This window comes from Cytobacillus sp. (assembly GCF_964223445.1).
Lineage (GTDB): Bacteria > Bacillota > Bacilli > Bacillales > Cytobacillaceae > Cytobacillus.
In genome coordinates this window covers 1-47,196 of the sequence record NZ_CAXQGS010000028.1, presented here as the reverse complement: position 1 = coordinate 47,196, position 47,196 = coordinate 1, and the positions used below count along the sequence as shown (strand labels likewise).

53 protein-coding genes are annotated in these 47,196 nt (G+C 39.6%); 35 read left to right on the top strand and 18 right to left on the bottom strand.

Annotated features, from left to right (window positions below; translation table 11 throughout):
• Nucleotides 1–278: 278 nt before the first annotated feature.
• Entirely contained in the window at nt 279–776 is a 498-nt protein-coding gene (locus ACEQ1T_RS04010) for a L,D-transpeptidase family protein (RefSeq protein ID WP_370221815.1), read from the bottom strand.
• Nucleotides 777–902: 126 nt separating this feature from the next.
• Nucleotides 903–1,778: a metallophosphoesterase gene (locus tag ACEQ1T_RS04005; RefSeq protein WP_370221813.1), complete on the bottom strand. Its 876-nt coding sequence runs from the start codon at nt 1,776–1,778 to the stop codon at nt 903–905.
• Between the two features lie 249 nt (nt 1,779–2,027).
• Between ACEQ1T_RS04005 and fadH the strand changes: the two genes are divergently transcribed.
• Nucleotides 2,028–2,792, top strand: a complete 765-nt coding sequence (gene fadH / locus ACEQ1T_RS04000) for a 2,4-dienoyl-CoA reductase (RefSeq protein ID WP_206835929.1) — start codon at nt 2,028–2,030, stop codon at nt 2,790–2,792.
• Nucleotides 2,793–2,837: 45 nt separating this feature from the next.
• Here fadH and ACEQ1T_RS03995 read toward each other — a convergent pair whose 3' ends face one another.
• On the bottom strand, nt 2,838–3,620 hold the full coding sequence (locus ACEQ1T_RS03995) for a C39 family peptidase (RefSeq protein WP_370221811.1): 783 nt from the start codon (nt 3,618–3,620) through the stop codon (nt 2,838–2,840).
• 180 nt (nt 3,621–3,800) lie between these two features.
• On the opposite strand from ACEQ1T_RS03995, the gene ACEQ1T_RS03990 reads away from it, so the two are divergent.
• From ACEQ1T_RS03990 to ACEQ1T_RS03980, 3 genes are all read left to right on the top strand, one after another.
• The gene (locus tag ACEQ1T_RS03990) at nt 3,801–5,018 is read left to right on the top strand and encodes an EAL-associated domain-containing protein (protein WP_370221809.1); all 1,218 of its coding nucleotides are present in this window, start codon (nt 3,801–3,803) and stop codon (nt 5,016–5,018) included.
• A 78-nt stretch (nt 5,019–5,096) separates the two neighbouring features.
• Nucleotides 5,097–5,336 (top strand): hypothetical protein, encoded by a 240-nt coding sequence (locus ACEQ1T_RS03985; protein WP_206835938.1) that lies wholly within the window; start codon nt 5,097–5,099, stop codon nt 5,334–5,336.
• 258 nt (nt 5,337–5,594) lie between these two features.
• Nucleotides 5,595–6,296, top strand: coding sequence for a DUF3993 domain-containing protein (locus tag ACEQ1T_RS03980; RefSeq protein ID WP_370221808.1), 702 nt, complete (start codon nt 5,595–5,597; stop codon nt 6,294–6,296).
• Between the two features lie 84 nt (nt 6,297–6,380).
• Here ACEQ1T_RS03980 and ACEQ1T_RS03975 read toward each other — a convergent pair whose 3' ends face one another.
• Entirely contained in the window at nt 6,381–6,617 is a 237-nt protein-coding gene (locus tag ACEQ1T_RS03975) for a glutaredoxin domain-containing protein (RefSeq protein ID WP_370221807.1), read from the bottom strand.
• Nucleotides 6,618–6,677: 60 nt separating this feature from the next.
• Nucleotides 6,678–7,628: an MBL fold metallo-hydrolase gene (locus tag ACEQ1T_RS03970; RefSeq protein WP_370221806.1), complete on the bottom strand. Its 951-nt coding sequence runs from the start codon at nt 7,626–7,628 to the stop codon at nt 6,678–6,680.
• 184 nt (nt 7,629–7,812) lie between these two features.
• Here ACEQ1T_RS03970 and ACEQ1T_RS03965 point away from each other — a divergent pair, with 184 nt between their 5' ends.
• From ACEQ1T_RS03965 to ACEQ1T_RS03930, 8 genes are all read left to right on the top strand, one after another.
• Nucleotides 7,813–8,049, top strand: a complete 237-nt coding sequence (locus tag ACEQ1T_RS03965; RefSeq protein WP_019381663.1) for a YkuJ family protein — start codon at nt 7,813–7,815, stop codon at nt 8,047–8,049.
• Between the two features lie 105 nt (nt 8,050–8,154).
• Complete coding sequence (locus ACEQ1T_RS03960) at nt 8,155–8,304, top strand: hypothetical protein (protein ID WP_372530236.1); 150 nt, start codon at nt 8,155–8,157, stop codon at nt 8,302–8,304.
• A gap of 52 nt (nt 8,305–8,356) precedes the next feature.
• Complete coding sequence (locus ACEQ1T_RS03955) at nt 8,357–8,500, top strand: hypothetical protein (RefSeq protein WP_206835953.1); 144 nt, start codon at nt 8,357–8,359, stop codon at nt 8,498–8,500.
• Between the two features lie 70 nt (nt 8,501–8,570).
• Nucleotides 8,571–9,017 carry a cyclic-di-AMP-binding protein CbpB gene (gene cbpB, locus ACEQ1T_RS03950; RefSeq protein WP_206835955.1) on the top strand — a complete coding sequence of 149 codons (447 nt, stop codon included), beginning with the start codon at nt 8,571–8,573 and terminating at the stop codon, nt 9,015–9,017.
• A gap of 145 nt (nt 9,018–9,162) precedes the next feature.
• Nucleotides 9,163–10,662, top strand: a complete 1,500-nt coding sequence (locus ACEQ1T_RS03945) for an MDR family MFS transporter (protein ID WP_206837631.1) — start codon at nt 9,163–9,165, stop codon at nt 10,660–10,662.
• Between the two features lie 151 nt (nt 10,663–10,813).
• Nucleotides 10,814–11,698, top strand: a complete 885-nt coding sequence (locus ACEQ1T_RS03940; RefSeq protein ID WP_113881776.1) for a LysR family transcriptional regulator — start codon at nt 10,814–10,816, stop codon at nt 11,696–11,698.
• Between the two features lie 104 nt (nt 11,699–11,802).
• A complete protein-coding gene (gene dapD / locus ACEQ1T_RS03935) occupies nt 11,803–12,513 on the top strand; it encodes a 2,3,4,5-tetrahydropyridine-2,6-dicarboxylate N-acetyltransferase (RefSeq protein WP_206835958.1) in 711 nt (236 codons plus the stop codon).
• 119 nt (nt 12,514–12,632) lie between these two features.
• The gene (locus tag ACEQ1T_RS03930; protein ID WP_206835961.1) at nt 12,633–13,757 is read left to right on the top strand and encodes an N-acetyldiaminopimelate deacetylase; all 1,125 of its coding nucleotides are present in this window, start codon (nt 12,633–12,635) and stop codon (nt 13,755–13,757) included.
• Between the two features lie 102 nt (nt 13,758–13,859).
• On the opposite strand, the gene ACEQ1T_RS03925 is transcribed toward ACEQ1T_RS03930, so the two are convergent.
• The gene (locus ACEQ1T_RS03925) at nt 13,860–14,720 is read right to left on the bottom strand and encodes a mechanosensitive ion channel family protein (protein ID WP_370221803.1); all 861 of its coding nucleotides are present in this window, start codon (nt 14,718–14,720) and stop codon (nt 13,860–13,862) included.
• A 336-nt stretch (nt 14,721–15,056) separates the two neighbouring features.
• On the opposite strand from ACEQ1T_RS03925, the gene ACEQ1T_RS03920 reads away from it, so the two are divergent.
• The 3 genes from ACEQ1T_RS03920 (at nt 15,057) to ACEQ1T_RS03910 (ending at nt 19,433) form a co-directional block, all read left to right on the top strand.
• Nucleotides 15,057–16,811: an ABC transporter ATP-binding protein gene (locus ACEQ1T_RS03920; protein ID WP_370221802.1), complete on the top strand. Its 1,755-nt coding sequence runs from the start codon at nt 15,057–15,059 to the stop codon at nt 16,809–16,811.
• An 11-nt stretch (nt 16,812–16,822) separates the two neighbouring features.
• Nucleotides 16,823–18,646, top strand: coding sequence for an ABC transporter ATP-binding protein (locus tag ACEQ1T_RS03915; RefSeq protein ID WP_370221801.1), 1,824 nt, complete (start codon nt 16,823–16,825; stop codon nt 18,644–18,646).
• 127 nt (nt 18,647–18,773) lie between these two features.
• Entirely contained in the window at nt 18,774–19,433 is a 660-nt protein-coding gene (locus ACEQ1T_RS03910; RefSeq protein WP_206835972.1) for a TrkA family potassium uptake protein, read from the top strand.
• An 87-nt stretch (nt 19,434–19,520) separates the two neighbouring features.
• Here ACEQ1T_RS03910 and rnjA read toward each other — a convergent pair whose 3' ends face one another.
• Nucleotides 19,521–21,188 carry a ribonuclease J1 gene (rnjA, locus tag ACEQ1T_RS03905; protein ID WP_009330987.1) on the bottom strand — a complete coding sequence of 556 codons (1,668 nt, stop codon included), beginning with the start codon at nt 21,186–21,188 and terminating at the stop codon, nt 19,521–19,523.
• 3 nt (nt 21,189–21,191) lie between these two features.
• Nucleotides 21,192–21,404, bottom strand: a complete 213-nt coding sequence (locus ACEQ1T_RS03900; RefSeq protein WP_113881784.1) for a DNA-dependent RNA polymerase subunit epsilon — start codon at nt 21,402–21,404, stop codon at nt 21,192–21,194.
• A gap of 622 nt (nt 21,405–22,026) precedes the next feature.
• Between ACEQ1T_RS03900 and ACEQ1T_RS03895 the strand changes: the two genes are divergently transcribed.
• Nucleotides 22,027–22,803, top strand: coding sequence for a Cof-type HAD-IIB family hydrolase (locus ACEQ1T_RS03895; protein WP_206835975.1), 777 nt, complete (start codon nt 22,027–22,029; stop codon nt 22,801–22,803).
• A gap of 67 nt (nt 22,804–22,870) precedes the next feature.
• Here the strand turns inward: ACEQ1T_RS03895 and def are convergent, their stop codons facing one another.
• Together def and ACEQ1T_RS03885 are read right to left on the bottom strand one after the other, a co-directional pair.
• On the bottom strand, nt 22,871–23,422 hold the full coding sequence (gene def, locus ACEQ1T_RS03890; protein WP_370221800.1) for a peptide deformylase: 552 nt from the start codon (nt 23,420–23,422) through the stop codon (nt 22,871–22,873).
• Nucleotides 23,423–23,592: 170 nt separating this feature from the next.
• Complete coding sequence (locus ACEQ1T_RS03885; protein WP_081757237.1) at nt 23,593–23,727, bottom strand: YjcZ family sporulation protein; 135 nt, start codon at nt 23,725–23,727, stop codon at nt 23,593–23,595.
• A gap of 265 nt (nt 23,728–23,992) precedes the next feature.
• Between ACEQ1T_RS03885 and ACEQ1T_RS03880 the strand changes: the two genes are divergently transcribed.
• The 5 genes from ACEQ1T_RS03880 to lpdA all read left to right on the top strand — a co-directional run bounded on the left by ACEQ1T_RS03880 (nt 23,993) and on the right by lpdA (nt 30,216).
• Nucleotides 23,993–24,661, top strand: coding sequence for a YkyA family protein (locus ACEQ1T_RS03880; protein ID WP_370221798.1), 669 nt, complete (start codon nt 23,993–23,995; stop codon nt 24,659–24,661).
• A gap of 602 nt (nt 24,662–25,263) precedes the next feature.
• The gene (pdhA, locus tag ACEQ1T_RS03875) at nt 25,264–26,379 is read left to right on the top strand and encodes a pyruvate dehydrogenase (acetyl-transferring) E1 component subunit alpha (protein WP_009330982.1); all 1,116 of its coding nucleotides are present in this window, start codon (nt 25,264–25,266) and stop codon (nt 26,377–26,379) included.
• Between the two features lie 3 nt (nt 26,380–26,382).
• Nucleotides 26,383–27,360 carry an alpha-ketoacid dehydrogenase subunit beta gene (locus tag ACEQ1T_RS03870; protein ID WP_206835984.1) on the top strand — a complete coding sequence of 326 codons (978 nt, stop codon included), beginning with the start codon at nt 26,383–26,385 and terminating at the stop codon, nt 27,358–27,360.
• Between the two features lie 87 nt (nt 27,361–27,447).
• Complete coding sequence (locus tag ACEQ1T_RS03865; RefSeq protein WP_370221797.1) at nt 27,448–28,800, top strand: dihydrolipoamide acetyltransferase family protein; 1,353 nt, start codon at nt 27,448–27,450, stop codon at nt 28,798–28,800.
• Nucleotides 28,801–28,806: 6 nt separating this feature from the next.
• On the top strand, nt 28,807–30,216 hold the full coding sequence (gene lpdA, locus ACEQ1T_RS03860; RefSeq protein ID WP_206835989.1) for a dihydrolipoyl dehydrogenase: 1,410 nt from the start codon (nt 28,807–28,809) through the stop codon (nt 30,214–30,216).
• A gap of 50 nt (nt 30,217–30,266) precedes the next feature.
• Here lpdA and ACEQ1T_RS03855 read toward each other — a convergent pair whose 3' ends face one another.
• On the bottom strand, nt 30,267–30,644 hold the full coding sequence (locus ACEQ1T_RS03855; RefSeq protein WP_370221796.1) for a small peptidoglycan-associated lipoprotein: 378 nt from the start codon (nt 30,642–30,644) through the stop codon (nt 30,267–30,269).
• A gap of 288 nt (nt 30,645–30,932) precedes the next feature.
• Here ACEQ1T_RS03855 and ACEQ1T_RS03850 point away from each other — a divergent pair, with 288 nt between their 5' ends.
• Nucleotides 30,933–31,178 (top strand): hypothetical protein, encoded by a 246-nt coding sequence (locus ACEQ1T_RS03850; RefSeq protein WP_009330977.1) that lies wholly within the window; start codon nt 30,933–30,935, stop codon nt 31,176–31,178.
• Between the two features lie 60 nt (nt 31,179–31,238).
• Here the strand turns inward: ACEQ1T_RS03850 and ACEQ1T_RS03845 are convergent, their stop codons facing one another.
• Complete coding sequence (locus ACEQ1T_RS03845; protein ID WP_370221795.1) at nt 31,239–32,753, bottom strand: BCCT family transporter; 1,515 nt, start codon at nt 32,751–32,753, stop codon at nt 31,239–31,241.
• 370 nt (nt 32,754–33,123) lie between these two features.
• Here ACEQ1T_RS03845 and ACEQ1T_RS03840 point away from each other — a divergent pair, with 370 nt between their 5' ends.
• The gene (locus ACEQ1T_RS03840; RefSeq protein ID WP_370221794.1) at nt 33,124–33,984 is read left to right on the top strand and encodes a polysaccharide deacetylase family protein; all 861 of its coding nucleotides are present in this window, start codon (nt 33,124–33,126) and stop codon (nt 33,982–33,984) included.
• A gap of 40 nt (nt 33,985–34,024) precedes the next feature.
• On the opposite strand, the gene ACEQ1T_RS03835 is transcribed toward ACEQ1T_RS03840, so the two are convergent.
• Entirely contained in the window at nt 34,025–34,462 is a 438-nt protein-coding gene (locus tag ACEQ1T_RS03835) for a DUF1885 family protein (protein WP_370221793.1), read from the bottom strand.
• Nucleotides 34,463–34,633: 171 nt separating this feature from the next.
• Here ACEQ1T_RS03835 and ACEQ1T_RS03830 point away from each other — a divergent pair, with 171 nt between their 5' ends.
• Nucleotides 34,634–34,933, top strand: a complete 300-nt coding sequence (locus ACEQ1T_RS03830) for a DUF3055 domain-containing protein (RefSeq protein WP_206835998.1) — start codon at nt 34,634–34,636, stop codon at nt 34,931–34,933.
• 210 nt (nt 34,934–35,143) lie between these two features.
• Nucleotides 35,144–35,278, top strand: a complete 135-nt coding sequence (locus tag ACEQ1T_RS03825) for a GapA-binding peptide SR1P (RefSeq protein ID WP_019381676.1) — start codon at nt 35,144–35,146, stop codon at nt 35,276–35,278.
• 42 nt (nt 35,279–35,320) lie between these two features.
• Here the strand turns inward: ACEQ1T_RS03825 and ACEQ1T_RS03820 are convergent, their stop codons facing one another.
• Nucleotides 35,321–36,790 carry an aminotransferase class I/II-fold pyridoxal phosphate-dependent enzyme gene (locus tag ACEQ1T_RS03820; RefSeq protein WP_370221792.1) on the bottom strand — a complete coding sequence of 490 codons (1,470 nt, stop codon included), beginning with the start codon at nt 36,788–36,790 and terminating at the stop codon, nt 35,321–35,323.
• A gap of 308 nt (nt 36,791–37,098) precedes the next feature.
• On the opposite strand from ACEQ1T_RS03820, the gene ACEQ1T_RS03815 reads away from it, so the two are divergent.
• The gene (locus tag ACEQ1T_RS03815) at nt 37,099–38,055 is read left to right on the top strand and encodes a nitronate monooxygenase family protein (protein ID WP_206836002.1); all 957 of its coding nucleotides are present in this window, start codon (nt 37,099–37,101) and stop codon (nt 38,053–38,055) included.
• Between the two features lie 56 nt (nt 38,056–38,111).
• Nucleotides 38,112–38,387 carry a UPF0223 family protein gene (locus ACEQ1T_RS03810; RefSeq protein WP_206836003.1) on the top strand — a complete coding sequence of 92 codons (276 nt, stop codon included), beginning with the start codon at nt 38,112–38,114 and terminating at the stop codon, nt 38,385–38,387.
• Between the two features lie 77 nt (nt 38,388–38,464).
• On the opposite strand, the gene ACEQ1T_RS03805 is transcribed toward ACEQ1T_RS03810, so the two are convergent.
• The gene (locus tag ACEQ1T_RS03805; protein ID WP_370221791.1) at nt 38,465–39,085 is read right to left on the bottom strand and encodes a YktB family protein; all 621 of its coding nucleotides are present in this window, start codon (nt 39,083–39,085) and stop codon (nt 38,465–38,467) included.
• A 195-nt stretch (nt 39,086–39,280) separates the two neighbouring features.
• Between ACEQ1T_RS03805 and ACEQ1T_RS03800 the strand changes: the two genes are divergently transcribed.
• From ACEQ1T_RS03800 to ACEQ1T_RS03790, 3 genes are all read left to right on the top strand, one after another.
• A complete protein-coding gene (locus tag ACEQ1T_RS03800) occupies nt 39,281–39,475 on the top strand; it encodes a hypothetical protein (protein WP_035328635.1) in 195 nt (64 codons plus the stop codon).
• Between the two features lie 225 nt (nt 39,476–39,700).
• A complete protein-coding gene (locus ACEQ1T_RS03795; protein ID WP_206836007.1) occupies nt 39,701–40,501 on the top strand; it encodes an inositol monophosphatase family protein in 801 nt (266 codons plus the stop codon).
• Entirely contained in the window at nt 40,488–40,958 is a 471-nt protein-coding gene (locus ACEQ1T_RS03790; protein WP_206836009.1) for a GNAT family N-acetyltransferase, read from the top strand. Before ACEQ1T_RS03795 ends, ACEQ1T_RS03790 begins: the two co-directional genes overlap by 14 nt.
• Nucleotides 40,959–40,997: 39 nt before the next feature.
• Here ACEQ1T_RS03790 and ACEQ1T_RS03785 read toward each other — a convergent pair whose 3' ends face one another.
• Nucleotides 40,998–41,183 carry a YlaF family protein gene (locus tag ACEQ1T_RS03785; RefSeq protein ID WP_113881805.1) on the bottom strand — a complete coding sequence of 62 codons (186 nt, stop codon included), beginning with the start codon at nt 41,181–41,183 and terminating at the stop codon, nt 40,998–41,000.
• A 215-nt stretch (nt 41,184–41,398) separates the two neighbouring features.
• Between ACEQ1T_RS03785 and typA the strand changes: the two genes are divergently transcribed.
• The 3 genes from typA to ACEQ1T_RS03770 are packed head-to-tail and all read left to right on the top strand — an operon-like array spanning nt 41,399 to nt 43,884.
• Complete coding sequence (typA, locus tag ACEQ1T_RS03780; protein ID WP_206836011.1) at nt 41,399–43,237, top strand: translational GTPase TypA; 1,839 nt, start codon at nt 41,399–41,401, stop codon at nt 43,235–43,237.
• Nucleotides 43,238–43,263: 26 nt separating this feature from the next.
• Nucleotides 43,264–43,578, top strand: coding sequence for a YlaH-like family protein (locus tag ACEQ1T_RS03775; protein WP_009330961.1), 315 nt, complete (start codon nt 43,264–43,266; stop codon nt 43,576–43,578).
• A 15-nt stretch (nt 43,579–43,593) separates the two neighbouring features.
• Nucleotides 43,594–43,884, top strand: a complete 291-nt coding sequence (locus tag ACEQ1T_RS03770) for a hypothetical protein (protein WP_206836013.1) — start codon at nt 43,594–43,596, stop codon at nt 43,882–43,884.
• Between the two features lie 53 nt (nt 43,885–43,937).
• Here ACEQ1T_RS03770 and ACEQ1T_RS03765 read toward each other — a convergent pair whose 3' ends face one another.
• A complete protein-coding gene (locus ACEQ1T_RS03765) occupies nt 43,938–44,138 on the bottom strand; it encodes a YlaI family protein (protein WP_206836014.1) in 201 nt (66 codons plus the stop codon).
• 237 nt (nt 44,139–44,375) lie between these two features.
• Between ACEQ1T_RS03765 and ACEQ1T_RS03760 the strand changes: the two genes are divergently transcribed.
• Nucleotides 44,376–44,831: a pyridoxamine 5'-phosphate oxidase family protein gene (locus tag ACEQ1T_RS03760; protein WP_206836016.1), complete on the top strand. Its 456-nt coding sequence runs from the start codon at nt 44,376–44,378 to the stop codon at nt 44,829–44,831.
• Nucleotides 44,832–44,919: 88 nt separating this feature from the next.
• Here ACEQ1T_RS03760 and ACEQ1T_RS03755 read toward each other — a convergent pair whose 3' ends face one another.
• Nucleotides 44,920–45,525, bottom strand: coding sequence for a YhcN/YlaJ family sporulation lipoprotein (locus tag ACEQ1T_RS03755; protein ID WP_206836019.1), 606 nt, complete (start codon nt 45,523–45,525; stop codon nt 44,920–44,922).
• Nucleotides 45,526–45,863: 338 nt separating this feature from the next.
• Between ACEQ1T_RS03755 and ACEQ1T_RS03750 the strand changes: the two genes are divergently transcribed.
• The gene (locus tag ACEQ1T_RS03750) at nt 45,864–47,195 is read left to right on the top strand and encodes a PhoH family protein (RefSeq protein WP_370221814.1); all 1,332 of its coding nucleotides are present in this window, start codon (nt 45,864–45,866) and stop codon (nt 47,193–47,195) included.
• The last annotated feature ends 1 nt before the right edge of the window (nt 47,196 follow it).

Below are 47,196 nucleotides of genomic sequence, written 5' to 3'. Positions count from 1 at the left end.
GCTTTTTTAATTTCGGGTAAATGCTCCCATAGCTCATTCCCCAATAAAGGCCAGCAGCTTTGTGTTCAAATTCAGATTTAATATTATATCCTGTGCTGGGCCAAAAGCTTAGGACAGCAAGAATGGTATGTTCTATAGACAATAATAAAACTCCTTTAAATGTATCAATTTGATATATCAATATGATATATTGTGCTTTAAAAAAAATCAATAAAAAAATAAAAACTTTCGCAATTTTTCAGCGAAAGTTTTGTTGAAAGGACGATTGTAAGCAGCATTTATGGCTGTATCCGTACCCTGGTGCCATTTGGCACTATGCGTGACAATTCGAGCACATCCTGGTTATACATGCGTATACAGCCTTTGGAAACAGATTGGCCAATTGAGGAAGGGTTATTGGTTCCGTGAATTCCATAGCCGGCTTTTGACAGGGAAAGCCACATGACCCCATATGGTCCGCCAGGATTGGGTTCTCTGTTCACAATAACAAACTCTCCAACTGGAGTCTGTGTTAGCATTTTTCCGACGGCGATGGGATACACTTTTTGAACGGCACTGTTATTTAGAAGCGTTAAGATTCTTTTGCCTTTTGAAACAATGATGGTATACGGAATGGAATCAGGTTCCGGCAGCCCTGGTATTACTATTTGCTGGCCGGGATAGATCAGGCCTGGATTTACAATGGAAGGGTTTGCCGCGAGAAGCTCACGTAAAGGGCGGCGGTAATTTTTTGCGATTACAGACATTGTCTCACCAGGTTTTACTATATGGTAAATAACAATCACCTCTTTCTGAAAGGTCTATTCAAATATATGTCTGCAAAAGTGAACTTGTAACTAATTGGATAAAATGTGCCCCCCAATGCGGCAAAAAAGGGAAAGCTGCAAAGAATTGCTTTCCCTCTACTTTCCGCTCTTTGATTGTAAGGTAAATACCGTCAGTTCAGGTTTGGATAAAAACCGGAAGGGGAGCCGGGTTGTACCAAGCCCTCTGTTTACATAAAGAGTTAAAGGGCTTTGGCTGCCGATTTCATAAAAGCCTTCATAATATCTTTCAGCATGCGGCGGTTTAACTAATGCTCCAATGAACGGCAGTTTTATTTGTCCTCCATGACTATGGCCGCTCAACTGCAGATTGATGCTGAAAGCTGAAGCTGCATCTGCTAAATCCGGTGCATGGGATAATAAAATATTATAGGTAGAATCGTCCAAACTTCCGCTGGCAAGCTTTATGTCTGGTCTGCCGAGCATGGCATCGTCAATGCCGATGATCTGGATGCTGCTTCCGGAGAACTCGATTTTGCGATTTTCATTCAGCAAAAGAGTAAACCCGGCTTCTTCCATAATAGATTTATAAATATCAGAACCATAGCCCCCGTGATCATGGTTTCCATAAATAGCAAACCTTCCAAGCGGCGCCTGAATTCTTTTCAGGAGGGGCGCAATTTGGTTCGCCTCTATATATTTGTTGGGTTCATCCATCAGGTCACCTGTAAAAAAGACAATATCAGGCTTCAAGCTGTTTATCTTTTCAATCAATTTTTCAAGCTGTTTCAGGTCATAATGAAATCCTAGATGGGTATCGCTGAATTGGATGATCTTTTTATTATTGAACGCTTGTGGAATAGCGTTGTCAGAAATTTCGTAGTTTGTGATTTCCAAGAGCCGCGGCTCAATATCCCGTGCATAATAATAGCCGCCTGCACTAATACCAAAAACAGCAGCAAAAAAGCCGAGAACTCTTTTAAAAAAAGATCTTCTGGAAACTTTTTCCGGCATATAGCATACCAACCTATCTATTGAAATTTTTTTCTGAAGTATTGGGCATGAGAAAAACAACTGTCTTCTCATTGCAGTATCTTTAATACTATCAAACTATCCTATTAAAAAGAAGAACTAACTATGCCTTTTTCTTATCCTTCATTTTCCTTAGAAATATTAATTTATTTGTAAATAAAAATTCGAAAATTCTATATTTAATGGTAAAATGTAAATGAATGATCATTCATTTTTGAGAGGGGAATTAGAATGAAGAATAAAACTGTCATTGTTACTGGCGGTTCCAGCGGCATGGGAAAATATATGGCAAAGAGGTTTGCTGAAGCTGGAGCGAATGTGGTGATAACAGGAAGGAATCTGGAACGCCTCGAGACAGCAAAAGCCGAAATTCAAACATTCCAGGGACAAGTGTTGACAATTCAAATGGATGTCCGTGAAATTGAACATGTTAAACATATGCTCAATGAAACAATTAGTGTATTTGGACAAGTTGATTTCCTTGTTAATAATGCAGCGGGAAATTTTATATGTCCTGCAGAGCAGCTGAGTGCAAATGGATGGAATTCTGTTATTAATATTGTCTTGAATGGAACCTTTTATTGTTCGAGTGAAGTCGGTAAATACTGGATTGAAAAAGGAATTAAGGGAAGTATCATTAACATGGTGGCTACATATGCATGGGATGCTGGAGCGGGTGTTATACACTCGGCAGCAGCTAAAGCAGGTGTATTATCCATGACAAGAACTCTGGCTGTAGAATGGGGAAGAAAATACGGAATTAGAGTGAATGCAATAGCCCCAGGTCCGATAGAAAGGACAGGAGGGGCTGACAGGCTTTGGGAATCAGAAGATGCTGCAAACAGGACACTCCAAAGTGTGCCCCTAGGCAGGCTCGGGAAGCCGGAGGAAATCGCAGAATTGGCATTTTTCCTTTTTTCAGAGCATGCAGGTTATATTAATGGGGAGTGCATCACGATGGATGGAGGACAGTGGCTGAATCAATTTCCATTTTGATGTTAATAAATACCGGCTGAATTATTTTCAGCCGGTTGACATTATCTATTGATAACTTACTGCTCTGGATTGTAATGCTTTCCATGATGAGATGAATTGTTCTTTAGAAACCTTCACCTGTTTTTTCCCTGAGAGGGGATCGTTAAGAATAACAAACTGTTCATCATAGCCTACTAATACGACTGCATGAAGATCTAATGGAGTTTTAATGGTTTTGCCGGAGTGAGTCCAGGATTCCCAGCGGTCAGGAAGCCTATAATCTCCTGTTGTCCAGACCACAGCAGGGTATCCTTTGGATACATGCATTAGAACCGCTTCAAAATTTTGGCCGGATAAATTAACGGCTCTTCCGGGAAGGTATCTATTCACTAATTCTTCAATTGGTTTATCAAAAACAGCGTAGCCTGCACTTGTTCCGGTCATATCTCCTACAAATCCTTCTGCTGGATTACCCCATTTCAATATATCACCTTTTGAACGTATCAGCGGATCAATATCTTTCTTTACTGCATTATACAAATCCATTTTTCCCACTTGCACACCTGCATGCCGCAGTACCATTGCCAGGCTGGTTACTTCGCATCCATACTTCAATTCGGGGTTTTGCCTAAATAGTGGAACATCAATGATTACAGAGTCTTTTTTAACAGCCGCAGGTGTTTTCGAAGACGGGGCTGTTACTTTCTGCTGTACCTTCTTTGCCTGGACTGGTATTTGTGCATCCAGCTCTTTTGATGCTATGCCAGGTCTTTGGAAAGAACCGGATGGTTCAGAATGGCCGCAGCCAAGCAAAGGAATAAGAAAGGATATAAATAGGAAATTCCTCATGAAATACCCTCTTTCTTTGATGTCCTGATATTAGCTTGTGAGAGAAGGCACGGCAATATGATGCAAAGCTTTTGCCAACCAATGATGTTTTATCAAAAAGTGGAATCTATATTTTGAATAGTAAAAGTTTTAAGCGAATATGGTATAATAACTCATTAATATACATAGGGAGGCTAGGACATGGATGCATTGGATATACTTACAGATTTGGAAAATGTATTTCCTTATTTCCAGCCAATATTCAGTGCAGATGAGCATCGTGTCATTGGTTATGAGGTTTTAGGCCGATATAGAGGATCTGATGGAGTTATAAGTAGTCTGGGGCCGTTCTTCCAGGATGAGAATATTCCTGAAGAATACCGGATTGAAGTAGATTATGAAGTATTAAAAAAGGCTTTGGATAAGGCCCGGGACCTGGATAAAGATATCTTGCTTTTTATCAACAGGGATGCTGACTTGCTTATGTACAATGATGGGGAACAATTTTTAGATACCCTTAAAGAATATGCAAAAAAAGGAATAGGCCTTGACAGGATTGTTTTGGAAATTACAGAACGGAATTATAAGGGAGATATTGACCATCTGGACCATCTATTGAATTATTATAGGACATATGGAATCAAATTAGCCATAGATAAACTTGGCAATGAAAGCAGTCATCTCGATAGGATTGGGCAATTGGCTCCCGACATTTTAAAGGTGGATCTGGAGTCCATGAAATCAAATGCTTCTGCTTATAATTTTAATGATATCCTCTATTCTTTATCCATGCTTGCCAGGAAAATAGGAGCAAGCATGCTATTTGAAAATATTGAAATGGTTTACCAGCTTCAGTATGCCTGGAAAAATGGAGGCCGTTACTATCAAGGTTATTATTTGCAAAAACCGGCTGAAGATTTCACTGATAGAGATATTTTAAAGGAAAAATTACGAAGTGAATGCCATCGGTTTATTGTGCATGAAAAGAAAAAATTAGAGTCCTTGTATCAGGTTACCCTTGATTTCAACGAAAAGATGATTGATTTTGCAAATAAAAATAAAAAGGTACTTGTATATGAAGAAACATTGGAGCAGATTGCGGTTCTTCTGGATGGTGCAGCGTTTCGCCTGTATATTTGTGATGAAGATGGATTCCAGAAATCTGCGAATTACTTCAAACGGGATGGGGGATGGATAACCCAGGAAGAATATCTTCACAAAAACTGGAGCTGGCGGCCATATTTTCTTGAAAATATAATGAAAATGCGAATAAATAAAAAAGGAATCCTTTCTGATTTGTATACCGATATTGAGACAGGTGAAACGATCAGGACGTTTTCCTTCCCGCTTAATACCAATGATTACTTATTTGTGGATTTATCGTACGAATTTCTATACAACCATGATGGATTATTATAAGCATGAAATTTTAGAAGTATAAACAATCTTGATTTGAGGAAATGTAAGTGTAGAACTTTCCTTGAGGAGAGATTAGACATGAGCATGTACACAATGATCATATTAGTAATCGGTTTGGGGATTCTCGGTTACGCCCTGGCTTACACCCTTTTTGCTGCAAAAGAACGAAAGGCTGTAAAAGGGGATATTGACGCAGAACTGCCTGATAATGTTCAAAAGCATGCATATATCAGAAATCCAATCTTTCTGACATATGCGATTTGCTTTGGAATTCTTCTTGTTATGATCACTTATTTTGCACTTACATGGAATTGGTAATGACCCTGCTTAAGCAGGGTCATTTTTTTATAGAAATGAATACATGCTGCTGATTAACAATTTTTACATCTGTTTTTATATATGCTTTTCCGCTTTTTGCGTTAATTCTTTGTCAATACGGGTAGATTCATAACAAGAAAAGAATTTTTATGTCAAAATATAAGTGAATTTCGGGTACGAAAACCGGCAACAGTAGAGTTGTTTGCTGGTAAAATGGATGGTACACAAATAGTGAACGATAAAGAAAGGGAGAGTGGAATGTACAAGCACTTAACAGGAATTATTATAACAATTGCAGTCATGGCAGCAGCGATTCCTTCCCATACAAATGCAGAGAGCCTTAACAATAAACAAGAGGTATACAAATTTTTGCAAAATGCATTTCATATACAGGTTTCACTGAGCGAGGAAGAGCGAAGTATGAAGGAAGTCGATGAATTGCTTGAACCATATTTTTCTGAAGAACCAAAAGCTGAATTTCTGAATGAAAACCTTGTTTCAGAGAATGGCAAGTATTTTACCCTTGGATCTGATGCTGCTGCATATTACATTCCGTTCTTTACGTATTCAGATAATACAAAAGCAGTTAAAGAAGGAAACAAAATTTATGTGTTTGAATACTTTAAAGAAAATCATGACGGCCCAGTCGCATATGAAGGTCACTATGAGGGACTTTTGCTTGCGGAACAAGAAGGGGAATTTAAAGTCGCCAAATTCCTGGGTGAAAATATACCTGAGAAAATTTTAAAGAAAGCCGAGAGTAATGAAGAAGCAGCAATACAAAGCTCATTTAAAACTCCTGAAAATTGGATTAACAAATCGTCATATCAATTTGGATTCCTGCTGAATCCATTCAACGCTTTGTTTCGTTCAGGAAGTATGCTTTTAACTGATGATAAACAAGGTATATTAGCTTTATTTGAACAACAGGAATTAAACGGGCAGCTGGCATCCAATTAGATGATAGGAGCTTAAAAGCTTAGCTTTTAAGCTCCTCTTTTTATGGCAGTCTAACTGGCAGTTAGATCTCCGCTAATTGAAGATTCACTTCAATTCTAATGCAGATTGGAGTTTTTCCAGGTCAAATCCCCTAATGACAGTGTCCCCGATGACAATTGTCGGTGTAGAAAAGGAATTATATTGCCTGGTCAGCTCCTTGTGGGCTGTTGCATCTTTTTTTATGTCTTTTATTGTATAAGTATATCCATTTTCATTCAAAAACAACTTTATTATCTCACAGGGCGGACAATCCGGCTGTGTATATAGAACAATTTCTTTCAAAGTGCTTCCCCCTGAGTTTTTTTGTTATTCAATCATAATGCAGGATCTTAAGATAAGCAATCAGTTTGTTTTTTGCAGAAAGTCGATTAATCCCATAGAGCAGACAGCAATATCAACAGAAAGGATCTTATATACAGGGTGGTCAGATGAGATGCCTCTGCTATTTAGATAAGATTTAATTTTTTCTTCAAGCATGGCTTGCGCTGCCTGTGTCTGCTGATCTTTAGTGCCGCCTTCGGAAAGGGCATTTTCACCTGCATGGATGAATATCTTTAGCCATTTTTTAATTTGTCTGTAGACCTCCTTGGGGTTTGAACTCTTTCCGTAATGCCCAAAGAAAATATAATCAAGATCCATTTTTTCGTACATGGCAATCGATTCGAGCATTTTGTCGGGATCGAATTGGTTTGGTGAAGTTGAGGGCAGATACATTTCAATTCCATTTTCTTTTAATTGAGGGTAATATACACCAGCAGTGTCTCCTGTGAACATTCCATTAATAGCAGGGTGAAAGATACTGAAATGGTGATTAGCGTGTCCGGGTGAATGATAGAATTTAAGCGTGCAATTTGGCCCTATTTCAAGCTCTTCTTCATGTTCTTTTTTGATAATCTTATCCTCCGGAACAGGAAAAATAGGATTAAATAATCCATCGAATTTATCTCCATAAACAGCTTTTGCACCAGCAATTAAGCGTGAAGGATCCGCTAAGTGTCTGGCACCTTTCGGGTGGACAATAACCTTTGCATTCGGACAGTGTGTCAGTAAAAGACCTGTGCCGCCTGCATGGTCAAGATGAATATGGGTAACGATGATATATTCAACTTTCTCAGGTCGAATCTGAAGCTGGCTTAGTCCTTCCAGTATGTAGGGAATTGAAGGGCTTGCCGAAGTTTCGATTAATGTCAGCGCTTCTTCTTTTAAGACATATGTACCGGTACGTTTTTCCAATGAAAGATCAAAATCATCAATTAAATAAAGATTTTCCGCCAATTTTTCAGGTTTTGCCAAAAAAAATCACATCCTTTATTAAGCTTTTGCTTGTACAAACACCTGACAATATTTTATTCTGTTAATATTGGTATGTAAAGCATCGAGCTTGAATATTCTGAATTTAATTCTTTAGGATAGAAACATGCCAAAAGAGAAACCTAAATGTAGAATTATGGGTTTTGTTTTGGAAAGGAGAGAGAGCATGTCACAGCTTCAAGGTATATTAACACGCTTAAAGAGCTTACAGGAACAAGCAACAGGCGGAGAGCCAATGCAAAGATTTTTTGAGGTGAATGGTGAAAGAAAATGCCAGGTAACTTTTCATCCAAAAAATGAAACGTTTGAACTGGAAGTATATTACGATAAAGAAAAGCCAAAAAGATATCAATTCGACAACATTGATATGATCACGATCGAAATTTTCGATTTGATTCAATAATCCACCACATACATAAGGGGCCTTCTGGGCCTCTTTTCTTATTAAAAATAGCTTAAAGAGAAAGCGTGCTATAATATGGAGTATCAATCTCACAGAGGTGTGGAAATGTATTATCTGCTCATGATTTTGCTGTTTTTTACAGTTCTTCTTTTGCTTGCAGATTTAATTAATACAAAAAAAGAAGTAATCAGGATCAGGAAAACTCTTGAAGAACTGAAAGAAATTTTAATAGAAATTAAGGACTCGAAAAATTAGGCATTGAGAACAATAAATAATAAAGGACCCTTTGATAATGAGGTGAAGCAGAATGATGCCAGTTGTAACATGTCCAGCCTGCATGGCTGAAAAAGACATCGAAGCCGTTTTAACCGCACAGTCCAATCAAAATGTTATTTTTCGCTGTCCAGACTGCGGCTATGAAGTAAAAGACATTCAAACCAGCAAAGGTTAATGGGGCAAAATGCAGGAGACTATGATAAAATGGTTATGAAGTATAACTAATTTTTGAGGAGTTTTCGGCGATGATCAGTCTCCATAGCGAGGAATTTTTAGAATTTAACATTAGTGATTTCATGATTCCTTCTGAACGGGTAGCACATGTTCAGGTTGGCAATAACCTGGAGCATGCACTCTTAGTGCTAACGAAAAGCGGATATACAGCAATACCTGTACTAGACCCGCAATATAAGCTGCATGGCTTAATCAGCACACCCATCATCATGGATTCCATTCTCGGGCTAGAGCGAATCGAATTTGAGCAGATGGAGCAAAAAAGGGTTGAAGAGGCAATGAACAGAAAGATCCCGCGGCTTGATGCTGAGTCTTCTATACAGCAATCGATCGAACTTTTAGTTGACCATCCCTTTATATGTATAGAAAACAAGGAAGGCTACTTTGAGGGAATACTGACTCGCAGAACTGTTTTGGATCAATTAAATAAGCATATTAGACGATTAAATAAGCGATAAAAACCATTCAGCTCCCCGCAGTGGGAGCTTGCTTTATTTTCAATGATGGGAGTCCTGGTGATTTTATTGCCGTCACTTGCTGGTGTTAATCATGTTTTTATTCATTTTGGAGGGGAAATGTTTGAGTCAAACTTTACATAAAAAAATGCCGCAAGGAAAGAGAAAAGTTACGAAAAAGCCTTTTGTGCTTGCTTCAGTTATGCTTGCCATGTTTATGGGGGCTATAGAGGCAACCATTGTTTCAACTGCAATGCCTGCCATTGTTGGAGATTTAGGCGGATTTGCTTTATATAGCTGGGTGTTTTCAGCTTACCTGTTAATGAATGCTGTGACTGTTTTGATTTACGGCAAGCTCTCAGACTTATTTGGGCGGAAGCCTGTTTTGACATTCGGGATTATCATATTTTTAATAGGTTCAATTTTATGCGGTTTTGCTGAATCGATGACAGCTCTAATTATTTTCCGATTAATTCAGGGGTTCGGTGCTGGAGCAGTCATGCCGATTGCAACCACCATTGTCGGGGATATATACACAAAAGAGGAAAGGGCGCAGGTTCAGGGTTATTTATCAAGTGTATGGGGTATTTCAGCCATCATGGGTCCTGCAATAGGCGGGCTTCTTGTTGAATTCGTCAGCTGGCGATATGTTTTTTGGGTTAACATTCCGCTTGGCATCATGGCTATTGCAGGCTTATGGCTTTTCCTTCATGAGAATGTGGAAAGGAAAAAGCATCAGATCGATTATGCAGGTGCTGTGCTATTAACGGTTTCCATTTCATCTCTAATGTTTGTGCTTGTTGAGGGAGGTACAAATTGGGCCTGGAATTCCATTGAATCAATCAGCCTTTTAGCGGTTAGTGTGATTGCCTTTATTTTATTCATCCTGCAGGAACAAAAAGCAGCAGAGCCAATGATGCCTTTTAATATTTGGAAGGAAAAACCGATATTAATTGCTAATTTAGCTTCACTGACAACTGGTGTGATGCTGATCGGGATTTCCAGTTTTCTGCCTGCATTTGTCCAGGGTGTCATGGAAAGATCGCCGATTGTAGCCGGCTTTACACTTACGACCATGTCGATTGGGTGGCCAATAGCTTCTGCAGCTGCAGGCAAGCTTCTCCTGAAAATTGGTTTTAGAAGCACCTCTGTAATAGGGGGAGTATTTTTAATTGCAGGGAGTATTTTATTCGTCACACTCACTCCTGAAGCAGGACCTGTCTGGGCGGCGGCTGGAAGCTTTTTGGTCGGGGCCGGCATGGGATTAACGAGCACTGCTTTTATTGTATCCATTCAGAGTACAGTGGAATGGAAGCAAAGGGGAATTGCTACTGCTGCCAATATGTTTATGAGAAATCTTGGCAACACTATAGGAGCAGCCTTGCTGGGCGGAATCCTGAACAGCCAGATCAAATCGTATATACAGAAGAATGGTGAAGGCATAGATGACAGCTTATCTTTAGATTCAGCAAATGTACTTTTAAATGAAGAAGCGAGAAACAGCCTAAATACCGGAGTGAAAGAAATCCTGCAAAATGGTCTCACCGTTTCACTTCATTCAGTGTACTATGCAGTGCTATTATTTGCTGTTATAAGCTTCTTATTGGTAATTGCTCTTCCAAAGCATGAAAAGGAAGTTGCCGATTAAGCGGCCAGAGATCTCTGCATTTACCGTGCAGAGATTTTTATATTCTTAAAGAACTGTATGTATTTTTGGTGCTTCTTTCCATTTTAATGATAATGAAACTTTAATGCGATTAAGATACACTATAAGAAAAAGTTATGAAGGGAAGATGTTTATGTCTTCACTTACGGAATTTCACCTTTTATCAGTGCTGGCACAGGAAATGAATATGAGGAAAGCGGCTGAACGTTTATTTGTTTCGCAGCCAGCCCTTTCACAGCGTCTTGTAAATATTGAAAAAGAATGGGGCAGCAAACTATTCCTACGCTCACAAAAGGGTTTGTCACTGACGCCCGCTGGCGAAATCGTACTACAATTCATTAATGAAGTTCTTGCGAAGGAAGAAAAAGTCAGGGAATCAATTACAGCCTTGAATTCAGAGGTCCATGGGACCTTAAAAATAGCTGTTGCTTCCATCGTAGGGCAAAATTGGCTGCCTCAAGTTCTTAAGAAGTTTGTCAGCCGCTATCCGCAGGCAAAAATTTCTCTGATCACCGGCTGGAGCAGTGAAATATTAAAATCGCTATATGATGATCAGGTTCATATTGGAATTATTAGAGGGACTCCGGACTGGAAGGGGATTAAAATCCCTTTATTTAAGGATAGTCTTTATCTAGTGGATACAGAGATTACAAGGCCGGAGCAGGTCCTTGAAACAGACAGGCCCTTTATTCAGTTTAAGAGTGATTCCAACTATTATCAGGAAATTCAGGACTGGTGGCTGAGGCAGTTCAAAACGTCGCCAAAACGGACGATAGTCGTTGATCAAATTGAGACGTGCAAGCAAATGACTTTCAATGGAATAGGATATGCCATTCTTCCGGCCATTACGCTGAATGGTGCAGAGAAGAATATTTTTAAGATCCCGCTGCTGGATGAAAATAATTTGCCGATTAAGCGTGATACGTGGCTGCTGGGATATGAATCCGCCTTCCAGCTCAAGCAAGTTCAGGCATTTGTTGAGTTAATTAAGGAACATATTGAAGAAGAAGGAAAATGATATCAACCAGTACTTCTATTTTCATTTATTTTTCTTGTTTTCAGCGCTTTTGTTTGTTAAAGTAATGCTAGTTGCAATGTTATACATAGAGGAGGATTTTTAATATGAAAATGATGGATGCCAATGAGATTATTTCATTTATCCAAAACAGCACAAAATCAACACCTGTAAAGGTTTATATTAAAGGTGAATTAGAAGGAATCGACTTCGGTGCTTCAGCAAAGGCCTTTATAAATGGCAGCACTGGTGTGGTATTTGGTGAATGGGCTGAACTTAGCCAGGCGATTGAAGCAAACCAGTCTAAAATTGAAGATTATGTTATTGAGAATGACCGCAGAAACTCAGCGATTCCATTGCTTGATATGAAAAATATTAAAGCCCGCATTGAGCCGGGTGCAATCATCCGAGACCAGGTTGAAATCGGTGATAACGCTGTAATCATGATGGGCGCATCCATTAATATTGGTTCAGTAATCGGTGAAGGTACAATGATTGACATGAATGTTGTCCTTGGCGGAAGAGCTACAGTCGGCAAGAATTGCCATATTGGAGCAGGAACTGTGCTGGCAGGGGTTATTGAGCCTCCTTCAGCAAAACCTGTTGTTGTAGAAGATGATGTTGTAATCGGAGCCAATGCAGTGGTTCTGGAAGGTGTGACGGTTGGGAAGGGAGCCGTAGTTGCGGCAGGTGCGATTGTCATTGACGATGTACCTCCTTTCACTGTGGTGGCAGGAACACCAGCTCGTGTAATTAAAGAGATTGATGAAAAGACTAAGTCTAAAACAGAAATTAAGCAAGAGCTTCGCCAATTATAAGAATTTGAAAAGCGTGGATTGCGATCCGCGCTTTTTCTAAAGGTGAAAATCTTTTGGTTAATTATGACGACTATAGCGTGAATGAAATATATGGGGCATTTTTACAAGGGGGAAGAGTTTTGGTCACAAATAATCCATTCGTTGCATTACGGCGGGAGCTGCACAAAATACCGGAGTTAGGGTTCCGTGAATTTAAAACACAGAAGCTTCTATTAGATTACCTGTATTCCCTTCCTCAGGACTACATGGAAATTAAAACTTGGAAAACGGGTATTTTTGTGAAAATCAGCGGCAGGAATCCTTCCAGGATGATTGGGTATCGTGCTGATATAGACGGCCTCCCAATCATTGAGGAAACTGGTCTGCCGTTCAAGTCCGTGCATAGTGAACAAATGCATGCCTGCGGACATGATTTTCATATGTCGATTGCACTTGGCCTAATAACAAAATTCATTGAAGAACGCATTAACGATGATTTACTGTTTATATTTCAGCCAGCTGAAGAAGGGCCTGGCGGAGCAGAACCCATGCTTAAATCTGAGATAATGAAGGATTGGAAGCCGGATATGATAATGGCCCTACATATTGCTCCAGAGTATCCGGTTGGAACAATCGCATTGAGAGAAGGATTGCTGTTTGCAAACACCTCGGAACTTTTCATTGATTTAAAAGGAAAAGGGGGACATGCGGCATATCCGCATAACACCAATGATATGGTCGTGGCAGCATGTACACTGGTCAGCCAGCTTCAGTCCATCATTTCAAGGAACATAGATCCATTGGACAGCGCAGTCGTTACAATCGGAAAAATCACTGGCGGCACCGTGCAAAATATTATTGCTGAAAAAGCAAGGCTTGAAGGTACAATCCGAACGTTATCCCCTGAATCAATGAAAAAAGTAAAAAGCAGAATTCAGGCGCTAGTCAAAGGAATTGAAGTCGGGTATGAATGTGAAGCTTCAATCGATTACGGAAGCATGTATCATCAGGTTTACAATGAGGCAGCCTTAACAAATGAATTCATGGAGTTTGCCCGCTCCAGTACAGACATAAACGTGGTTGAATGCAGGGAAGCGATGACAGGTGAGGACTTTGGATATATGCTTGAAGAAATTCCAGGCTTCATGTTTTGGCTTGGCGTCAATTCAGAATACGGACTTCATCATGCCAGGCTGAATCCAGATGAAGCAGCAATCGAGAAAGCGATTGAATTGATTGCAGCTTATTTAAGGTATAAAGGTTAACCATTTGCAGTAAGCATTTACTAAATAAAATTGAAAATGTTAAAAAAGCTGATTTCAAAGAACCTTTTTAGGTTCTGCGAAATCAGCTTTTTGCTTACGGCTTTATCCGGCAGCACTTTCTGATCCTGCCTGTTTTTGAATGAGCACCTGATGAGGGAATGGGATTTCGATTCCGTTAGCTTCTAGTGCTTCCTTCAGTGCTTTTCTCAGCTGTCGTTCGACAGCCCACTGTTCCATGTTTTCTGTCTTGGCAATAATTCTTAATACAACATCAGATGAGCCTAATGTTTGTACGCCAATGACATTAGGTCCCTCAACAATCGCCTGGTTTTCTTTGGCTATCTTGTCGCAGGCTTCCTGGAGAACTGTTATAGCTTCATCAATATCGTCATCATAGGAGATTCCTATATCAACCAGTGCGCGCATATTGCCGCGGGAATGATTGCTCAGACTGGTAATCTCCCGGTTGGGGATATAATGCAATGTTCCGTCAAAACTGCGGATTTGTGTAGTTTTTAATCCGATTTGCTCCACTATTCCTGAGTAGCTTCCAGTTGTAACATAATCCCCGACATCAATTTGCCTTTCCAGCAATATAAAAAACCCTGTTACTACATCGCTGACAAGGCCTTGAGCTCCAAAGCCAACCGCTAATCCGACTACACCGGCACCGGCAAGAATGGCAGTTGCTTTTATGCCGAAAATCTGCAGTATCGTAACAGCAAAAATAAAAATAAGTACGTAAGAGAAAATGTTTTTAGCTAGACTTTGCAGTGTCTTCGATCTTCCTGGAGATATTCTTTCCTTCCTTCCGATTCCCTCAAAACTTTTATGTATGATTTTATTCCCCGCAGACTTAACGATTAAAAAGGCAAAATAGATAGCTGCGAGCTTTAATAGAATAAGTCCGGCATCAATCAGCAGGGCTTCCCAATTTATTTGCGATAAATTTAGATTCTCCATTCTAACGCTTCCTTTCAGTATGATTAAAGTCATCATTTTATCGCAACAGCGCTTTATATGCAAACGGTTAGCCTTTCTATCATGTGGACAGCACTAGATAATGGCTGGATGGGGAATTCTAAATTTTAATGCAGTTTTCTAGATTGGAAGCCATATTATCGACTTTCAAGGGCATTAATAATGATTAGGAGCTTTCATAGACTCACTAAAAAGATAGACTTCAAAAAAAGTGGAAAAATCAAACAAAAAGGGGTGGAAAAATAATTCGAAACTCGATATATTTAATATTACGTTCTAACTTTTCTAATTTTTCAGCAAGTTAAAGGGGGAATGCAAATGGAAACATTTAAAAAATTAAAGCAATATTATTGGCCATTCAAACATTATTTTATCTGGTCCATATTCTTTCTGTTTATTGTGACAGCGATAACGGTTGTGTATCCAATGATCCTGCAGCTGACAATTGATGAGGTTGTCATAGGGGGGAATTATGGGTGGATACCCTATTTGGCCTTAGGCTTCATTGCCATAATGGCTGTAAAAGGGGCAGCGACTTATATCCATCAGTACACCGGTGATTTGTTTGGGATCAAATCGGTCTATGAACTTAGAAATGTACTTTATGAAAAGCTGCAGTTCTTGCCGTTTAGATATTATGACAATGCAAAAACAGGCGATTTAATGTCGCGGCTTACTGCAGATGTTGAGGGGTTCCGTTTTTTTCTTTCATTCGGATTTTCTGAACTCATTCGTTTTGTTTTACTGATCCTTATCAGTGTTTCTGTCATGTTTTATTATTCTATTCCGCTGGCGATTGTTACTCTTATTACGCTGCCTTTCCTCGCGGTAGTCACCTTTAAATTCGATAAAGCTGTGCATCCGGCATTCCGGAGCATCCGCAAATCCTTTGGGCGGCTGAATACAAAAGTCCAGGAAAACATAAGCGGAATCAATACAGTGAAGTCATTATCACGAGAAGATTTTGAGATTAATAAATTCAATGACTCTAACAGTGACTATAAGGATAAATATCTTTTTACTTCTGATATTTGGGCTAAGTATTTTCCGTTAATGGAGTTTCTGGGCAATTTAAGTGTTGTATTGCTCCTGGCTTACGGAGGTTATCTTGTTATGGCAGACAGTCTGAAGCCAGGGGAACTAGTCGCTTTTTATAGCCTTGTCTGGTATATTATGTGGCCTATTATGAATCTTGGTTTTATCGTTAATCTATTTTCGCAGTCTAAAGCTTCCGGAGAGCGTCTCATTGAGATCCTTGAGGCAGATAATGAGATTGAGGATATAGAATCATGTGTGAAGGCAGAACGTTTGCTGGGTGAGGTGGAATTTCGCAATGTTACGCTGAAATATAGCAAGGATGATAATGACGCTTTATCCAATATCTCTTTTCATGCTGAGCCAGGAAAGGTGATCGGGTTAATAGGCTCGACGGGATCAGGGAAAACGAGCCTAACACAGCTTATGACAAGATTTTATGAGCCAACTGAAGGTCATGTGATTATTGATGGGGTAAATGTGCAGGAGTACTCTCTTCAATCACTGAGAAGAAACATTGGCTTTGTTCTTCAGGAATCTTTTTTGTTTTCTTCTTCGATTAAAGCGAATATTGCATTTGGGAAACCTGATTCCACCATGGAGGACATCATTGAAGCTGCCAAACGTGCACAGGCACATGAATTTATCATGGAACTTCCTGATCAATACGATACCGTACTTGGCGAGAGGGGCATGGGGCTTTCAGGCGGTCAGAAGCAAAGGATTGCGATAGCAAGGGCCATCTGTGCAGATCCCAGCATTTTAGTTTTGGATGATGCAACAAGTGCTGTGGATATGGAAACAGAATTCAGAATACAAAAAGCTCTGAAAGAAGTAATGGCTGATCGAACTACCTTTATCATTGCCCACCGGATTTCTTCACTAAAGCATGCAGATGAAATCCTTGTACTGGAAAACGGGAGAGTGGCTGAACGGGGGACACATGAAAAGCTCCTTAAAAATAATGGCCCATATCAGCGGATTTACGATATTCAATATCAGGACCGCGATGTGGTTCTCCAATCAAATGCAGGCTAGGAGGTGCCCCCTTGAAAAAAACTAAATTAAGAAATGATAATGTGTTAAATAGATTTCAATACTCAGCAGACGAAGTCATTGAGAAGCCGTTTAACTGGAAGCAGATGCTGCGCTTGTTCAGTTATATGGAGCCATACAGAAAAAATTTGCTTCCGCTCTCTATTATAATGGTTTTAATAAATACAGCAGTCAGACTGATTATTCCGATCTTAATCGGTGTGTACACATTAGATAAAGCTTTGATTGAAAAGGACGGTCAACTGCTTGCCTTTCTAGTTTCAGTGATTGCGCTTCTCTACACCATTTCATATGCTGCAAACTATTTCAGGATTAAATGGATGAATAAGCTGGGCCAAAGTGTAATTTATGATCTGCGGAAACATTTATTTACACACGTACAAACGCTTTCGCATCGTTTTTTTGATCAGCGTTCGGCAGGATCCATACTGGTAAGAATCATGAATGACATAAATTCGCTTCAGGAGCTGTTTACCAATGGAGTCATAAATCTTCTGATGGATCTGATCATGCTTGCAGGGATTTTTATTATTTTATTTACACTTAGCCCTGAACTGACTCTGGCTATAATGGTTATTTTGCCTATCATGTTTTTTATTTCCACTAGTTTGCGGAGAAATATCCGCAGATCGTGGCAAACCGTCCGGTTAAAACAATCTAAATTGAATTCTCACTTAAATGAAAGTATTCAGGGGATAAGGATTACCCAGTCTTTTACACAGGAAAAAGAGAATATGGCATTCTTTGATGGTGTGAATACTGAGAATTTTGAAAGCTGGAGAATTGCATCCCAGAAAAATGCGATGTTCAGGCCGCTGGTTGAATTGACCAATGCCCTGGGTACGGCTGTACTGATTTGGTTTGGGGCACATCTGATTCAGGATGGGTCAATCTCGATCGGTGTATTTGTTTCTTTTGCTTTTTATTTAGGGATGTTCTGGGAGCCTATTTCCCGGCTTGGTATGGTGTATAACCAGCTGCTCATGGGAATGGCGTCATCTGAAAGAATCTTTGAGTTTCTCGATGAGAAACCAATCGTTTCGGAAAGGAACGATGCCTTTCTTTTACCGGAGATAAAAGGTAAGATTGAATTTGAGAATGTCACATTTTCTTATGATGAAAAAAGAACAGCCTTAAATGGGGTTTCCCTTGAGATAAAATCAGGGCAAACTGCGGCGTTAGTCGGGCATACAGGATCGGGTAAAACGACGATTGCGAATTTAATCAGCCGTTTTTATGATCCTTCGGGAGGTTTTGTGAAAATTGATGGCTATGACTTAACGGATGTTTCCTTATCAAGTTTGCGCAGGCAAATCAGTGTGGTGCTGCAGGATACTTTTATATTTTCAGGAACAATCTATGATAACATCCGTTTTGGCAGACCTGATGCAACTGATGAAAAAGTGGTGGAAGCAGCCAAAGCTGTTGGTGCACATGGATTTATTGAAAAACTTTCAAAGGGATACGAAACTGAAGTGGAAGAAAGAGGAAATATATTATCAGTGGGAGAGAGGCAGCTCGTCTCCTTTGCCCGTGCTTTGCTTGCAGATCCGCGGATTCTTATACTTGATGAAGCTACTGCCAGTATTGACACTGAGACAGAGGTGAAAATTCAGCATGCTTTAAAAACACTTCTGAAGGGAAGAACAGCCATTATTATTGCCCATAGGCTATCTACGATCCGTGAATCCGATCAAATCTTTGTGCTGGATCATGGAAATATATTAGAACAAGGAACTCATGAAGAATTGATGAATGCAAAAGGTGAATATTATCATTTGGTAAAAGCACAGTTCAATATGCTTGATGCAATGTGAATGAACAAAATGAAACCTCCGAGTGGAGGTTTTATTTTGTCAGGAAGGAACATATTATGGATAGACTCCTGTCTGTGCTATTATGGTATTATTGTCTATATTGCTAACTTTGCTGGGGGAAGATAGGATGAAAAAAGAATTTGCTGTTATCGGACTTGGACGTTTTGGAGGAAGCATCTGCCATGCTCTGGCAGAAGAAGGCATGGAAGTAATGGCGATTGATGTAAATGAAGACCGTGTGAACGAATTTGCGAGAATCGCTTCACACGCAGTGGTTGGCGATACTACGGATGAATCCGTTATCAAGAGTTTGGGAATACGCAATTTTGACCATGTTATAGTGGCGATTGGCGATAATATTCAGGCCTCTATCCTGACCACATTAATTTTAAAAGAGGTAGGAGTTAAAAGGATTACGGTTAAGGCTCAAAATGATTATCATGCAAAGGTATTGAGGAAAATAGGAGCAGATCATGTTGTTCATCCTGAAAGGGATATGGGCAGAAGGATTGCCCATAGTATCGTTTCAAATAATGTTCTGGATTATTTGGAACTATCGGATGAGCATAGCATTGTAGAAATCGTGGCTAATGAAAAACTTGCCGGCCATAGCATTATTGATCTTGATATCCGTGCAAAGTACGGTATCAACATTGTTGCAATCAAAAGAAAAAATGAAATTATCGTATCTCCGCAGGCGAATGAAAAAATACAATTTGACGACATCCTAATTGTTATTGGAGCAGACGTAGATATCAACCGTTTTGAAAAGAAAGTGATGTCTTAATTTGAAAAGGCTGTATCTCTCAAGTGAGTGATACAGCCTTTATTTTATACAAAATACATTATAGATCTACACACGCCAATAAAGGTTTTAAACTTCCATGATAATTGGTAAAATCATTGGACGGCGCTTTGTTTTTTCATAAAGGAATGGTGCAAGTGTGTCAGTGATTTCATTCTTGATTTCTGACCATTGAGTTGTTCTGCGTTCCATAACCTTGCTTAAGTGTTTTGTAATAAGTGCCTGTGCATCATTGATTAAATCTCCGGATTCCCTCATGTAGACGAATCCGCGGGAAATTAAGTCAGGGCCGGCGGCAATTTTGAAATCCTTCATATTGATGCTTACTACGACAACCACTAAACCTTCTTCAGAAAGAATGCGGCGGTCCCGTAAAACGATATTTCCGATATCACCGATTCCGCTTCCATCAATATAAACAGAACCAGACGGTATTTTTCCTGCTACTTGAGCAGAATCTTCGCTGAGGGCCAGTACTTCACCATTATCCATGATGAAGCAGTTCTCTTCATCCACTCCACAATCCACAGCTAATTTGGCATGCATTTTCTGCATTCTGTATTCACCATGAATCGGCATGAAGAATTTTGGCTTAATTAAGCGAAGCATTAGTTTTTGTTCTTCCTGACCGCCATGACCTGATGTATGAATATCGCTTAGCTTGCCATATATGACTTCTGCACCTGCACGGGAAAGTCTGTCAATGGTTCTGCTGACACTAATTGTGTTCCCGGGAATGGGTGAGGAAGAGAATACAACAGTGTCGCCAGGAATGATTTGGATCTGGCGATGCGTTCCGTTAGCAATTCTTGATAGGGCTGCCATTGGCTCTCCCTGGCTTCCTGTACATAGTATAGTCACCTGATTGGCTGGAAGTCTATTAATTTGATGCGCATCAATAAAGGTGTCTTTTGGTGCCTGAATATAACCCAATTCCTGTCCGATATTTATAGCTGCTTCCATGCTTCTTCCAAAAACAGCAATTTTTCTGCCATTCGTGACGGCCGCTTCAGTCACCTGCTGAAGACGGTGGATATTAGAAGCGAAAGTGGCAAAGATAATCCGTCCTTCAACTTTGCGGAAGATATCATGAATACTGTCGCCAACCCGGCGTTCAGACATAGTGAATTCAGGTATTTCGCTGTTTGTGCTGTCAGAAAGCAGGCAAAGGACGCCTTCCTTTCCGATTTCAGCCATTTTTGTCAGGTTGGCCGGTTCTCCCACAGGAGTGAAGTCAAATTTGAAGTCCCCAGTGTGAACAACTTGTCCAGGCGGTGTTTTAACAACGATGCCATATGAATCAGGGATACTGTGAGTCGTCCGGAAAAAAGTTACGGATGTTTTTCTGAACTTAATGATATCGTCTTCCTTGATTTCATGAAGAGTGGTTTGTCTCAAGAGTCCGTGTTCTTCAAGTTTATTTCTAAGCAGGCCAAGGGCCAGCTTTCCGCCGTAGACCGGAATATTAACTTCTCTTAGGAGATATGGAATTCCTCCAATATGGTCTTCATGTCCATGAGTGATAAATAATCCCTTGATCTTATCTTCGTTTTTCACTAAGTAAGTGTAATCAGGAATAACATAATCGATTCCGAGAAGTTCGTCCTCAGGGAATTTAATTCCAGCATCAATTAGGATAATCTCATCCTGGAATTGCACAGCATAAGTATTTTTTCCGATTTCACCCAGTCCGCCCAGAGCAAAAACGGCTGTTTGATCATTTTTAACAAATTTCATAAATTACTCAATCTCCAATACTTTAAAGTCTTCATTTTGTTTTTCATATTCCAGGAATTCTCCTTGGACAGATGTTACAAATTCAATATTATAGTTGCGGTCAGCCAGCTTTTTGCGTACGTCTCTTTCAGAATCGCCTTCCACAAAAATAGTTTTTGTTTTTTCTCTAACCGGTACCTCTGTCTTAGAATCCTGATAATATACCTTGAAAATCATTTCTATCTCTCCTTAATCCGATAAAAAACTTTTATCTAATATATAAAATAATAACATGTATTACATGTTTTTTCCTGCCGGATATGAATAATAAATTCTTCTCAGTCCTAATATGCTCCCGAATCTATGTAAAATAGTATACTGATAACCAATTTACAATAAGGAAGGAGCCCTTCGCAAGTTTGAAGGGCTCAAATTTGTCAGGCAATAGATTTTTTTCGAAGCATTTCATTCCACTGTTTTAAAAGCTTCTTTCTCAGCTTCTTTAACATAGTGGATCAACTCCTTACTTTCTATTTTAAACGATCCTTGTCCAAAGTAAAGGCAGCAAGGACGTTTTAAACAGATTTTTGTAAATAATGAGGTCTTTTTACTAACGGTCTAGCGCAAGCAGCCCTGCCCCTCGAGGGTGTAATTGGGGGAAGGAGCTTCCGCTTTTCTTAATTATATTATATGGTAAGATAGTTAAATCTCTCGTGGATAAAAATGGAAATATCCATTGTTTATAGCACGGAAATTGACTTTTTAACTTTGTGGGTTTAGTGTTTTATTACGGTAAATCATATGGAAATCATATAATAGCAGCCAGTAAAATAACGCTTGAAAGGAAGTTAATTTTTAAATGAAAAAGATTGTTTTCTTTGATATAGATGGGACTTTATTAGATCACGATAAAAACTTGCCGGACAGTACGAAAGAGGCAATCGTCAAGCTGAAAAAGAATGGGACTTTCGTGGCAATTGCTACCGGCAGGGCTCCTTTCATGTTTGAAAGTCTTCGCAGCGATCTTGATATTGATTCATTTGTCAGCTTTAATGGTCAATATGTAGTATTCGAAAACGAACCTATTTACCGGAATCCTCTAAAATCATCTGAGATTGAAAAGCTATACCTGCATGCACAGTCAAACGGGCATCCATTGGTGTTTATGAATGAGAAAACGATGAAATCTACTGTACACCACCATGCATTTATTGAGGAAAGCATGGGGAGCTTAAAGTTCCCGCATCCGGAGGAAGATCGTGAGTTTTACAGCGGCAGGGAATTATATCAATCGCTGCTGTTCTGTGAGGAAAAGGATGAGGAAAAGTATATTTCTTCTTCTATATATCCTGATTTTGGCTTTATCAGGTGGCATCCATACTCTGTTGATGTTTTGCCTGCAGGCGGGTCTAAAGCTGAGGGAATAAAACAAATGATAAAAAGGCTTGGGTTTGATTTGAAGGATGTATATGCGTTTGGAGATGGACTAAATGATATAGAGATGCTTAACGCTGTCGGAACCGGGATAGCAATGGGCAATGCAGAAGATGTGGTTAAGAAGGCAGCAGACCATGTAACTTCCGGCGTGGACGATGAAGGAATTTGGAAGGGACTAAAGGAACTTCAATTAATATAGAAAATGAAGGAAAGCATCCGTTTAATTATCTGGAGGCTTTCCTTTTGTTATGCTATGCAGCAGCAATCTACCGTTCTATAGCAATTGCATTTTCAATCGGCTGAAACGGATTTTGTTTATTAATGTGATCGTAAAACATGATTCCGTTCAGATGATCAATTTCGTGCTGAAATACAATGGCTGGCAGCCCTTTAAGCTTAAGTTTAACTTCTTTGCCCTCCAGGTCGGTACCTTTTACAGTCACTTTTGCATATCTGGGCACAAAACCGGGTATGGATTCATCAACAGATAGACAGCCCTCCCCAGCAGCCAGATAAGAACGCTGCACAGAATGGCTGATGATCTTAGGGTTAAAGAGAGCATAACTGTATAGCTCCTGGTTATAGGTAACATGAACAGCGATCATCCGCCTCGAAATATTAATTTGAGGAGCAGCTAAACCAATGCCGGCCCTTAAGCCATATTTTGCAGAAAGCTCTGGATCCTGGCTGTTTTTTACATATTCCATCATTTCTTTTAAGATTTGTATTTCTTCTGAAGATGGAGGCATGTTCACTTCCGCGGCAATTTTCCTTAAAGTTGGGTGGCCGTCGCGAATAATATCTTTCATGCTCAGCATGATTATCACTCCCGCTAAGTAATAAAGAATAGAAAAATGGCTAAATTATTGGCAAGAAGATCAAATGGCATAGCCCAAAAAAGCCATGTGTCTATTTAATTATATTCAGTCTATCAGAGCGGGGCAAAAAAGTTAATAAGAGAAGGCGCCCTTGGCACCTTCTCAAGTAATTAAAACTTCCAGCAAGCGCAGCCAACTATGATTAAGAGAATGAATAATACTACAATTAACGCAAATCCTCTGCCGCAGCCGGCTCCTGCTACTGGATAACCGCATCCATAACCGTATCCGCCATATCCGTACATGAAGGATAACCTCCCTAAAGTAAGATTATCGTCCATTTTTTTTTGACTTGCCGCATCGGACGATTAATATAGCCTATGTTTCATATGATGTTTGGTGTAGGCCTTTGCCCAAGTCATAAAGGAAAAATGAAGTGAATAGATTTAAATTATACTTGTAAAAAGGACAAGCTCTGCAATGGTGCGAAGTGTGTCAAACCAAAGGGCTATTGTCAAACCGGACAGGTACCTTTATAGTTAAAAATGTTATTAGTAAGGAGGTTTCAATGTGTCGATTTTGAACAAAAGCAGACTGCTGCTTGTTTTTATCATAGGGGCTTTCATCCTCACAGGCTGTATGAACAGTCCTGATCCGGAGGAAAAAATGTATGATGTGCTGGAGGATGTAGTAGCTAAAGAAAAGGAATTTGAGAAGCAGCAGGAACCGCTCGTAAAGCTGGAGAAAAGAGAAAAGGAATTATACGATAAAATTATCAACCTGGGAATGAAGGATTTCGAGGAAATTAAAAAGCTGTCTGATGAAGCTTCCTCCATTGTGGATCAGCGGATAACTCATATGGAGAAAGAGCAGGAAAGCATCCTGGCGTCAAAAAATGAATTTGAATCATTATCTCCGATCATAGAGGAGATAGAGGATCAAAAATTAAAAGATAAAGCCAAAGAGCTGTATGAAATTATGATGGACAGGTATAAAATCCATGACACTCTTTACGAGGATTATTCGAAAGCGACGCAATTAGATAAAGAGTTATATGCCATGTTTAAAAAGGAAGATCTTACTCTAGAACAGCTGGAAGACCAGGTAAGCAAAATAAATGACATGTATGAAAAAATACTGGCTTCAAATAAGCAGTTCAATGAAAAAACAAAAGAGTATAATGAATCAAAACTGGATTTCTATAAAGAAGCAGGTCTTGAAGTAAATACAGAAGAATAATATTAATGCCGGCATATTTATGCCCGGCATTTTTTTGCTTTTTGGCTATTCTAAAAGCATGAATGGAAGGAAACAGAGACTCACAATGAATCCGCTTTCTGTTTGGGAGCAGTTCTTTTTATTTTAAGATAATGACAGGTGATTTTTCTTTACTATAACACATCAAAATATAAGAGTTTTTTATAGTACAGATGGAAATAAGCCGATAATACAGTTTAGGTTATCAATAAAAAATATAAAAAGTATGCTTACTGTGAAAAACAAAAAGCAAGGTAATTGACTAAGGTCTTGAAGGTGTATTAAACTAAATCTCGTAATTATTTCTGTATCAATTATGTTGCAAAATAAATTGATACAGAATATGATAGTTAAAGATGAACAGAAAGACGTTTTTTTAGAAGTGATCTGTGGAACACTATTTAAAAGTATGCATATGGCAGTCACATGTTCTGCTATTTAGAGATGCTTAATAAAACATGCCTAAATGAGAAAACTTTATGCCTTTGAAAGAGTATCTAATATGGCTTCGTTTTGGGTAACCTAAATTTTGTGTATAAAAACTCTTAATTAACGTCTTTTTATGAAAGGAAAGGGTGACTGATATGGCTTCTAAAACAAAGAAGGCACAATTCGATGCTAAAAAACAGCTCGAAACAGTTGAAGAACAGTTCCAAACTCTACAAATTTTAAACGAAGAAGGCAAGGTTGTTAATGAATCAGCTATGCCTGACTTAAGCGATGAGCAGCTTCAGGAATTAATGCGCCGTATGGTATATACTCGCATTCTTGATCAGCGATCTATTTCACTTAACAGACAAGGCCGTTTGGGCTTCTATGCTCCTACTGCAGGACAGGAAGCTTCTCAGCTTGCATCCCATTTTGCATTGGAGAAAGAAGATTTCATTCTTCCAGGATATCGTGATGTTCCTCAAATCATATGGCACGGCCTTCCGTTATACCAGGCTTTCCTATGGTCCCGCGGACACTTCGAAGGCGGAAACATCCCTGAAGGTGTAAATGTCATTTCACCTCAGATTATCATTGGAGCCCAATATATTCAGACTGCAGGGGTCGCTCTTGGAATGAAGAAGCGCGGCGAAAAGAAAGTTGCCATCACTTATACTGGCGACGGCGGTGCTTCACAAGGTGACTTCTATGAAGGCATCAACTTTGCAGGAGCATTCAAAGCACCTGCTATCTTCATTGTTCAAAATAATCGCTTTGCCATCTCTACTCCTGTAGAAAAGCAATCAGCCGCGAAAACAATTGCACAAAAAGCAGTGGCAGCCGGAATACCTGGAATTCAGGTTGATGGTATGGATCCGCTTGCTGTGTATGCAGCTGTTCGTGAAGCGCGTGAACGTGCATTGAATGGTGAAGGTCCTACACTAATCGAAACTTTGACTTACCGCTACGGTCCACACACAATGGCTGGTGACGATCCAACACGTTACCGTACTTCTGATCTTGATAATGAATGGGAAAAGAAAGATCCGCTTGTTCGTTTCCGCAAGTTCCTTGAAGATAAGGGCATCTGGAATGAAGACATGGAAAACGAAGTAATTGAACAAGCAAAAGAAGATATTAAAGAAGCAATTAAAAAGGCTGATGACACACCTAAACAAAAGGTTACTGACCTTATGAACATCATGTATGAAGAAATGCCTTATAACCTAAAAGAACAGTATGAAATATACAAAGAAAAGGAGTCGAAGTAAGCCATGGCGCAAATGACAATGATTCAGGCAATTACTGATGCTCTTCGCACAGAATTGCGCAACGATCCGGATGTTTTGGTATTCGGTGAAGATGTGGGCGTAAACGGCGGCGTTTTCCGTGCTACCGAAGGCCTTCAAAAAGAATTCGGCGAAGAGCGTGTATTTGATACACCACTTGCTGAATCCGGAATCGGCGGTCTGGCAGTCGGTCTTGGTTTACAGGGCTTCCGTCCGGTACCTGAAATTCAATTTTTTGGATTCGTTTACGAAGTAATGGATTCTATCTCCGGCCAGCTTGCACGTATGCGTTACCGCTCTGGCGGAAGATACAGCGCACCTGTTACAATCCGCTCACCATTTGGGGGAGGCGTACATACTCCTGAAATGCACGCGGACAGCCTTGAAGGCTTAATGGCTCAACAGCCTGGCCTTAAAGTTGTTATCCCGTCAACACCTTATGATGCAAAAGGGTTGCTTATTTCAGCTATCCGTGATAACGACCCGGTTATTTTCCTTGAGCACATGAAATTATACCGTTCTTTCCGCCAGGAGGTCCCTGAAGAAGAATATACTATTCCTCTAGGCAAGGCAGAAGTAAAGCGTGAAGGTTCAGACTTAACAATTGTGACTTACGGCGCAATGGTTCATGAATCATTAAAAGCGGCTGAAGAGCTTGAAAAAGAAGGCAAGTCAGTTGAAGTAATTGACTTGCGTACTGTTGCACCGCTTGATATCGAAACGATTATTGCTTCTGTTGAGAAAACAGGCAGAGCAATAGTTGTTCAGGAAGCGCAAAAACAAGCTGGTATTGCAGCAAATGTCGTTGCAGAAATCAATGATCGTGCAATTCTCAGCCTGGAAGCTCCAGTCCTGCGTGTAGCTGCACCAGATACTGTATTTGCTTTCCCGCAAGCTGAAACGGTTTGGCTTCCAAACTATAAAGATGTAATCGAGACAGCTAAAAAAGTTCTTGAATTTTAATTGTATATAACTGATAACACAAGGGGGGAAATATCCCCCTGACGTGTTTTACTATGAACGAGCGAAATAATAGGAGGGTGAATTCCATTGGCATTCCAATTTAGATTGCCTGATATCGGTGAAGGTATCCATGAAGGTGAAATCGTCAAGTGGTTTGTAAAGCCAGGCGATGAAGTACAAGAAGATGACGTGCTTTGTGAAGTTCAAAATGATAAAGCAGTTGTAGAGATTCCTTCCCCTGTTAAAGGTAAAGTTGAAGAAATTCTTGTTGAAGAAGGTACAGTCGCAACTGTAGGTCAAGTATTGATCACTTTTGATGCTCCAGGATATGAAGACCTTAAATTTAAGGGAGACCATGAAGATGAGGCTCCTAAAGAAGAAAAAACAGAAGCACAAGTACAGGCAACAGCTGAAGCTGGCCAGGACGTGAAGAAGGAAGAAGCTCCTGCACAAGATGCACCAAAAGAAGGAGTAGTTATTTCCGAGGCTGATGTTGATCCTAACCGCCGCATTATTGCGATGCCTTCTGTTAGAAAATATGCTCGTGACAAAGGCGCGGACATTCGCCAGGTAGCTGGAAGCGGCAAAAATGGGCGCATTCAAAAAGCTGACATTGATGCCTTCCTGAATGGCGGGGCACAAGCTCAGTCTGCTGAAGCACCTGCAGAGGAAGCTGCACCAAAAGCTGAAGCAAAAGAAACTGCACCTGCAGCTGCACAGGCGATTCCTGCTGGACAATATCCAGAAACACGCGAGAAAATGAGCGGAATCCGTAAAGCTATTGCGAAAGCTATGGTAAACTCTAAGCATACAGCTCCACACGTTACATTAATGGATGAAATTGATGTTACAAAACTTGTTGCACACCGCAAGAAATTTAAAGAAGTTGCAGCTAATAAAGGAATTAAGCTTACATTCCTTCCTTATGTGGTAAAAGCATTAACAAGTGCATTGCGTGAATTCCCGGCACTAAACACTTCAATCGATGATGCAGCAGGTGAAATCATTCAAAAGCATTACTACAACATCGGTATTGCAGCGGATACTGAAAAAGGTCTTCTTGTGCCAGTTGTTAAGGATGCAGACCGCAAGTCTACATTCGCCATTTCAAATGAAATCAATGAGCTAGCTGGTAAAGCGCGTGATGGCAAGCTTGCTCCAGATGAAATGAAGGGTGCTTCATGCACAATTACAAATATCGGTTCTGCCGGCGGTCAATGGTTTACTCCGGTTATCAATCATCCTGAAGTTGCGATTCTTGGAATTGGCCGCATAGCTGAAAAGCCAGTAGTGAAGGATGGAGAAATTGTTGCTGCTCCAGTATTGGCATTGTCACTAAGCTTTGACCACAGAATTATTGATGGAGCAACTGCACAAAATGCATTAAATCACATTAAGCGTTTACTGAACGATCCAGAACTATTGTTAATGGAGGCGTAATAACAAATGGTAGTAGGAGATTTCCCAATCGAAACAGATACTATAGTCATTGGTGCGGGTCCTGGTGGATATGTTGCAGCGATTCGTGCAGCACAGCTTGGACAAAAAGTAACAATCGTAGAAAAAGCTAATATGGGCGGAGTTTGCTTAAACGTTGGATGTATTCCTTCAAAGGCTTTAATCGCAGCAGGACACCGCTACGAGAATGCAAAGCACTCAGATGTAATGGGTATTACAGCTGAAAATGTAAAAGTTGACTTTACAAAAGTACAAGAATTTAAATCCGGTGTAGTTAATAAGCTTACTGGAGGAGTAGAAGGTCTTTTAAAGGGCAATAAAGTCGACATCGTACGCGGGGAAGCTTACTTCGTTGATTCGAATACCCTTCGTGTAATGGATGATAATTCCGCACAAACTTATACATTTAAAAATGCGATCATTGCTACAGGATCTCGTCCAATTGAATTGCCAGCGTTTAAATTCTCTAAACGAGTTCTTGATTCAACAGGTGCCCTTGCACTTCAAGAGATTCCTGAAAAAATCGTCGTTATTGGCGGCGGTGTAATCGGAATTGAACTTGGCGGAGCTTATGCGAATTTTGGTTCTCAAGTAACAGTTCTTGAGGGTGCAGATGATATCCTTATCGGTTTTGAGAAGCAAATGTCATCACTTGTTAAACGGAACTTAAAGAAAAAAGGCGTTGAATTCATTACGAAGGCACTTGCTAAAGGTGTTGAAGAGAATGAAAACGGAGTTACCGTTAAGTTTGAAGAAAAAGGCGAAGAGAAATCTCTTGATGCAGATTATGTATTTGTAATGGTTGGAAGACGTCCAAATACAGACGAACTGGGCTTAGAACAAGCCGGCATTAAAATGACTGAACGCGGTGTTATTGAAATCGATAAACAATGCCGTACGAATGTAAGCAACATTTATGCTATTGGTGATATTGTTGCAGGTCCTCAATTGGCTCATAAAGCTTCTTACGAAGGTAAGATTGCTGCAGAAGCAATTGCAGGCCATAACGCAGAAATTGATTACTTAGCAATCCCAGCTGTGGTATTCTCTGAGCCTGAATTGGCTTCTGTAGGATATACTGAGCAGCAGGCTAAAGAAGAAGGAATCGAAGTTACGGCAGCGAAGTTCCCATTCGCAGCTAATGGCCGTGCCCTTGCGCTTGATTCCACTGACGGCTTTTTAAAGCTAGTGACACGCAAAGAAGATGGCCTAGTAATCGGTGCCCAAATCGCTGGCGCAAGTGCCTCTGATATGATTGCTGAGCTAGGTTTGGCTATTGAAGCAGGCATGACTGCAGAAGATCTTGCCATGACTATTCATGCTCATCCAACATTGGGTGAAATCACAATGGAAGCAGCAGAAGTTGCTATTGGAAGCCCAATTCACATTGTAAAATAATAATTAAAAAAATCCTTCCTGCCAGGGGAGGATTTTTTTGTAAATGATGATTACTTTTCATCCATAGCATCGGCAAGTGGATTAATAATCTTCTCTTTGGGTACAGTGCCTTTTATTTCTACAATCACTTTATCTTGATATACCAGCAGCATGGCAGGGCAGCTCTCTACATTATAATTGCTTATATGGCTGGATTCAGATGCTGTAATGACTTTCATATTCTTGATCAGTTCCGGATAGTTGCTCTTTAATTCGATGATGGCATCATAATAGGCAATTTCCTGTTCATATTGTTTATTATCCGTGAAAAAAATGAGCTGTTTAACACTATCGTCTATCTTCAGCTCTTTTTCTACTTCCTTATGATTGCATGAAGAGGTCACAAACAAGAGTGTAGTAATTAATATCAGCGGCAGACCTTTCATCATTTTGCCCTCACTTTGTTATAAATTCCACCGTATGACATAAGATTGTTTTATCTGAAGCAGTATAGAAGTCTTGGTAATTTTCCAGTCTTCTAACAGTTGATGAGCAATTCATAATAAGCATCTAATATTAATGAGTATTTTATCATATAGCGATAGAAAATTTTGGCTTGTCATTCAAATGTTACAGAAATGAAAAATAAGAATATCCTTTTCAACATATATTACATACACAAGTGTTTCTTCTATTAAAATAACGGGTAAGGATTAAAAAATTTGGTGGTGGAGTGTATGAAGATTTATACAGCTCTTTTGCTGCAGATGTTAATTTGGAGCGGATATACTTTCATTGAATGGCTGTCAAAATATGACCAGCTCATATATAAAGTCATTATGTTTTTTGTTTTTTTCTATTTGGCAATAAACATTGGAAATTGGGTAATTAAGTCTGCTAAAAAAACATTTATGGTAACTGTTATGAGCCTAAGCTTATATGCATCTTTCCATTTTGCAATGTCCTACTTGTCTCATTGGTAAAGTTACGGGAAAAGAGAAAAAATCGGCACCTTTTGCAGGTGCCGATTTTTTTAGGCTTTATCAGCTGTTTTTTTTCGGGATGACTTCTTCTTTAAACGATTTAGCCAGCGAAACCACAATTAGAAGCATAATGATGGTAAATGGAAGTGCAGCTATAATGGAAGCCCTTTGGAGTGCTTCGAGACCTCCTGTCCATAAAAGGATGGCTGCAGATGCTGATTGAATAATGCCCCAGACAAATTTTACTTTACCCGGAGGGTTCAGGCTTCCGTTCGTCGTCTGCATTCCCAGAACAAAAGTAGCTGAGTCTGCAGAAGTAATAAAGAATGTGCTGATTAAGAAGATAGCCAATGAGCTGAGAACAGTGCTGAAAGGGAAGTTATCAAACACAGTAAACAGTGCTACTTCCATTCCCTGCTGCTCAATTGTTTCCATAATAGGCTTAGCCTCGAAGAATTCAAGGTATATACCTGTTCCTCCAAAAACAGAGAACCAAAGTGCCCCAAATAGGGTGGGAACAGCAAGTACACCAATAACGAATTCTCTTATTGTCCTTCCACGGGATATTCTGGCTATGAACGTACCAACAAATGGCGCCCAGGCAATCCACCATGCCCAATAAAAAATGGTCCAATCCTGAAACCATGTCAGCTCCTGATCAAAGGGGCTGAGCCTGAAGCTCATGGATGGAAGGTTTTGAAGATAAGAGCCAATCGTCGTTGTGAACAGGTCCATTATAAAGTTAGACGGACCTACAAACAGCAGAAATAATAATAAAGAAATTGCTAAGATAATATTTAAATTACTTAAATATTTTATTCCTTTGTTTAATCCAGTCTGTGCTGAAAGCATAAACAAGACGGTTACAACGATAATAATAATTAATTGAGTGGTGAAATTATTACCGATACTGCCGAATATTCCAGATAGTCCTCCGGCAATCTGAATAGCACCCAGACCTAATGATGTTGCAACTCCAAAAACAGTAGCAAAGACGGCAATAAAATTAATTATTACGCCCAGCGGCCCATCCACTTTGCTCCCTAAAATTGGCCTCAAAATGGAGCTGATAACTCCCGGTGCACCTTTTCTGAACTGGAAATACGCGAGTGCAAGCCCAATGACAGTATAAATAGCCCATGGATGAAGACCCCAATGGAAAAAGGAGTACCTCATGGCTGCCCTAGCTGCTTCTGGTGTCTGTCCTTCCAGAAATGGAGGTGCATAAAAGTGATACATTGGTTCTGATACTCCCCAAAAAACCAGGCCTATTCCCATCCCGGCACTAAAAAGCATGGCAAACCAGGATAAATAGCTATATTCTGGCCTATCTGCATCCTTGCCCAGACGAATATTCCCGTATTTGCTGAATGCTAATAGGATTGAAAAAATCAAAAAGATAGAAGCTGATAATAGGTAAAACCAGCCGAACTTCTCCAATATGAATCCTTGAACAGTTGATGTAACAGAATCAAGATTGCCTTTTGGCAGTATGGTCTTTGGGACAAGTCCCCATAAAATAAATATTGCTGTGAATATGACTGAAACCGTAAAAACGGGTGTCAGTTTCTTCATCCAATCCCTCCAATTCTTAATAAAATGAACCTAAATAAAATAATTCTGTAAAACTCCCAATCCTTAAAATGCAGGAAAATAAGTATTCCGCATTTCTGACAGTATAGCTTGATTTTTTAAAGCATTTTGAAGCTCAGCAGGGGAGAGCAGCTTCCCGAAAAAGATCGCCAATGTAAAATCGAAAGGATGTAAAGATCAAAAACTGAATTCTGAATTTTACTTTTGAATGTTCAAAACGGACCTGTTTCGGGTAAAATCAGTAGGTAATGGTAAGGTGTCAAAAAGGGGAACAACTCTTTTAAAAAGGCCATTTTACATACTAACACTTATTGGTGTGAGTTTAAAGGAATATGCACTGCAGGAGGTCAATATGAGAATAACAGGACTTGTCATAGGTGTTTTCTTTCTAATGATTCTGGCATCGTGTACGGATCATACTGCGGTTGAAAGTCAGCCATCAGAATTGGAAAAAGAAGAGTATAAGCAAGAAGAAAATAATTCGGATGACCATTCCAAATTTCATGAATCGAAATCGGAGAAGAATAAAGAAGATGCCGAAGAAGAGCCGGAAGAAGAAGCAGTATCCTTATTAGAACCGCAATATAGGATAAATGCAAGTAATTGGACAATAGAACCAATGAATCAGGCAAATTCAAAAGTTGTATTACTGACCATTGACGATGCGCCGGATAAAAATGCATTGGAGATGGCCAGGATCTTAAAAAAACTAGCTGCACCGGCTATATTTTTTGTTAATGGGCACTTCATTGATACTCCGGAAGAAGCAAAAGTTTTGAAGGAAATACACGAACTTGGGTTTGCTATCGGTAATCACACATACAGCCACCCCAACCTGAAAACCTTATCAGAGGCACAGCAGTATAAAGAAATTGTTGGTCTTAATGACCGAGTAGAAGAGATTATTGGAGAGAGGCCAAAGTTCTTCCGGGCACCATTCGGATCCATTTCTGACTACAGCAGAAAAGTCGCCAAGGATGAAAACATGCTCCTCATGAATTGGACATACGGATATGACTGGGAAAAGGAATATCAGTCAAAAGAAGCTTTGGCAGATATAATGATTAATTCACCCTTTTTAGTGAATGGTGCAAACTTATTGATGCATGATAGGCAATGGACAAAAGAAGCTCTAGAGGATATTGTGAAAGGTCTGCAGAATAAAGGATTTACCCCAGTTGATCCCGCTCAAATCAGCCAGGAAATAGAATGAGAACAGCAGCTGCTGTTCTCAACGTTTTTATTGGAATCAATTATTTTCTTTTATAATAGTACATGATTCTTCCATTGAAGAGATGCAATTCACCTTGCAGCTTTTTAGCGAGAAATTTGCAAAATTCATTTGCTTTACCTTTATCTCCAAATGTTGCACCTTCCGGCAATGTAACCTGTATGTACGCCTGCTCCCGTTCAGAACCGTCTTCCTCAATAACTTTTTCTTTATCAACGCCTAGCAATATGGCGTTATATCGGTCATGGTCAGAATAAAGGTAAAACCAGGTTTCTTTTGCATCAGGCTTCTCTTTAATTTCATAAGGAAAGGCTGCATCATTATAGTCCCAATTTATCTGATTGCCTGTTTTGCCTGTAATATCCTTATAATATAAGAAAAGTTCTTTAAGCTCTTCTGTTGAAATATTTTCCTTAGCTGATGAAGGAACCAGCTTGATAAAAGAATTAGCCGCCAACATCTATCCCCCCATTATCCCCATAATTATGGTAACGAACGTCCTCCTTCATTCTAGCATTAGATAAAATCTTATGACAACTTAAAATAGTAAGGCAAAATTAAATTACTTGTCAAATCGCCTATATTAAATTATAATAATATTCTAAATATTTATTTAAAAAGGAGGAATTTTATGGATTTATTTGAGAAGCTCTATGATGAGCATGAAAACGTGAATGTCCGTTTTGTTGGCTTTACGACAGAGTCAACCCGTTATGATTTTGGAATTGTCTATACAAACCTCTTCTTTTCCAAGCCTCTGGTTATTTGTATGCAGACTGGCCGCTCAACTCTCCTCGACCCTAAAGATCTCGAAGACATCGAATACTTGCAAAAGGCATTCAAGCTTGATTTATATGAACAGGCGGCTGATTTAAGCGAGTTTTTCTCAGAAGCAATCCCCGGTGCGCGTTTTGAAGAACAATACGATTAAGCAAAAAAAACAGGCCAAATTGGTCTGTTTTTTTTATTATGTCATACTAATAATAAAGGTTTATAAATGAAGTTAACGTAAATACCAATAAAAAACAATAATTATGTTATACAATTAGGCTTGATAAATTAATAGTGTTATATTATTATTGATATAGAGATAAAGCGCTTTCAACTAAAATTAAAACTCAATGAAAAGGAGAATGAAAAGATGGGTACAATCGTATGCCAGGCTTGCAATTCAACTATTGATCATTTTGAGGATGAAAAAGTAACTGTACTATATTCAAAAAAATGCAATTGCTGTGACGGAGAAAAAACAGAGAATACAAAAAATAATCGTTAATCATAAAAAGAGCCTTTCCTAAAAGTGGAAGGCTCTTTTGCATTATCTGATGGCCCGGTGCTCTTCAATAACACGAAGATATTTAAAGTCGTAATCTTCAGGCCCTTGAACTGGAAGTCCCGCTTCCATATTCGTTTTTATATAACGCAGGTTTTCCTTAGTAATGATTTCTCCTGGAATAAATATAGGTATTCCGGGTGGATAAACCATAATGAATTCGGCGATAATTCTTCCTTCTGACTCGTCAAATGGAACCAGTTCTGTATCAGCATAAAATGCGTCACGTGGTGTAAGTGATAAAACGGGAATATCAGGCAGCAGCACTTGAGTTTCAAGCTTTTCAGTATTTCCTTTGCGCTCAGTAGCGAGTTCGGCAAGAGCAGAAACTAAAATATCAGCTTCTCTTTCAGTGTCACCGGGGGTAACGATGCAAAGAATATTATATAAATCAGACATTTCTACTTCAATATTATGATGTTCCCGGAGCCAATTTTCCACATCGAAACCATTCATGCCAAGTTCTTTGACAGAAATAATCAATTTGGTCGGATCGTAGTCATGCGCCGCTTTTGTTTCCAGTATTTCTTCACCGACACAATATAGCCGGTCAATATCATTGATGCGGCGGCGAATGGACTGGGCCAAATCAATAGTCTTTTGAATAAGGTCCTTTCCTTCAGTCGCAAGACGTTTTCTGGCAACATCCAAGGAGGCAAGCAATAAATAAGAAGTGGAAGTTGTTGTCAGCATGCTTAAAATGGATTGTACCCTTTTGGCCGAAACAAGATTCCCTTTCATATTTAATATTGAACTTTGTGTCATTGATCCGCCCAGTTTGTGGACTGACGTTGCTGCTAAGTCAGCGCCGGCCTGCATGGCTGATAATGGAAGTTCGTCATGGAAGTGAATATGCACACCATGTGCTTCATCCACAAGTACAGGCACATTGTATGAATGGGCTATTTCAACAATTTTCCTAAGATCTGCAGATACACCGAAATAAGTAGGATTAATCACTAATACCCCTTTGGCGTCCGGATGAAGTTCCAGTGCTTTCGAGACTGACTCAGTTGTAATGCCGTGAGATATACCCAGGTTTTCATCAATTTCAGGATGTATAAAAATAGGGGTTGCCCCTGAAAAAACAATTGCAGACATGACGGATTTATGAACATTCCTCGGAACAATGATTTTATCCCCTGGCCCGCAGACAGCCATAACCATGGTCATGATGGCTCCGCTCGTTCCTTGTACAGAGAAGAATGTTTTATCCGCCCCAAAAGCCTCTGCTGCAAGATCCTGTGCTTCTTTTATAATGCCTTTTGGCTGATGAAGATCATCGAGTGGACCAATGTTGATCAGGTCAATGGCGAGTGCATTATCACCTATATATTCCCTGAATTCCGGATCAATCCCGGCACCTTTTTTGTGGCCGGGTATATGAAACTGTACCGGATCCTTTTTTGCGTGTGCAAGCAAACCGCTGAACAGCGGTGTTTTGTATTGAGACAACTTATTCCCACACCTCTTTAAAATTAATATTTCAATATGCTCATGCTGTTATAAAACATTTGCATTATAGCATTATTCAATCCCTTTGCATAGAAAGTTTTATTGCATATTCATCCTGATAAAGCCTGTCTGGTTACCGCTCCTGGAGACGAAAGGTTTGCCCAATCCCGATTGAAGGGTTCGTCATATGCTTGTCGTCCCTGGACAGCCGCCACCACATTTCGATTTGCCATTAGTTTTAGAAGTTAACAGGAATTTTAACCTTATAAATAGAAATAAAAAGTCAGGAAGAAATGGAGGGTTTATAAATGAAGTGGAACACACGTGTGACAGAATTATTAAAAATTAAATATCCAATTATACAGGGTGGCCTTGCCCATCTTGCTTATTCAGACTTGGCAGCAGCTGTTTCAAATGCAGGAGGATTAGGGCAGATTACTGCAATGTCTCTCAGCAGCCCGGAAAAATTAAGAGACGAGATCCAAAAGGTTAAGAAATTGACAGATAAACCATTTGGGGTTAATTTTGCTATTGGGCAGCATGGAAGGCCATTTTCTCATTACCTGGATATTGCAATTGAAGAAGAAGTTCCTGTTATTTCTATGACAGGGGGGAATCCTGCGCCTATTTTTGATCAGTTAAAGGGTGTAAATGTTAAGAAACTTGTACTTGTGGCGGCAAAACGGCAGGCAGTAAAGGCAGAGGAACTTGGGGCAGATGCTGTGATGGTCGTTGGACAGGAAGGCGGAGGACATTTAGGCAGGGATGATATTGGAACCTTCGTTCTAGTTCCTCAGGTGGCTGATGCTGTATCCATTCCTGTTATTGCCTCAGGAGGAATTGGAGACGGCAGGGGCCTGATGGCAGCTTTAAGTCTTGGAGCAGAGGGTATTGAGATGGGGACAAGATTTGTTGCGACAAAGGAATGCGTCCATGCTTCTGAATTATATAAAAATCGTTTAGTCGAAGGAACAGAAAATGACACAGTAGTAATAAAAAGAACTATAGGTGCACCTGCAAGGGTAATAGCTAACTCATGGACGGAAAAAATACTCGAAATCGAAAAACAAAACGGCGGCTATGAGCAATTAAAAGACTACATTAGCGGGAATGCTAATAAAAAATATATATATGAAGGGAACGGCCATGAAGGATTTGCATGGGCTGGACAAGTTATGGGATTAATTAAGGATATCCCCTCAGTTGAAGAACTATTCCAGCGGATCGTTGCAGAAGGAGAATCAATCAGGGGAAAATGGGTTTAATATTGATAAAATAATGTGAAAATACATCATGACTATCATAAATGAGGTGAAGTGAAATGGAATATCAGTACCCGATTGACCAGGATTGGTCAACCGAAGAAATAGTTGACGTTATTAAATACTTTGAAAGCATTGAAATGGCATACGAAAAAGGAATTGAGCGGGAACAATTCATGAATGCATATAGACGCTTTAAGGAAATCGTTCCGGGAAAAGCCCACGAGAAAAACATTTGTGATGAATTTGAAGAACAAAGCGGTTATTCCTCCTATAGGACCGTTAAATTGGCCAAAGAACGTTCAGCAGGGGATAAAGTAAGAATGCAGAAATAGACTTAGTAAAAAAACAAAACCTTCAATTTGAAGGTTTTGTTTTTTTAGCTGCCTATTCCACGATATGCGAAACATGTTTATGCCATTTTGTATAGGGGTAATAAATTTCTAAATACAGATTCAGCTTTTTGAATAAACTGATCAGATGACATCTGAACGGCATCTTCTCGAGAAATATGATAGCCGCAAAGAATTTCAGCTTTTTTAACATTTTGCAGGCGCTGAAACATGGATTTTAATTCTTCTTTGGAAATTTGATTATGAGGAACAGCATCTGGTTTTGTGTGATCGCCTGACCAGACATAATCCTTGGGTATTTCTTTATAAAATATATCCAGGCTGTTTTCAAAAGATTTGCCTGCAGCAGCTTTATTCGGTGCTTCATATATGATGGCAAACCAGATGAATACATGCGTTTCCCATAAACCTATCTGGAAATGAGGAACCATTTTGTATCCCCGCGCATTGCCTGCAAATGCAACCCACGTATCATTTGGCGGATTCTTTGTTCTTCTGGCATGCTTAGCAACATGAGGGAATATTTCATCTCCGGACATGTTTGAGAGAGAAGGTGCACAATGGCGTCCCAAGTCTTCCAACTTAGGCCTAATAACAGATTTTAACCTGTCCATTCTTTCATCAAGTCCATCTATTTTGAAGACATCGAAATCATCGTTTGTAAAACCAGAAAAAGACATAAGCTAACCTCCTATATGCTTTGTCAAATATTGTAGCATAACCTCGAACAATCCAAAAATTTTAAGCTCTGAAGAAGCGGCTAAATAAAGTTTTAGGTTATCGCACAAATTAGTTGCAACTGAGAATTGTCCTTCATATGATAATAGTAAAAATAATCAGAAAATTAATCACTATTGGAAGGGGTGTACTGTCTAATGAAACAACTTATGAATACAGTGAAGAAAAAAAATGGTGATAGGGAAAGAACAGCGGTCTTAAGGCTGGAAATGGATTATGAGTTAGCTACTTTGTTTGATGCCATGTCAGAAAAAAATGAAGATCTCCAGAAACAATCTAAGCTAAAGCTTGAAAAAATCAGGCAGGAACTTCTTAGATTAAAAGCACTTTAAGATTAATTGTGACTAAAGGAGAAAAGGCAGAAAAAATGCAAATGAAAAGAAAAAATAATTAGAAACGGACTCCCTGATTTCATGAGGAGTTCGTTTATTATTTTGGCAATTGTTTTTACCTGCAAATGATAACCCGCATCATAGGAGAGTATATAACTTGAAGAACCCAGCTAATTCATTTAAGCTAGTTATATTTTAAGGATATACCAAGCGGAGGGCGGACCTATGACAAATTGGAGTGAAATTCATACATATGCCAAAGCCTTGATTAGAGAGGCCGGCGAAAATATTAAAAATTCTTTCAGCAAAACTTTGACCATCACCACCAAGTCAAATGCAAACGATTTAGTGACAGATATAGATCAGGAAACAGAACAATTCTTCATAAAAAAAATTAATGAAAAATATCCTGGCCATCGAATCCTGGGTGAAGAGGGTTTCGGTAATAAACTAAGCGATATGGAAGGAATTGTGTGGATTATTGATCCAATTGACGGAACAATGAATTTTGTCCATCAGCAAAGAAACTTTGCTATATCAATAGGCATTTATGAAAACGGAAAGGGAAAAGTTGGTTTAATTTACGATGTAGTCCATGATGAGTTATATCATTGCATGAAGGGGCAGGGTGTTTTCCTGAATGATTTGGAACTTCCGCCATTAAAGGAAACGGATGTATCAAAGGCAATAATCGGATTGAATGCTACCTGGGTTACGGAAAATAGAAGAATTGATCCATCACTCCTGGCTCCCCTCGTAAGAAATGCAAGAGGAACCCGATCCTATGGTTCAGCAGCAATTGAAATGGCATATATTGCATCCGGTAGGGTTGATGCATACATAACAATGCGTCTGGCTCCATGGGATTTCGCCGCTGGTGTGATCATGATTGAGGAATTGGGAGGAATTGCAACAACCGTTAAAGGTGATCCTCTGAATTATCTTGAAAACAATTCTGTTTTTGTCTCTAAGCCTGGGCTTCATCAGGAAATCATGAAAGAATACTTAAAAAATGGCAATTGGTAATATATCAAGCAGCAGGTTCACAGATGAAGACTTGCCATTTTTTTTAGAGGTCATTAAGGATAGTGCTGCCTGGGAAGAAGAAGAAAAAAGCGGGCATAACCTGAGGGATTATATGGCGAGGTATCAGGAATTAAACGGGGAGTGGAGAATTTGGAGGCTCGATGGAGAACGGATAGCTGTCACATTCCACTTAAATTCATCTCCTTCTAACAGGAAACCCTGGCTAGGTACCATCCTGGTTAAGAACAGTATTCGCAGGAAAGGAATCGGTACTAAGATTATTGAGCTGTTAGCCGAAGAATTAAAGCAAAAAGGAGAAAAGTCTTTCTTTTCAGGTGTTCCTGAGAACCGGCATGATTGGATATATTTTTTAAGTGATGCCGGCTTTGAGCAATTCAAAATGGAGGCTTCTCCCGATGGCAAAGACTTCTTAATAATGGTCTGTCCATTAATTTGATAAAGCTGCAGCTCAGAGCTGCAGCTTTTATTGCCGTTTCTATAATAAACCGTCTTCTCTCATTTTCTTCTTTGTTTTAAAACCGTATCCCATTACAAAAATTAAAGCAATGATGGCAATGATCATCCCTATTATGCTTCTTTCAGCTACAGCAACGCCTATGCCCATCATGCATAGAGCTGCCCCAATCGCAAAGGCTAATAAAGGCCACTTGATTTTGTTCATAAATGTTTTACACTCCCAAGCGGATTATTTTAAGTAAATATTGGCGAAAAATATGTAAAGAGAATAAAAATGAACAGCATACATCAGAAATAATTCCTTTTCAACATTATTTTACACAAAAAGCTTTTAGGTTTCTATAGTAATTGTGATATAATGTATCAGTTGTGAAAAATGTTGAAAAAATGATTCAGTTTCTATAAATAGGAGGAAATCTTTTGAAATTAAGAGAAGATATTCGAAATATTGCAATTATAGCCCACGTTGACCATGGTAAAACAACATTGGTTGACGAGCTTTTAAAACAGTCCGGGACTTTCCGTTCAAATGAGCACGTGGAAGAGCGCGCAATGGATTCAAACGATCTGGAAAGAGAACGCGGTATTACGATCTTAGCTAAAAACACTGCAGTTAAATATAAAGATACCAGAATTAACATTCTGGATACGCCTGGACACGCAGATTTCGGCGGTGAAGTGGAACGTATCATGAAAATGGTTGATGGTGTTTTATTGGTAGTTGATGCATATGAAGGCTGTATGCCTCAAACACGTTTCGTACTCAAAAAGGCTTTGGAGCAAAAATTAACACCAATCGTAGTAGTAAATAAAATTGATAAGGAATCTGCACGCCCAACAGAAGTTGTTGATGAGGTTATCGATTTATTTATCGAACTTGGTGCAGACGAAGACCAGCTTGAATTTCCGGTTATTTATGCTTCTGCTATTGCTGGGACTGCAAGTACAACTCCTGATAAACAGGATGATGATATGCATTCTGTTTATGAAGCAATTATAGACCATATACCAGCACCTATTGATAATCGTGAAGAGCCGCTACAATTCCAGGTTGCACTTTTAGATTACAATGATTATGTGGGAAGAATCGGAATTGGCCGTGTATTCCGGGGAACAATCAAGGTTGGCCAGCAGGTTGCCTTAATGAAGCTTGATGGTTCAGTTAAGCAATTCCGGGTTACAAAAATCTTTGGCTTCTTCGGCCTTAAACGCGAGGAAATTCAAGAAGCGTTTCCAGGAGATTTGATCGCTGTTTCCGGAATGGAAGACATCAACGTCGGGGAAACAATCTGCCCTGTCGAACATCAGGAAGCACTGCCTGTTCTAAGAATAGATGAGCCAACATTGCAAATGACTTTCGTTGTAAATAACAGCCCATTTGCAGGAAGAGAAGGCAAGTATATTACGGCCAGAAAAGTTGAAGAAAGATTGCGTGCCCAGCTCGAGACAGATGTGAGTCTTCGTGTCGAAAATACAGATTCACCTGACGCTTGGGTTGTATCTGGACGTGGAGAACTTCATTTATCAATCCTCATTGAAAATATGCGCCGTGAAGGTTTTGAATTGCAGGTTTCCAAGCCTGAAGTAATTATTAGAGAAATTGATGGTGTTCGCTGCGAACCGGTAGAACGTGTTCAAATTGATGTGCCAGAGGATAATACCGGCTCAATCATTGAATCAATGGGTACACGTAAAGGTGAAATGCTTGATATGGTCAATAACGGAAATGGCCAAGTGCGACTTACATTCAACGTCCCAGCCCGCGGACTAATTGGCTACTCCACAGAATTTATGACGCTTACTCGCGGATATGGTATTATCAATCACACATTTGACAGCTACCAGCCTGAAATTAAAGGACAAATCGGAGGCAGAAGCAAGGGTGTGCTTGTTTCCATGGAAAGCGGAAAGTCATCCACATATGGTATTATGCAAGTAGAGGATAGAGGTACCATTTTCGTTGAACCAGGTACTGAAATCTATGAAGGAATGATTGTTGGAGAGCATACTCGCGAAAATGACCTTACTGTCAATATTACTAAAGTAAAGCATGCAACCAACATCCGTTCTGCTAATAAGGATCAAACGAATGTAATTAAAAAGCCGCGTATTTTGACTCTTGAAGAAGCTCTTGAATATTTGAATGATGATGAGCTGCTTGAAGTAACACCTGAGTCAATCAGACTGCGCAAAAAAATTCTTGATAAAAATGAACGTGAAAGAATGGCCAAAAAGAAAAAATACGCTGAAACTAACTAAGGCTAAGAAGGGGAGGAGAGAAGGATATGGATGTTTCACAGCGCCTGTCTTTTTTCGCTGCTTTGTTCAAAGTCCATGAGAATCCCACAACTGGAATGTGGCTTCTATATATAACAATTGTTCTACTGTCCATACTGGTTTTTAAATTGGGGTTTGCCAAGAAACTTCCTATAATAAAATCAGCTGTTATATATACCTTCTTGATTTTAGGATGTACCGTGCTGACATTTCTTGGGGTATTCCTTCCTGTAGCAGAAGGCCTTGTGGTTGCTGCGTTAATTTTGATTATCTATAAAATCCGCCTTCACCAGGAAAAGAAGGAACAGGCAAAGGCGGAATAACCGGGAGAGACTGAGATGAAATCTTTGCAGGATTCACTGTATAACTGGTTAACGATAAAAATTGTCTGTGATGAACGTCCGGATGATACAGCAGCAGCAGACACAGAAAGAATGTTTTTTGACATTCTTGCACAAGAGCATAAGATTTCTGATATCGAAGTTGAAAAAGATGAAGTAATGTACTTTGTGCATTATACTAAGGATACAGAACGGAAGAAGAGCCGTTTTCCACGTGAGTTAATAGAAGTGATGCTTGATCAGATTCAAAATGAACCTGAAAAGTATGTGAATTATCCAGAGAAATAAGAAAAGCCGTCCCTAAATGATGTTAGGGACGGCTTTTTTATGCTTCGCCTGATTTACCATTCTTCCTCCTGGACTTGGCTTCGATAGAGCTTAAAGTTTCCGGTATCTGCTCTTTTCTGAGTATTTTCGGTAATTCTTGTTTCGCATGGTTTGCACATATATGTGTGAATAGGGCGGTTTCGAAGCCGTTTAGCCTGTAAGGACTCGTTTTCAATTGATTCGATTTTATCACAAAGTACACATTTTACTCGCATAGGACACCTCATATTGTTTTAGCTGTTGTTAATACCATTATAGTATAAGTTAAGGATTGATTCGAATGCTTTGCGGCAAATTACAATTTTTTTGGGTCAGGCCGTATCGGGTTTATTGTGTTAGTTCATATTAGTATAGAAAGAGCAAAGGCTCTAACAGACTTGAGGTAAAGGATGTTATTGGTTGAAAGAAAAGCGTTATCATACTATGATTAAATTATTAAAGGAGGGAAAAGAATGGCAAATCAGGTAGAACCCAAATTAATTAAACCATTATATGACGAACTGCAAAAGGAACGTTTTGTTACTCTTGCCACTATTGATTTTGAAACCGGCGGACCAAACGTTAATGCGATTTCATGGGTTTTGGCAAAAAATGAGGAAACATTGTATTTTGCTGTCGATAACCGTTCCAGGATTGTTCAAAACATAAATAGCAATAACATGGTTGTGCTGAATATTATTGCGAATGAATCTACATACTCCATCGCTGGTGAAGCTTCGGTTAAGGCAGAAAAGATGGACGGAGTACCTCTTAAGCTTGCACTTATGGAAATCACTGTGAAAGAAGTCCGTGATGTCATGTTTTACGGATCTAAAATCACTGTGGAACCGCAATATGACAAAACATATGATAAAGACGCAGCAGCCCGTTTGGACAAACAGGTTATGGAAGCGATGAAAAAAGCTTAGTTCCCTCGGGAACTAAGTTTTTTTTGGCTAAAAAAGGGGCAGGCACCTATGCCACTTAGTTAAAATGGTATAGGTGCCTGCAACCCTTTTATTTATGATAATTCGAGTGTTTTTCCTGTTTTTGTTCGAGCTGTTTTTCCTGATTATTGTCGAGTTTTTTCTTTGGATCTTCAGTTGCGTTTTTCTCATTTTTCTTTTTTGGATCAACTAAATCGGCAGGAACTTCAGGCATAAGCCGGCCAGCGATATCTGCCAGTTCATTCATGATTCCTTGCAAGGGTTCGCCGTTTTGAATGTCTTCAGCTATTTCCCGCAGCCTTGCGTTAATATCCGGATCAGCCACTACAATTGCTCTTGCACCATGAGGATCATTTTTGAGGCTTTCGGCAACTGAATATTTAATTGTTCCAACCTCAGAACGGTCGAGGTTTTTGTTCACATCTACTCCGACTATAGCAAAACGTCCAAGGACAACAGCAGTCGCATCATTTACATTAGGAACTCTGGTAGCCAAATTGACAAGATGCCTGGAAACTTGCTGTCCAGTTTCCCTGTCAACTTCCTGTATTGTACTATTTTTAACATTTATGGTGTTGGCATTTTGCTGTTCCTGATGGTCCAGCGCCTGATTGCCGTTCATACCGCACCCTGATAATAGCAATCCTGTCATGCATATCAGCAGCCATTTATTCATATTTGACACCTCCGGGCGATCAAAATTTCCCTGAAATTGAAAGTGGACACTTGAATTTTCAGGTTCAGGAATAATGAGATTCTTTAATGTTATTGTGCAAAATTTCTTCTATCTTTATTCGGCATTACATATATTTTTACCAAGATAGATTTGTCCACTTCATAAGAAAGCTTTATTCCTGATTAATCAACATCTTTAAAAGAATGAATAATATAAAACAACAGGAGAATATTCCATCAAGATTGAAGGTGATTCTTTCATGAAGCTGCAAATCCGCATGCAGGGGACCCCGCTTTTGTAATTTGCTTTAAAAAGACACAAGAGGAGCAGGAGGCATCATATTGAGTAAAATTTACGTATTAGATACCAATGTCTTGTTGCAGGATCCTAATTCCATATTTTCATTTGAAGAAAATGAAGTAGTCATCCCGGCTGTAGTTCTAGAAGAAGTTGATTCTAAGAAAAGGTATATGGATGAAATTGGGAGGAACGCAAGGCAAGTATCCCGGCTGATTGACAGCATGAGGGAGACGGGTAAGCTGCATGAGAAAATACCTCTTGAAAATGGCGGAAGCCTGCGAATTGAGTTAAATCATAGATCATTTCATGAACTTCAAGAGATTTTTGTTGAAAAAACAAATGATAATCGGATTTTGGCAGTTGCAAAAAACTTATCACTTGAGGAAGAGACAAAAGAAAATGGACGAACGGTTATTCTTGTAAGCAAAGATGCCCTTGTCAGAGTTAAAGCGGATGCTATCGGGCTAATTTCAGAAGACTTCTTAAGTGACCGTGTGGTTGAAAATGATCATTTATATCCTGGATTTCTGGAAGTCTATATCAGTCTCGATATTATGAACCGCTTTTATGAAAAAAGTGAACTGCCGCTATCAGAAATAGCAAACCATCCTTTCTACCCGAATCAGTTTCTGGTGATGAAAGATGCGCTGGGTTCATCTTCGTCTGCACTTGGTATTGTGGATAAAAGTGGGAAGAAAGTGAAAAAGCTCATTTTTGACCATGATCATATTTGGGGGATTAAGCCCAGAAACGTCCAGCAGACAATGGCTCTCGAGCTATTGCTGAGAAATGATCTGCCGCTTGTTACGCTTATCGGGAAGGCGGGGACTGGGAAAACTCTTCTGGCGCTGGCATCCGGCTTAATGCAGACAGAAGATTATGGGCAGTACAAAAAATTGCTGGTGGCTCGCCCCATTGTGCCGGTAGGAAAAGATTTGGGATTCCTTCCCGGAGAAAAAGAGGAGAAGTTAAGGCCATGGATGCAGCCAATTTTTGATAATTTGGAGTACCTGTTTAATGTCAAAAAGCCAGGTGAATTGGATGCGATATTGGCTGGTATGGGCTCTATTGAGGTTGAAGCTCTGACATATATTAGGGGCAGAAGCATACCAGATCAATTTATTATTATAGATGAAGCACAGAACCTGACAAAGCATGAAGTAAAAACCATTTTAACCAGGGTTGGTGAAGGAAGTAAAATTGTCCTGATGGGAGATCCTGAGCAAATTGATCATCCATACCTGGATGCTTATAACAACGGTCTCACCTATGTCGTGGAAAGGTTCAAAGATCAGGTTATCTCAGGACATGTCAAGCTTGTTAAGGGTGAGAGATCAGGCCTTGCCCAGCTTGCGGCTGACCTATTATAGC

Excerpts from the sequence above, each read along its gene's own strand:
- ACEQ1T_RS04005 (WP_370221813.1), bottom strand. The coding sequence starts at position 1,778 with ATGCCGGAAAAAGTTTCCAGAAGATCTTTTTTTAAAAGAGTTCTCGGC.
- fadH (WP_206835929.1), top strand. The coding sequence starts at position 2,028 with ATGAAGAATAAAACTGTCATTGTTACTGGCGGTTCCAGCGGCATGGGA.
- ACEQ1T_RS03995 (WP_370221811.1), bottom strand. The coding sequence starts at position 3,620 with ATGAGGAATTTCCTATTTATATCCTTTCTTATTCCTTTGCTTGGCTGC.
- ACEQ1T_RS03990 (WP_370221809.1), top strand. The coding sequence starts at position 3,801 with ATGGATGCATTGGATATACTTACAGATTTGGAAAATGTATTTCCTTAT.
- ACEQ1T_RS03985 (WP_206835938.1), top strand. The coding sequence starts at position 5,097 with ATGAGCATGTACACAATGATCATATTAGTAATCGGTTTGGGGATTCTC.
- ACEQ1T_RS03980 (WP_370221808.1), top strand. The coding sequence starts at position 5,595 with ATGTACAAGCACTTAACAGGAATTATTATAACAATTGCAGTCATGGCA.
- ACEQ1T_RS03965 (WP_019381663.1), top strand. The coding sequence starts at position 7,813 with ATGTCACAGCTTCAAGGTATATTAACACGCTTAAAGAGCTTACAGGAA.
- ACEQ1T_RS03960 (WP_372530236.1), top strand. The coding sequence starts at position 8,155 with ATGTATTATCTGCTCATGATTTTGCTGTTTTTTACAGTTCTTCTTTTG.
- ACEQ1T_RS03955 (WP_206835953.1), top strand. The coding sequence starts at position 8,357 with ATGATGCCAGTTGTAACATGTCCAGCCTGCATGGCTGAAAAAGACATC.
- cbpB (WP_206835955.1), top strand. The coding sequence starts at position 8,571 with ATGATCAGTCTCCATAGCGAGGAATTTTTAGAATTTAACATTAGTGAT.
- ACEQ1T_RS03945 (WP_206837631.1), top strand. The coding sequence starts at position 9,163 with ATGCCGCAAGGAAAGAGAAAAGTTACGAAAAAGCCTTTTGTGCTTGCT.
- ACEQ1T_RS03940 (WP_113881776.1), top strand. The coding sequence starts at position 10,814 with ATGTCTTCACTTACGGAATTTCACCTTTTATCAGTGCTGGCACAGGAA.
- dapD (WP_206835958.1), top strand. The coding sequence starts at position 11,803 with ATGAAAATGATGGATGCCAATGAGATTATTTCATTTATCCAAAACAGC.
- ACEQ1T_RS03925 (WP_370221803.1), bottom strand. The coding sequence starts at position 14,720 with ATGGAGAATCTAAATTTATCGCAAATAAATTGGGAAGCCCTGCTGATT.
- ACEQ1T_RS03920 (WP_370221802.1), top strand. The coding sequence starts at position 15,057 with ATGGAAACATTTAAAAAATTAAAGCAATATTATTGGCCATTCAAACAT.
- ACEQ1T_RS03910 (WP_206835972.1), top strand. The coding sequence starts at position 18,774 with ATGAAAAAAGAATTTGCTGTTATCGGACTTGGACGTTTTGGAGGAAGC.
- rnjA (WP_009330987.1), bottom strand. The coding sequence starts at position 21,188 with ATGAAATTTGTTAAAAATGATCAAACAGCCGTTTTTGCTCTGGGCGGA.
- ACEQ1T_RS03900 (WP_113881784.1), bottom strand. The coding sequence starts at position 21,404 with ATGATTTTCAAGGTATATTATCAGGATTCTAAGACAGAGGTACCGGTT.
- ACEQ1T_RS03895 (WP_206835975.1), top strand. The coding sequence starts at position 22,027 with ATGAAAAAGATTGTTTTCTTTGATATAGATGGGACTTTATTAGATCAC.
- def (WP_370221800.1), bottom strand. The coding sequence starts at position 23,422 with ATGCTGAGCATGAAAGATATTATTCGCGACGGCCACCCAACTTTAAGG.
- ACEQ1T_RS03885 (WP_081757237.1), bottom strand. The coding sequence starts at position 23,727 with ATGTACGGATATGGCGGATACGGTTATGGATGCGGTTATCCAGTAGCA.
- pdhA (WP_009330982.1), top strand. The coding sequence starts at position 25,264 with ATGGCTTCTAAAACAAAGAAGGCACAATTCGATGCTAAAAAACAGCTC.
- ACEQ1T_RS03870 (WP_206835984.1), top strand. The coding sequence starts at position 26,383 with ATGGCGCAAATGACAATGATTCAGGCAATTACTGATGCTCTTCGCACA.
- lpdA (WP_206835989.1), top strand. The coding sequence starts at position 28,807 with ATGGTAGTAGGAGATTTCCCAATCGAAACAGATACTATAGTCATTGGT.
- ACEQ1T_RS03855 (WP_370221796.1), bottom strand. The coding sequence starts at position 30,644 with ATGATGAAAGGTCTGCCGCTGATATTAATTACTACACTCTTGTTTGTG.
- ACEQ1T_RS03850 (WP_009330977.1), top strand. The coding sequence starts at position 30,933 with ATGAAGATTTATACAGCTCTTTTGCTGCAGATGTTAATTTGGAGCGGA.
- ACEQ1T_RS03845 (WP_370221795.1), bottom strand. The coding sequence starts at position 32,753 with ATGAAGAAACTGACACCCGTTTTTACGGTTTCAGTCATATTCACAGCA.
- ACEQ1T_RS03840 (WP_370221794.1), top strand. The coding sequence starts at position 33,124 with ATGAGAATAACAGGACTTGTCATAGGTGTTTTCTTTCTAATGATTCTG.
- ACEQ1T_RS03835 (WP_370221793.1), bottom strand. The coding sequence starts at position 34,462 with ATGTTGGCGGCTAATTCTTTTATCAAGCTGGTTCCTTCATCAGCTAAG.
- ACEQ1T_RS03830 (WP_206835998.1), top strand. The coding sequence starts at position 34,634 with ATGGATTTATTTGAGAAGCTCTATGATGAGCATGAAAACGTGAATGTC.
- ACEQ1T_RS03825 (WP_019381676.1), top strand. The coding sequence starts at position 35,144 with ATGGGTACAATCGTATGCCAGGCTTGCAATTCAACTATTGATCATTTT.
- ACEQ1T_RS03815 (WP_206836002.1), top strand. The coding sequence starts at position 37,099 with ATGAAGTGGAACACACGTGTGACAGAATTATTAAAAATTAAATATCCA.
- ACEQ1T_RS03810 (WP_206836003.1), top strand. The coding sequence starts at position 38,112 with ATGGAATATCAGTACCCGATTGACCAGGATTGGTCAACCGAAGAAATA.
- ACEQ1T_RS03805 (WP_370221791.1), bottom strand. The coding sequence starts at position 39,085 with ATGTCTTTTTCTGGTTTTACAAACGATGATTTCGATGTCTTCAAAATA.
- ACEQ1T_RS03800 (WP_035328635.1), top strand. The coding sequence starts at position 39,281 with ATGAAACAACTTATGAATACAGTGAAGAAAAAAAATGGTGATAGGGAA.
- ACEQ1T_RS03795 (WP_206836007.1), top strand. The coding sequence starts at position 39,701 with ATGACAAATTGGAGTGAAATTCATACATATGCCAAAGCCTTGATTAGA.
- ACEQ1T_RS03790 (WP_206836009.1), top strand. The coding sequence starts at position 40,488 with ATGGCAATTGGTAATATATCAAGCAGCAGGTTCACAGATGAAGACTTG.
- ACEQ1T_RS03785 (WP_113881805.1), bottom strand. The coding sequence starts at position 41,183 with ATGAACAAAATCAAGTGGCCTTTATTAGCCTTTGCGATTGGGGCAGCT.
- ACEQ1T_RS03775 (WP_009330961.1), top strand. The coding sequence starts at position 43,264 with ATGGATGTTTCACAGCGCCTGTCTTTTTTCGCTGCTTTGTTCAAAGTC.
- ACEQ1T_RS03770 (WP_206836013.1), top strand. The coding sequence starts at position 43,594 with ATGAAATCTTTGCAGGATTCACTGTATAACTGGTTAACGATAAAAATT.
- ACEQ1T_RS03765 (WP_206836014.1), bottom strand. The coding sequence starts at position 44,138 with ATGCGAGTAAAATGTGTACTTTGTGATAAAATCGAATCAATTGAAAAC.
- ACEQ1T_RS03760 (WP_206836016.1), top strand. The coding sequence starts at position 44,376 with ATGGCAAATCAGGTAGAACCCAAATTAATTAAACCATTATATGACGAA.
- ACEQ1T_RS03755 (WP_206836019.1), bottom strand. The coding sequence starts at position 45,525 with ATGAATAAATGGCTGCTGATATGCATGACAGGATTGCTATTATCAGGG.